Source organism: Herbidospora sp. RD11066, assembly GCF_054661255.1.
Window position 1 is genome coordinate 456,361 of sequence record NZ_BAAGDO010000003.1, and the last position, 41,596, is coordinate 497,956.

Annotated in this window: 37 protein-coding genes and 1 CRISPR repeat array; of the genes, 10 read left to right on the forward strand and 27 right to left on the reverse strand. The window is 67.3% G+C overall.

Going from position 1 to position 41,596, the window contains the following annotated elements; translation table 11 throughout:
• Positions 1 to 87: 87 nt before the first annotated feature.
• The 8 genes from ACYQ78_RS13600 to ACYQ78_RS13635 form a co-directional block, all read right to left on the reverse strand.
• On the reverse strand, positions 88 to 687 hold the full coding sequence (locus ACYQ78_RS13600; RefSeq protein ID WP_459801167.1) for a copper resistance CopC family protein: 600 nt from the start codon (positions 685 to 687) through the stop codon (positions 88 to 90).
• Positions 688 to 713: 26 nt separating this feature from the next.
• Positions 714 to 1,883 (reverse strand): cytochrome P450, encoded by a 1,170-nt coding sequence (locus ACYQ78_RS13605; protein ID WP_459801168.1) that lies wholly within the window; start codon positions 1,881 to 1,883, stop codon positions 714 to 716.
• Positions 1,884 to 1,927: 44 nt separating this feature from the next.
• Positions 1,928 to 2,446: an MFS transporter gene (locus ACYQ78_RS13610; protein WP_459801169.1), complete on the reverse strand. Its 519-nt coding sequence runs from the start codon at positions 2,444 to 2,446 to the stop codon at positions 1,928 to 1,930.
• 952 nt (positions 2,447 to 3,398) lie between these two features.
• Positions 3,399 to 3,824 (reverse strand): hypothetical protein, encoded by a 426-nt coding sequence (locus ACYQ78_RS13615; RefSeq protein ID WP_459801170.1) that lies wholly within the window; start codon positions 3,822 to 3,824, stop codon positions 3,399 to 3,401.
• A gap of 41 nt (positions 3,825 to 3,865) precedes the next feature.
• Positions 3,866 to 5,188, reverse strand: a complete 1,323-nt coding sequence (locus tag ACYQ78_RS13620; RefSeq protein WP_459801171.1) for a serine hydrolase — start codon at positions 5,186 to 5,188, stop codon at positions 3,866 to 3,868.
• Between the two features lie 138 nt (positions 5,189 to 5,326).
• Positions 5,327 to 6,772 (reverse strand): argininosuccinate synthase, encoded by a 1,446-nt coding sequence (gene argG / locus ACYQ78_RS13625; protein ID WP_459801172.1) that lies wholly within the window; start codon positions 6,770 to 6,772, stop codon positions 5,327 to 5,329.
• Between the two features lie 18 nt (positions 6,773 to 6,790).
• Positions 6,791 to 7,360: a GNAT family N-acetyltransferase gene (locus tag ACYQ78_RS13630; protein WP_459801173.1), complete on the reverse strand. Its 570-nt coding sequence runs from the start codon at positions 7,358 to 7,360 to the stop codon at positions 6,791 to 6,793.
• Positions 7,353 to 7,844 carry a mycothiol transferase gene (locus ACYQ78_RS13635; protein WP_459801174.1) on the reverse strand — a complete coding sequence of 164 codons (492 nt, stop codon included), beginning with the start codon at positions 7,842 to 7,844 and terminating at the stop codon, positions 7,353 to 7,355. Before ACYQ78_RS13635 ends, ACYQ78_RS13630 begins: the two co-directional genes overlap by 8 nt.
• Positions 7,845 to 7,897: 53 nt before the next feature.
• Between ACYQ78_RS13635 and ACYQ78_RS13640 the strand changes: the two genes are divergently transcribed.
• Together ACYQ78_RS13640 and ACYQ78_RS13645 are read left to right on the forward strand one after the other, a co-directional pair.
• Positions 7,898 to 8,839: a helix-turn-helix transcriptional regulator gene (locus ACYQ78_RS13640; RefSeq protein WP_459801175.1), complete on the forward strand. Its 942-nt coding sequence runs from the start codon at positions 7,898 to 7,900 to the stop codon at positions 8,837 to 8,839.
• Between the two features lie 20 nt (positions 8,840 to 8,859).
• On the forward strand, positions 8,860 to 9,765 hold the full coding sequence (locus ACYQ78_RS13645) for an NAD(+)/NADH kinase (protein ID WP_459801176.1): 906 nt from the start codon (positions 8,860 to 8,862) through the stop codon (positions 9,763 to 9,765).
• Here ACYQ78_RS13645 and cobF read toward each other — a convergent pair.
• Both cobF and ACYQ78_RS13655 read right to left on the reverse strand, forming a co-directional pair.
• Positions 9,744 to 10,475: a precorrin-6A synthase (deacetylating) gene (gene cobF / locus ACYQ78_RS13650; RefSeq protein WP_459801177.1), complete on the reverse strand. Its 732-nt coding sequence runs from the start codon at positions 10,473 to 10,475 to the stop codon at positions 9,744 to 9,746. The two genes, ACYQ78_RS13645 and cobF, sit on opposite strands and share 22 nt — an antisense overlap.
• 13 nt (positions 10,476 to 10,488) lie before the next feature.
• Positions 10,489 to 10,923, reverse strand: a complete 435-nt coding sequence (locus ACYQ78_RS13655) for a MarR family winged helix-turn-helix transcriptional regulator (RefSeq protein WP_459801178.1) — start codon at positions 10,921 to 10,923, stop codon at positions 10,489 to 10,491.
• A gap of 66 nt (positions 10,924 to 10,989) precedes the next feature.
• On the opposite strand from ACYQ78_RS13655, the gene ACYQ78_RS13660 reads away from it, so the two are divergent.
• On the forward strand, positions 10,990 to 11,166 hold the full coding sequence (locus ACYQ78_RS13660; RefSeq protein ID WP_459801179.1) for a hypothetical protein: 177 nt from the start codon (positions 10,990 to 10,992) through the stop codon (positions 11,164 to 11,166).
• A gap of 14 nt (positions 11,167 to 11,180) precedes the next feature.
• Here ACYQ78_RS13660 and ACYQ78_RS13665 read toward each other — a convergent pair whose 3' ends face one another.
• From ACYQ78_RS13665 to ACYQ78_RS13680, 4 genes are read right to left on the reverse strand one after another with little or no spacing between them, the layout of a single operon-like run.
• Positions 11,181 to 12,011, reverse strand: coding sequence for an undecaprenyl-diphosphate phosphatase (locus ACYQ78_RS13665; protein ID WP_459801180.1), 831 nt, complete (start codon positions 12,009 to 12,011; stop codon positions 11,181 to 11,183).
• A gap of 49 nt (positions 12,012 to 12,060) precedes the next feature.
• Positions 12,061 to 12,405, reverse strand: coding sequence for a spore germination protein GerW family protein (locus ACYQ78_RS13670; RefSeq protein ID WP_459801181.1), 345 nt, complete (start codon positions 12,403 to 12,405; stop codon positions 12,061 to 12,063).
• 1 nt (position 12,406) lies between these two features.
• Positions 12,407 to 13,951 (reverse strand): FAD-dependent oxidoreductase, encoded by a 1,545-nt coding sequence (locus tag ACYQ78_RS13675; RefSeq protein WP_459801182.1) that lies wholly within the window; start codon positions 13,949 to 13,951, stop codon positions 12,407 to 12,409.
• The gene (locus ACYQ78_RS13680) at positions 13,938 to 14,723 is read right to left on the reverse strand and encodes an alpha/beta fold hydrolase (RefSeq protein WP_459801183.1); all 786 of its coding nucleotides are present in this window, start codon (positions 14,721 to 14,723) and stop codon (positions 13,938 to 13,940) included. The genes ACYQ78_RS13675 and ACYQ78_RS13680 overlap by 14 nt, the downstream gene beginning before the upstream one ends.
• A gap of 209 nt (positions 14,724 to 14,932) precedes the next feature.
• Between ACYQ78_RS13680 and ACYQ78_RS13685 the strand changes: the two genes are divergently transcribed.
• The 4 genes from ACYQ78_RS13685 to ACYQ78_RS13700 all read left to right on the forward strand — a co-directional run bounded on the left by ACYQ78_RS13685 (position 14,933) and on the right by ACYQ78_RS13700 (position 19,965).
• Positions 14,933 to 16,231, forward strand: coding sequence for a M23 family metallopeptidase (locus tag ACYQ78_RS13685; protein ID WP_459801184.1), 1,299 nt, complete (start codon positions 14,933 to 14,935; stop codon positions 16,229 to 16,231).
• A 9-nt stretch (positions 16,232 to 16,240) separates the two neighbouring features.
• Entirely contained in the window at positions 16,241 to 17,539 is a 1,299-nt protein-coding gene (locus ACYQ78_RS13690) for a hypothetical protein (RefSeq protein WP_459801185.1), read from the forward strand.
• Positions 17,540 to 17,660: 121 nt separating this feature from the next.
• Positions 17,661 to 19,559, forward strand: coding sequence for an AfsR/SARP family transcriptional regulator (locus tag ACYQ78_RS13695; protein ID WP_459801186.1), 1,899 nt, complete (start codon positions 17,661 to 17,663; stop codon positions 19,557 to 19,559).
• Between the two features lie 43 nt (positions 19,560 to 19,602).
• The gene (locus ACYQ78_RS13700; RefSeq protein ID WP_459801187.1) at positions 19,603 to 19,965 is read left to right on the forward strand and encodes a VOC family protein; all 363 of its coding nucleotides are present in this window, start codon (positions 19,603 to 19,605) and stop codon (positions 19,963 to 19,965) included.
• Between the two features lie 52 nt (positions 19,966 to 20,017).
• Here ACYQ78_RS13700 and ACYQ78_RS13705 read toward each other — a convergent pair whose 3' ends face one another.
• Both ACYQ78_RS13705 and ACYQ78_RS13710 read right to left on the reverse strand, forming a co-directional pair.
• Positions 20,018 to 20,713, reverse strand: a complete 696-nt coding sequence (locus ACYQ78_RS13705; protein ID WP_459801188.1) for a hypothetical protein — start codon at positions 20,711 to 20,713, stop codon at positions 20,018 to 20,020.
• 167 nt (positions 20,714 to 20,880) lie between these two features.
• A complete protein-coding gene (locus ACYQ78_RS13710; protein ID WP_459801189.1) occupies positions 20,881 to 21,852 on the reverse strand; it encodes a helix-turn-helix transcriptional regulator in 972 nt (323 codons plus the stop codon).
• A gap of 90 nt (positions 21,853 to 21,942) precedes the next feature.
• Here ACYQ78_RS13710 and ACYQ78_RS13715 point away from each other — a divergent pair, with 90 nt between their 5' ends.
• Positions 21,943 to 22,548, forward strand: a complete 606-nt coding sequence (locus ACYQ78_RS13715; protein WP_459801190.1) for a TIGR03086 family metal-binding protein — start codon at positions 21,943 to 21,945, stop codon at positions 22,546 to 22,548.
• A gap of 194 nt (positions 22,549 to 22,742) precedes the next feature.
• Positions 22,743 to 24,899 carry a beta-L-arabinofuranosidase domain-containing protein gene (locus ACYQ78_RS13720; RefSeq protein ID WP_459801191.1) on the forward strand — a complete coding sequence of 719 codons (2,157 nt, stop codon included), beginning with the start codon at positions 22,743 to 22,745 and terminating at the stop codon, positions 24,897 to 24,899.
• Here ACYQ78_RS13720 and ACYQ78_RS13725 read toward each other — a convergent pair.
• Positions 24,896 to 25,486, reverse strand: coding sequence for a TetR/AcrR family transcriptional regulator (locus ACYQ78_RS13725; RefSeq protein WP_459801192.1), 591 nt, complete (start codon positions 25,484 to 25,486; stop codon positions 24,896 to 24,898). The genes ACYQ78_RS13720 and ACYQ78_RS13725 overlap by 4 nt on opposite strands.
• A 103-nt stretch (positions 25,487 to 25,589) precedes the next feature.
• Here ACYQ78_RS13725 and ACYQ78_RS13730 point away from each other — a divergent pair, with 103 nt between their 5' ends.
• On the forward strand, positions 25,590 to 26,153 hold the full coding sequence (locus tag ACYQ78_RS13730; RefSeq protein WP_459801193.1) for a hypothetical protein: 564 nt from the start codon (positions 25,590 to 25,592) through the stop codon (positions 26,151 to 26,153).
• 6 nt (positions 26,154 to 26,159) lie between these two features.
• Here ACYQ78_RS13730 and ACYQ78_RS13735 read toward each other — a convergent pair whose 3' ends face one another.
• From ACYQ78_RS13735 to ACYQ78_RS13780, 10 genes are all read right to left on the reverse strand, one after another.
• Positions 26,160 to 26,882 carry a GAF domain-containing protein gene (locus ACYQ78_RS13735; protein WP_459801194.1) on the reverse strand — a complete coding sequence of 241 codons (723 nt, stop codon included), beginning with the start codon at positions 26,880 to 26,882 and terminating at the stop codon, positions 26,160 to 26,162.
• Between the two features lie 170 nt (positions 26,883 to 27,052).
• Positions 27,053 to 28,432, reverse strand: a complete 1,380-nt coding sequence (locus tag ACYQ78_RS13740) for an ATP-binding protein (protein WP_459801195.1) — start codon at positions 28,430 to 28,432, stop codon at positions 27,053 to 27,055.
• A gap of 2,335 nt (positions 28,433 to 30,767) precedes the next feature.
• Positions 30,768 to 31,472, reverse strand: a complete 705-nt coding sequence (gene cas6e, locus ACYQ78_RS13745) for a type I-E CRISPR-associated protein Cas6/Cse3/CasE (protein WP_459801196.1) — start codon at positions 31,470 to 31,472, stop codon at positions 30,768 to 30,770.
• A complete protein-coding gene (gene cas5e / locus ACYQ78_RS13750; RefSeq protein ID WP_459801197.1) occupies positions 31,447 to 32,214 on the reverse strand; it encodes a type I-E CRISPR-associated protein Cas5/CasD in 768 nt (255 codons plus the stop codon). The genes cas6e and cas5e overlap by 26 nt, the downstream gene beginning before the upstream one ends.
• A 6-nt stretch (positions 32,215 to 32,220) precedes the next feature.
• Entirely contained in the window at positions 32,221 to 33,399 is a 1,179-nt protein-coding gene (cas7e, locus tag ACYQ78_RS13755; RefSeq protein ID WP_459801198.1) for a type I-E CRISPR-associated protein Cas7/Cse4/CasC, read from the reverse strand.
• A gap of 17 nt (positions 33,400 to 33,416) precedes the next feature.
• Complete coding sequence (gene casB, locus ACYQ78_RS13760; protein ID WP_459801199.1) at positions 33,417 to 34,025, reverse strand: type I-E CRISPR-associated protein Cse2/CasB; 609 nt, start codon at positions 34,023 to 34,025, stop codon at positions 33,417 to 33,419.
• A complete protein-coding gene (gene casA, locus ACYQ78_RS13765; RefSeq protein WP_459801200.1) occupies positions 34,022 to 35,596 on the reverse strand; it encodes a type I-E CRISPR-associated protein Cse1/CasA in 1,575 nt (524 codons plus the stop codon). The genes casB and casA overlap by 4 nt, the downstream gene beginning before the upstream one ends.
• 49 nt (positions 35,597 to 35,645) lie before the next feature.
• Entirely contained in the window at positions 35,646 to 36,014 is a 369-nt protein-coding gene (locus ACYQ78_RS13770; RefSeq protein WP_459801201.1) for a hypothetical protein, read from the reverse strand.
• Complete coding sequence (gene cas3, locus ACYQ78_RS13775; protein ID WP_459801771.1) at positions 36,007 to 38,427, reverse strand: CRISPR-associated helicase Cas3'; 2,421 nt, start codon at positions 38,425 to 38,427, stop codon at positions 36,007 to 36,009. Before cas3 ends, ACYQ78_RS13770 begins: the two co-directional genes overlap by 8 nt.
• A gap of 790 nt (positions 38,428 to 39,217) precedes the next feature.
• Entirely contained in the window at positions 39,218 to 40,126 is a 909-nt protein-coding gene (locus tag ACYQ78_RS13780; RefSeq protein WP_459801202.1) for a CRISPR-associated endonuclease Cas3'', read from the reverse strand.
• A gap of 905 nt (positions 40,127 to 41,031) precedes the next feature.
• A CRISPR array of direct repeats spans positions 41,032 to 41,548; the repeat unit is 29 nt; unit sequence CGGTTCACCCCCACGGGCGTGGGGACTGG.
• The last annotated feature ends 48 nt before the right edge of the window (positions 41,549 to 41,596 follow it).

Here is a 41,596-nt window from a genome sequence, read left to right on the forward strand (position 1 = left end):
TGGGGCCGGGCAACCCGAATGGATGCCCGGTGACCACACCGGTCGAGGAGGTCACGCTGCTCCGGGATGCGGAGCGGCGTGGTCCCGTCAGTCGCCCTTGTTCGGTCTGCGTCTCGTTGCGGTGATCACGGCGGCCACCGCAACGACGCCGACACCGATCGCCAGGATGATGAACCCGCCACCACCACCCGAGTCGGTGTCTTCGGCCGCGCTTTGCGGAGTGGCGTTCACCGCTTGCGGCGTCTCCACGGCCACCGCCACAGGTGTCGGGGTCGGGGTCGGCTCCGCGGTTTCCGAAGGTTCGGGGGACGGCGATTCCGACGGTGTCTCCGGGGCGGTCACCGTGAACGGCACCTCGCCCGTCTTCGGATGGCCGTCGGAAGACACGATGCGGAAGGCGATCACGTATTTGCCGGGCGGCAGCGGGCCGGACACCGCCTGGGTCACCGTGTGGCCGTCGCGTTCAGCTTCCCCGGTCGCGTAGTTCTTGTCGTCGGGGCCGTTGACGACGACCTTCGGGAAACTCACCTTGTTGCTGAATTCCAGCACCACCTCGGTCAGGTTCTCGACCTTGGCGTTTTCCTTCGGGTTACTCGATTTCAGTACGTCGTGCGCCTGCGCAGAAGAAGCGGGCAGGAGCGTGGCGGCCGCCAGGAGGAAGACGGCCGCCGCAGTGCGAAGCAGCATGAAAAACTCCGTTCGATGGAGTCAGGTCACCATTCGACCGGCAGCGAGTCGAGGCCATAGACGATCGCGACCTGGCGATACGCCGGTTCGCCCGCGAGTCGGAGGCCGGGGAAACGCCGCAGCAGGGCGGGGTAGGCGATGCGCATTTCCATCCGCGCCAAAGGGGCGCCGATGCAACGATGAATGCCGTGGCCGAAGGCGAGATGGGATTTGAGTTCCCGGCGGTTCGGGTCGGCGGTGTCCATGTCCTCGCCGAGGATCGCGTCGCGATTGGCCGCCGACAGCGAACAGAGCACCATTTCGCCCTTCGCGATCGGCTGTCCGGCGAGTTCGAGATCCTCGCGTGCGAAACGTGGGAACGCGACCTGGACGACGGTCATGTAACGCAACAGTTCTTCGACGACCTGGTCGATGTGGTCGTCGCCGTCGCGTACGAGAGCGAGGAATTCGGGGTTCTCCAGCAGCCAGAGAGTGCCGAGGGCGAGCATGCTCGTGGTCGTGTCGTGGCCGCCGGTCAGCAGGCCGTCGGCGAGACTGGCCAGCTCACGGTCGGTGACGTCGTCTCCGTGCTCCCGCAGCAACGCGCCGAGCAGACCGTCGCCGGGCGCGCGGCGTTCCCGCGCGACGAGCTCGGTCAAATAGGCCATGGCGTCGTTGATGGCCTGGAGAGAGGCCTCGGGACCGGCGGAGAAGTCGAACCGGTCGGTCGAGAAGCGCAAGAAGTCGGCGCGATCCTCGTAAGGAACGCCGAGCAGTTCGCACACGACGAGCGACGGGATGGGCAGCGCGAACGACGGCACGAGGTCGGCCGGCGCGCCTTCCTTCTGGATCAGGTCCAGCTGCTCGTTGACGATGGCGGTGATGCGGGGCTCGAGCCGCCGCAGGCGGTGCATCGTGAACTCGGGCGTGAGCATGCGGCGCAGCCGCGTGTGCACGGGAGGGTCACTGAAGCCCAGCCCGCCCGGGTCGTCCTGATTCGACCCCATGCCGGTGATGTTGCCGAAGTCGTTGCTGAACCGTGCGGTGTCACCCAGCACGGCCCGTACGTCTTCGTATCGGGTCACCAGCCACACCGTCGAGCCGCCCGGAATGGTCAGGGGGTGAACGGCGCGTTCGGTGCGGATCTGGGACAGCTCGGCTATGGGATCCATCCGGTCGCGCAGGAACTGCACAAGCGGAAACTCGGAATCGGACATTACACGTGGTTCCTCATCGTCAAGGGTGGAAGGAGCGTTCGGCCTCAGAGAGGTGGGCCACGCCCTTCGACAGAATGACGATAGGTGCTCTTCACGACAACCGACGTGACCAGCACGGGAACGCCTGTTACCGAAAGAGGTCGCGGAAGCGACAGAACCCGGACAATCCGGCTGCCCAGGCGGCGCAGCAGCGTCCAGAACAGTTCTTCGCCCCGGCCCAGCCACCACGCCGTGACGACGACCGCCCAGGCATGCAGGACGATCATGCTCAGACTCGGCATGTGCAGATGCCCGGCGAGCCGCTCGGGCGAGGAGACGTGCAGCACCGAGAAGAACAGGTGCAGCAGCACCTGCATGGCCGCGAGCACCGGAACGATGTCGGCGGCGGTGCGCTCCCGCACGGTCAGCGGGAAAGCCGCGGCCAGTGTGAGGACGAACGCGACCGACAGCCCGCGTGCGGTGACCGATCCCCCGGCGAAGGTATGGGCGACGGCGGCAAGCCCCGAACAGACCACGGCGAACACCGTGGCACGGGCGAGACGAAAGGGCAGCGCCGCAGACATAGCCCCGCAATCATCGCACGCGCACCACCCCTCCGGCTGCCAGAGCTGATCGACACCGACCGACAGAGGCCATCAACCAGACGCGACAGGCGCTCAGGCCACCGAACAGAACGCCATCAATCCTCAGACGCCCCGCCACCCTTCGGCGAGCTGTCGCGATCGGCGTTGCACATACCAAGCAAGGCTCAGCCCTGAACGCCGACTCTCAACCCCACCCCGCTGGACGAATGGGGCACCTTCGATGTCGAGCTCTCATCAGTCCCGCATGCCTGGGCGGTCGTCGTCACCGCGTGGTGGCTGGGCCGGGGCGAGGAATAGTTCTGGACCCTGCTGCGCCGCCTGGGCAGCCGGACCGACTACGCGGCGTCCCGTAGAACTGCCCGCCCAACCACATGGATTGTCAGCGCGGGGCCCGTGGAATCCCCCATTGAGCCGACGCGCGCCCGACCGACATGGCCCATCCGGCGACCTTGTCAGCGGTCGCGCAGGCGGGCGAGGCCCGCGCTCCCCGGCACATCTCATCGAAGATGAACCCCCGCCATCCGGACCTTTCGCCGCATCAACACCAAGCTCGCGACCTAGCGGCGAGCCACGCAGCAGACCCCGACGTGATGGTGGCCTCGTGGACTGGGCCACGCTGAGCGACACGGCCACCTCGGCCCCACCCGACAACTGACGAGCACGTTAGGTCGCCCGCCCGACAGCGTGCGCTTCGTTCGACAGCGTGCGCTTCGTTCGGCATCACGCTCGCCCATACATCTCGGTCGCAGACAACACGGCCAGACCTGCCCCCGCGCCCAAGTTCCTCAGCCTCGGCAGCCGCCCAAGCTCGACCGGCACTGACCATGGCCCACCGGCCGACCCCCGCCCCGAACACGCGAGGCCACCCCGCACCCGCACCCGCACTCGCGGCAACCACCCAGACCCAAGCCCGGCCGCTGCCGCCGCGAAACTACGATCCGCACTGTGCAGCCACCAGATCGAGCGCGGCCGCCGCCCCCGCCAGGTCGTCGATCTCCGACAGCGCGGACCCGATCTGAGGGTCATAGGCCGTCAGCCCCGTAGCGCCCTCAACGATCGCGGCCACCGCCCGCAGCCGAACGGCGAGCTCCGAAGCCGCCTCCCCCGACGGCCAGTAAGGAACCGACACGCTCCACCGGCCCAGGTAGCAGGCCACCTGAAGGCCGGTGGAGAGCTGGGTGACCTCGCAGTTCAGCAGGTCTTCCGAGGCCACCCCGAGCACGTCGTGGGCCGCGACCGCGACGACCGACCAGACCGCGTAGTCGACCGTCTCGGGGGCCCGGGTCTCCAGCGCCTCGAAGGCGTCGTTCCACGTCTGGCCGGGCTCGCGGCGCAGGAAGCTGATGCCGTAACTCATACGAACACGTTATCGACCACCACCGACAAAACCCGGCCCCGTCACCCGTGCAGCAGGCCGAACGCTCCCCGGATGATGGACAGGTATTCGGTCGCGGCGGCCATCTCGGGGATGCCCTTCTCGCCATCGGTGGCCTCGACCACCACGACCGCCGTCTTGCCCTGGGAGGACTTGGCCAGGTAGCCGAGCGTCAGGACGCCGGGCTCGGAGCCGCCCTTGAACCACACCGTGGGCCAGGTCTTCTGGTCGAGCCCGAGGCCCGCGTCGGCGGTGCTCATGATCTCGTTCAGTTCGGGGCCGCTCAGGCCGTCGAGGTTGACCAGGGCGCGGCACATGTCGGTGGGGCTGCCGAACCATTCGATGGTGGTGACGTCGCGCGGGGTCGTCCACGCCTTCACCTGGCTGGTCGGGACCTTGTCGACGGTGTCCTCCAGGTAGGCGCGCCTGTCGGGGGCGGCCAGGTAGCCCTTGGCGTATTTCGGATAGTCGGCGCCCTTCAGGACGAACAGTTCGCGGGTCGTCAGGAGCGGGATGTTGCGGTCGGCGTGGGAGGACCAGGACTGGATGACGCCCTCCACCTTCGGTTTGCCGACCTTGTCGATCAGCAGGTCGGTGGCGGTGTTGTCGCTGATGGAGATCATCAGCTTGGCCGCCTCCTTGACCGAGACCTTGGTGCCGTCGGGGCGGTCTTGCAGTTCGCCGCTGGGCAGGCTCTTCTTCGCGTCGGTGATGGTCAGCTCGTCGGTCCAGGCGAGGCGGCCGACTTTGACCTCCTGGGCGACGGCGCCCAATACGTACAACTTGAACATCGAACCCAGGGGGCGGACCTCGTCGGCGGCGACGCCGTGGACGGGTTTGCAGTCCTGGCCCGCGGCGATGAAGCTCGACGGGGCGACCGCCTTCAGGCGGGTGTCGATCTCGTCCCAGCTCGCGGGGGTCGGCGAGTCGGCCGGGGCGATGAGCAGGCCGGAGATCTTGCCGGTCGTGTCGACGGCCATGCTGAGTTTCGCCTTGTTCCCACCCGACTCGACGAGCGTGACCAGGTCGTTTTCGGTGGCGCGCTGGATCTCGACCACCTGGAGACCCTTGAGGGTGGCGCTGACCTCGTTGAGCTGGTCGGCGGGGACCTGCTTGAGGAATTCGGGCGCGAAATGCTGGTTGATCTGGTCGGCGGGGATCGGCAGCGCCTCCAGAGCGCCCAGATACCAGGTGAGCTTCCTGCCGACGACGGTGTCGGGAATGGGCACGGTCGTGGACGCGCCCGACGTGACGGCCGGCGGGGTCTTCGTCGGTGCGGCCTGTTCGGCCGTCGCGCAGGCGCTGAGCAGCAGCGCCAAGGGAAACATGAGTCTTGCGGTCTTCACGGCTTCTCCCCCAGTCGATGAGCCGGTGCCGTTCTCGGATACCCGCAGTGACCAAGGTCATCCATACCGGTTACCTGCCGGAGAAGACGAAACCCCGTCCGGCTGGGCGCCGGACGGGGTTTCGGACGGTCGGACGGGCTAGTCGGTGCCCGCTTCCATGGCGGCGGCGTCGAGCAGGGCGTCGTCGTCGGAGACCTCGCCGCGTGAGGCGATCGCGTTGGCGCCGCCCTCGGGCATCTCGCCGATCAGCTCGGTCGGGGCCGCCTGCAGGGCGATCAGGTCGCCGTGGGCGCTGCCGACCAGGCCGAGACCGGCGTATTGCTCCAGCTTGGCGCGCGAGTCGGCGATGTCGAGGTTGCGCATGGTGAGCTGGCCGATGCGGTCGAGCGGGCCGAAGGCGGAGTCTTCGGTGCGCTCCATCGACAGCTTGTCGGGGTGGTAGCTGAACGACGGGCCGGACGTGTCGATGATCGAGTAGTCCTCACCCCGGCGCAGCCGCAGCGTGACCTCGCCGGTGACGGCGGTGCCGACCCAGCGCTGGAGTGCCTCGCGGAGCATGAGCGCCTGGGGGTCGAGCCAGCGGCCTTCGTACATGAGACGGCCGAGGCGGCGGCCCTCGTTGTGGTAGCTGACCAGCGTGTCTTCGTTGTGGATGGCGTTGACCAGCCGCTCGTAGGCGGCGTGGAGCAGGGCCATGCCGGGGGCCTCGTAGATGCCGCGCGACTTGGCCTCGATGACGCGGTTCTCGATCTGGTCGGACATGCCCATGCCGTGGCGGCCGCCGATGGCGTTGGCCTCGAGCACGAGGTCGACCGGCGAGGCGAACTCCTTGCCGTTGATCGCGACCGGGCGGCCCTGCTGGAAGCTGATCGTGACGTCTTCCGGCGCGATCTCGACCTGCTGGTCCCAGAACCGGACGCCCATGATGGGCTCGACGATCTCGATGCCGGTGTCGAGGTGTTCGAGCGACTTGGCCTCGTGGGTGGCGCCCCAGATGTTGGCGTCGGTCGAGTAGGCCTTCTCGGTGCTGTGGCGATAGGGCAGGTCACGCTGCTGGAGCCACTCGGACATCTCCTTGCGGCCACCGAGCTCGTGGACGAAGTCGGCGTCGAGCCACGGCTTGTAGATGCGCAGCGACGGGTTGGCCAGCAGGCCGTAGCGGTAGAACCGCTCGATGTCGTTGCCCTTGTAGGTCGAGCCGTCGCCCCAGATCTGGACGGCGTCGTCGAGCATCGCCCGCACCAGGAGGGTGCCGGTCACCGCGCGCCCCAGCGGGGTGGTGTTGAAGTAGGTGCGGCCACCCGATCGGATGTGGAAGGCGCCGCAGGCCAGCGCGGCCAGCCCTTCTTCGACCAGGGTCGCCCGGCAGTCGACGAGGCGGGCGATCTCCGCGCCGTATTCCTGCGCGCGGCCGGGCACCGACGCGATGTCGGGCTCGTCGTATTGCCCGAGTTCGGCCGTGTATGTGCACGGGATGGCCCCTCGCTCGCGCATCCACGCGACCGCGACGGAGGTGTCGAGGCCACCGGAGAAGGCGATCCCGACTCGTTCACCGACAGGGAGGGAATTCAGCACCTTAGACACAAGCAGAACTATACATAGTCATGCATGACCATGCAACGCGGCCCGCATCACGACGCGTCTCGGCGACGGATGGGCGACCTGGACGAAGCCCGCCTCCTCGAAGGCCTGGCGGGTGCCGACATAGAGTTCGCCCCAGGTCACGACCTTGCCGGGCTGGGTGATCATGGGATAGGCCTCGACCGCCGTGGCGCCGTGGTCGCGGGCGAACCCGATCGTGGCCGCCGCCAGGGCATACGTGATCCCCCGCCCTCGGAAGCCGCGCCGCACCACGAAACAGGTGACGGCCCACACGCCGGCGTCGTCGCGGTCTTCGTCGCGGCCCTGCCAGGGGACCTTCTTGGTGCGCAGCCCCGGATAGGCGATCCGGGGTTCGACGGCGACCCAGCCCGCCGGTTCTTCGTCGGCGTAGGCGACCAGGCCGGTGGGCACGTCGCGGGAGACCTGCTCGTGGAAGCTGTCCTCGCGCTCCCTCACTCCCAGGTCACGGCCGCCCTTGAGCCACTGGCACTGGCAGCGGCGGGGTTCGGCGGCGTCGAAGACCTTCTGGACGGCGTCCCATGCGGCCGGGACGACGCGGATGTCACTCATCTGGCGGATCCTCCCCTGTCAGCCCGTCGACGGCCTCGCGGAACAGGTCGGCGTGGCCGACGTGGCGGGCGTATTCGTCGTGCATGTCCATCAGGGCCCGGCGCAGGTTCGGGCCATAAGGGGTGAGCTGCCCGGGATCGCCGGATTCGAGCAGGCGGTTCAGCGCCGTGCGGTTGTTCTCGACGGCCTCGTGCCAGCGCGAATAGATCTGCTCGGGCGGGTCGTGGCGGGCGCTCTCCCAGCCCCAGTCGATCTCGGCCGGGATCGCCCCTTCGCCTTGGGTGAAGAAGGCGAAGGTGTATTTGTTCTCCACCGTCGTCAGGTGCTTGATCAGGCCGCCCAGGGTCATCGCCGACGGCGGGAACTCCCTGTTCAGGGCCTCGGCGTCGAGGCCGCCGGTCTTCCAGGCGAAGGTGGCCCGGGATCTGTCGATCGCGAAGACGAGGATCTCGGCCTCGCCCGCGTTCCACTCGGGTTCGTTCATGCCACCGAGGCTAGATACCATTCCGGACGATCGGCTTCCGGAATGAGATCGCTGTGGAGAAGAGCCCGACCGCCCGCGCGCTGCAGACCCTCGAACTGCTCCAGGCCTCTCCGGGGATCACCGCCGAGCGACTGGCCGACAAGCTCGGGGTGTCCGAGCGGGCCGTGCGCCGATATGTGGCGATCCTTCGCGAGGCGGAGATTCCGGTCGAGTCGGTACGCGGTCCCTACGGCGGTTACCGGCTGGGCCGGGGCGTGCGGCTGCCACCCCTCATGTTCACCGGGACCGAGGCGCTGGGCCTGGTCATGGCGGTTCTCGACGGGCACCACGCGGCGGCCGACCCGGCCGATCCGGTCGGGAGCGCCCTCACGAAGATCATGCGGGCGCTGCCGGAGGCCATCGCCGCCCAGGCCGAGACGGTCCGCCGCAACGCCGCCCCCGCGCCCGACCGTGCCGCCGCCCGGCCCGACCCGGAGATCACGACCTTGCTGGTCGGGGCCAGTGCGGAGCGACGGCGGGTGCGCATCACGTACAGGACCTCGACCGCATGGACCCGCGAGGTCGAGCCCTGGGCGGTGGTCGTCCGGCACGGACGCTGGTATCTGCTGTGCCGCGTGCCGGAACGGGACGCGATCAGGGCCTACCGGATCGACCGGGTGGCCGAGGCCGAGGTCCTGGACGATCCGTTCGAGCCGCCCGCCGATCTCGATCCCGTGGCGACGCTGGAGGAGCACCTGGCGATGGGCTGGGATCACGAGGTCGAGGTGCTGATCGAGGCCCCGCTCGACCGGCTGGCCCGGCGGCTGCCCCGGGCCCTCGGGCGGCTGTCGCCGGTCGACGACGCGACGACCTCGCTGGTCGGGAGCACGTCGAACCCCTACTGGTATGCGGAACAGCTGGCCGCGACGCCCGCTCCGTTCCGGGTGGTGAGGGGTGAGGAGGTGCGGGCGGCGCTGCGGGCCCTGGGCGAACGGCTGGTCGCCGCGACTGGGTAGGGACTGGGTAGGGACTGGGCATGGAGAAGCACACCATCGGACTGGTGGCGCATCCGCGTAATCCCGTCGCCGGTTCCGTCGCGCTGATCAGGGAGTTCGCGGCCGGTCGCGACGCGACGCTGATCGCCTCCGCGGCCGACGCCGCCCGGCTCGGGCCGGACGTCGAGCCCGTCACGGCCGGGGAGTTCGCCGAGCGGGCCACCGCCGTGGTGAGCCTGGGCGGCGACGGGACGATGCTGGGCGCGATGCGGCTGGTGGTGGGGCGGCCGACGCCGGTGCTCGGGGTGAACCACGGCAACCTGGGGTTCCTCGTGGAGGTCTCGCCCGCCGATCTTCCGGCCGCGCTCGACCGGCTGACCAGGGGCGACTACATGCTCGAACCGCACAGTTGCCTGCTGGTCGACGGCGCGGCGGCGTTCAACGACGCGGTGGTGACGGGGGCACGGCAGTGGGCGGCCGTGAACGTCGACCTGTCCGTCAACGGCGTCCAATACGGCTACTACCGGTGCGACGCGGTCGTGGCCTGCACACCGACCGGGTCGACCGCCTACAACTACGCGGCGGGCGGGCCGGTCTTGTCACCGTCGGTCCCGGCGCTGGCGCTGACGGCGGTCGCGCCGATGACGGGCATCGACCGCACGGTCGTGTACGGCGCCGACGACGAGGTGATCCTGACGAACCGGTCGCCCGACCCGGCCAGGGTGCTGCTCGACGGGGTGCACACCCGCGATCTCGACCCCGGCGCCGGGCTCGGCGTGCGGCTCCATCAGGACGCGGTGAACCTGGTGCGCTTCGACGCCGCCACCCACGCCCGGCGGAACCGGGTCAAGCTGAGCCTGCTCGACCTGCCGATGCGCCCCGACCAGCTGCTCGAACTGGTGCCGGAGGAGATCAGGGAACAGGCTCAGCGCCTGCGGAGCAGGTAGGTGTCCATGATCCAGCCCTTGCGCTCCCTGGCCTCGGCGCGCAGTTCCCTGATGCGCGGGCCGGCCTCGGCCACGGGGCCCGCGACCAGGATCTCGTCGGGGGTGCCCAGGTAGGCGCCCCAGTAGATGTCGAAGTCGTCGAGCCCCTCGAAGGCCAGGCGGGCGTCCAGCATGATCACCATGTCGTCGGCGCTCGGGCCCTCGTCGGACAGGCGGCGGCCGGTGGTGAGGTGGACGGGCCGGGCGATCCGGGTCAGGCCGATCCGGTGGCGGGCGGTGAGGGCAGCGATCGCGCTGATGCCGGGGACGACCTCGATCTCGAATTCGGCCGGCAGTTGTTCGAGGGCGGCGAGCGTGCTGTCGTACACGCCCGGATCCCCCCAGATCAGGAACGCCCCGGTCTGGCCCTCGCCGAGGGCGTCGTCGATCATGCGGTGGTAGAGGACGCCCCGGCGCTCGCGCCAGTCTTCGACCGCCTCGGCGTAGGCGGAGGCGGTGCGGTCGCGCTCGGGGTCGGTGGCGATGACGGTCTTGTACGACCCCCGCGCGTGCTCCTCGATCATCCGGTGCCGCAGGTCGGTCAGGTCGCGCTTCTCCTCACCCTTGTCGACGACGAAGAAGACGTCGGTGGCCGCGATGGCCTTGACGGCCTGGAGGGTGAGATGGTCCGGATCGCCGGCGCCGATCCCGATGAGGAGGAGGCGTTTCACGCAGACGAGTGTGTCATCGCGTCGCGGCGGCGATCACCCGGGTCAGCGCCTTGTGAAGGTCCTGCAGCTCGGAGAGGTCCATGCCCAGGCGTTCGACGATCGTGGCCGGGATCTTCTCGGCCTCGGCGCGCAGCGCGCGGCCGGTCTCGGTGAGGGTGACCGCCAGGGAGCGTTCGTCGGTGGCGACCCGCCGCCGCTCGATGAGGCCCGCGGCCTCCAGCCTCTTGAGCAGCGGCGACAGCGTGGCCGGTTCGAGCTGCAGCAGGCCGCTGAGGTCTTTGACCGACAGCGGCGCCCGCTCCCACAGCGCCAGCATCACCAGATATTGCGGATGGGTGAGCCCCATCGGTTCGAGCACCGGCCGGTAGAGCGCGATCACCGACCGCGAGGCCACGGCCAGGGCGAAGCAGACCTGGTTCTCCAGCGACAGCGGATCGATGTCGTCCATATCGCCCATGCTACACTAATGGTTAGTGCACTAATCATTAGTGGCCTACACGGGAGAGGGATGGTCATGGCACGGAAGCCCCTGGAAGAGCGCATCGCCGACCGTCAGGCGAAGCGCCCTCCGATGAAGCAGGACAAGACCTTCGAACACGGCCCGGCGAAGTGGCTGTTCGTCGCCTTCATGGTGTTCGTCGTGGTCATCCACCTCGTGGGGCTGGTCATCGTGATGGCGATGGAGGGCTGAGCCAGCCCTGAGACCTAGCCCTGAGCGGGGATCCAGCCCATGCTCACCGACAGGATGACGAACGCCCCGAGCACGATCCGGTAGATCACGAACGGCGTGAACTTGTGGGTGCTGATGTAGCGCAGGAACCACGCCACCGCCGCGTAACCGACGAAGAACGAGATCACCGTGGCCAGGATGGTCGGCCCCCACGCGGGCGCCTGGCCCTCGCCGATCTCGAACAGCTCCAGCCCGCCCGAGGCGAGCACGGCCGGAATGGCCAGCAGGAACGAATAGCGCGCGGCGTCTTCACGCCGGTAGCCGAGCAGCAGACCCGCCGTCACGGTGCCGCCCGAGCGGGAGACACCGGGGATCAGCGCGAGCGACTGGGCGAAGCCGTAGCCGATGGCGTGGCGGAAGTTCAGGTGGTTCTGCAGCGACAGGGTGTTGCGCGCGGTGTTGTCGGCCCACCACAGGATGAGCGCGAAGACGATCAGGGTGACGCCGACGATCCGCAGGTCGCGGAAGACGCCCTCGATCTGGTCTTTCAGCGCCAGGCCCAGCACGGCGATGGGCAGCGTGCCCGCGATGATGTACCACCCCATGCGGGCGGGGAAGGTGTCGCGCAGGTCCTTGTTGAACAGCGAGCGCGTCCAGGTGGAGATGATCTCCCAGAGCTCTTTGCGGAAGTAGATCAGCACGGCGGCCTCGGTGCCGAGCTGGATGACCGCCGTGAACGCCGCTCCCGGGTCGGGCCAGCCGGCGAAGGCGGAGACGACCCGGATGTGGGCGCTGGAGGAGATCGGCAGGAACTCGGTGAGCCCTTGGATCAGCCCGAGAATGACTGCTTCGAACCAGCCGATCACGGCCGCACCTTCCTCTGTTCAAGTGGGGGAGCGGCCAGGCTAGCGGATCTCAGGAGGCCCGACGGCGACGCAGGATCCTGCCCACGGTGAGGAGCGCGACGACGGCCACGATCTGGCCGCCCAGGATGATCCGGTTGTAGTCGAGGGCCGGGCGCCAGGTCACCTCGCCGTCCTTGATGACGTACACGCCCGTCGGGATCACGCCCACGCCGAAGCCGCCACCCGAGCCCTCGCCGGGCGTGTCGCCCTCGTAGTGGCCGGCCCCCCCGCCGCCTCCCCCGCCGACCCAGGCGGCCGGGATGACCGTGACGCCGTCGATGGTGATCGGCTCGCCGAAGGCACGGCGGATCGTGGTGGTCTCGCGCACCTTGTCGAGGATGTCCGCGACGTTCATGTCAGTCTCCCGCGAGTGCTGTGTGGACGGACGAAACCGCGCTCGCCCCTTCGCCGACGGCCGTGGCCACCCGCTTGGTCGAGCCCGAACGGAGGTCGCCGACCGCGAAGACGCGGGGCGCGCTGGTCTGGAACGGCAGCGACGACTCGGTGCGGACGAATCCGTCGCCGGCCGTGGCCACGCCGGTCAGCCAGCCCGACACCGGGTCGGCGCCCACGAAACAGAACAGCGCCCTGCTGGGCAGCCGCCCCGCCTTGTCGACGACGACCGAGGCCAGGACGTCGTCTCCGGCCAGCTCGACGACCGTGCCGCCCGTGTGCACCCGGATTCCCGGGTGGGCGAGGATCCGGTCGGCCAGGTAGGACGACATGCGCAGCCCGATGTCGTCGCCGCGGATCACCAGGTCGACGCTCGCGCCGTGGGCGACCAGCGACAGCGCCGCCTGCCCGGCCGAGTTGGCGCCGCCGACGACAGTGACCGGCCGGTTCTCGTAGCCCCGCACGTCGGTCTCACCGGCGGCGTAGCGGATGCAGCCGCTCTTCTCGAACCGCGCCCAGCCGGGGATGTCGAGGCGGCGATATTGGGCGCCGGTGGCGGCGATCACCGCGCGGCACGGGATGCGTTCGCCGTCTTCCAGCACGACGACCGGGCGCCGCTCGTCGGTGAGGTCGAGGCCGGTCACCGCGCAGGGGGCGTGGATACGCACACCGAATTTGAGCGCCTGGACCATGGCCAGGCGGGTGAGGTGCAGGCCGCTGACGCCGTCGGGAAAGCCCAGATAGTTCTCGATGCGGGCGCTCTTGGCGGCCTGGCCGCCGATGCCGCTGCGGTCGAGGAGCACGGTGCACAGACCCTCGGACGCCCCGTAGACCGCCGCGGCCAGCCCCGCCGGTCCGGCGCCCACGACGACGAGGTCGACCGGCCGCCCGCCGGGACGATAGGTGAGGCCGAGGGCCTGGGCGAGGGTGCCGGGGGTCGCGCGGCGCAGCAGCGCGCCGTTGACGATCGCGGCCGGGAGGTCGTCGCCGCCCAAGTCGCCGGTCAGGTCGCCGTCGGGAGCGCGGAAGGTGTGCGGGAGGAGCAACTGCTCGGCGTAGGTGCGCAGGGCCAGGGTCTCGGCGGTGTCGGGGTGGCCGACGAGCTCCAGGGCGCCACCGGCCGCCGTCCGGATGACCTCGCGGCGGTCCCGGAAGGCGGCCAGCAGCAGGTCGGCGATGTCGACCTGCTCGTCGAGGGCCCGGCGGAGCCGCTCGGCGCCGATGCGCACCACCGTCCCGGCCGCGACCACCCGGGCGGTCAGGTAGACGTGCTGGCCGGTCAGCAGGCTCAGCTCGCCCAGGAAGTCGCCCGGGCGGGTGCGGTAGATCACGTGGTCGGGTTCGAGGACGATGTCCACTTCCGCCGTCAGGAGCAGGAAGAAGTCGTAGGAGTCGTCGCCGGTGGCGTAGAGGTTCCGGCCCGCCACGACCTCCTCCGCCTCACCGTAGGCGGCGAGGCGGAGGAACTGTTCCTCGTTCAGGACGGGACCGCGTTCAGCGGGCGGCATGTCTGATGAGGTCGGCCATCGCGCTCGGCTGGGAGATCATCGCGACGTGGGAGGCCGCGACCTCGTCGACCTCCGACTTGGCGCGCTTCGCCATGAAGCGCTGGGCGGCGGCGGGCAGCACCTGGTCGTTCTTGGCGACCAGGTAGTAGGAGGGGATGGTCTTCCACGCCGGGGTGCCCGAGGGCTCGCCGAGGGTGCGGGCGTCGGCGGGGCGCTGGGTGGCGTGCATGACCTCGGCGGTCGATTTCGACACGTCGCCCGCGAAGACGTCGCGGAAGAACTCCTTTTTGATGTAACCGTCCACCAGACCCTCCGCATAGGGGCGGAAATCGAGCGCCGCCTCATTGAGTCTGCTTCCGGGGAACTGCGTCTGCAACTGGAGAAGCGACTCGCCCTGGTCGGGGACGAATGCGGCGACGTACACCAGGGCCTTGACGTTGGGATTGCCGGCGGCGGCGTTGGTGATCACGATTCCGCCGTACGAGTGGGCGGCCAGCACGATCGGACCGCTCAGGGTCGCCAGGACGCTCGCCAGGTAGGCGGAGTCGGAGGACACACTGCGCAACGGGTTGGCCGGGGCGATGACCGGGTAACCGTCGCGGATGAGCTTGGTGGCGACGGCGTTCCAGCCCGAGGCGTCGGCGAACGCGCCGTGCACCAGGACCACGGTCGGCTTCGGCTTCGATTGCGCCCGGGCCCCGGACGTCCCCAGCAGGGCACCGGTCGCAAGCGCGGCTGAACCGGCCAGAACCGCTCGGCGAGTCGTCGTCATGACATGAACCTTTCAACGTGTGGTTTCCACGTTGATTTAAATCCCGGCGACTTGACGATCACTGAACCGTCTATTCACTCGCGATAAAGTCGGCCGTTTTAATCTCCGTTCATAAATGGTCACGACAAGACCAATTGCAGCGGCGTTGGAGCCCGGTTACAGCGTCGTAGAACAGGCTTCCGGCCAGGAACTCCCTGGAAGGAAGCCTCGTGATCAGATCCACGGTCCTACGGATACTTTCGGCCGCAGCGCTCCTCGCCACCTCCGGCGTGGTCGTCGCCGCCACCCCCGCGCTGGCCGCGGCCCCGAACCTGCAACTGCCCTTCCCCTGTGGTCAGCAGTGGCGGCTGGACACCTGGGCGCACGCCCCCGCGCTCGACATGGTGAAGGAGCCCGACCAGTCGGGCACCGACGGCGCCACCCTGATCGCGCCCGCCGCGGGCACGGTGAAGCAGTCGTTCTTCCACAGCAACGCCGGCAACATGATCCAGATCGACCACGGCGGCGGCTACTTCACCACCTACATCCACCTGCAGTCGCGCTCGGTCTCGGTCGGCACCCGGGTCACCCAGGGCCAGACGATCGGCCGGGTCGGCGCGACGGGGCCGACCTCCAACGGCCATCCCCACCTGCACTTCGAGCTCGGTTTCGACGCCAACGGCGACGGCTCGGCGAGCTGGGGCACCGCGAACTCCGAGCGGGTGCGGCCCACCTTCAACGGCGTCACCTACGGCGGCGGCAACAACCAGACCAGCCGCAACGTGACCAGCAACAACTGCGGCGGCGGCATGACGGGGCAGACCAGCGTCTACGGCGCGCTGTCGGACGGCCGCCTCACCTACACCGCCATCGACGCCGCGACCAACCGCCGCACCCACGGCGCGGTCACCTCCAGCGCCACCCTGGGCTTCACGCCGAAGGCGATGGCCACGCTCAACTTCAACACCATCCTGATCACCGACACGAGCGGCAAGCTCTACCGGGTCGACGTCATCACCAACAGCAACAGCCTGGTGTTCAACCCGCCGGTTCTCCTGGCGAGTTCCGGCTGGACCCACGACCTGCTCGCCTTCGACGGCGGAAGGTTGTTCGGTATCGCCGGCGGGACACTGCGCCGCTACGTCATCAACGCCGCCAAGCCCGCCATCGGCAACATCACGTCGAACACGCTCATCGACAGCGGCTTCACGCTGAAGACCCTCACCGCGACCGCGCCCAACTGGATCCTCGGGACGACCACGGGTGGCGAGCTGATCTCGTACAAGATCAATGGAGCCGGTTCGTGGGACCGGTACGAGCTGCGCAGCTCGACCTGGCAGGTCTTCGACCACCTGCTCTCCCCCGGCGGCGGCTACTACCTGGGCCACCACCGCGACGGCTCGATGACCGCCTACGGCGACGCCAACCCGACCGACGGCAACGGAAGCGACATCTCGAGCCGCGCCCAGGTCGACTCCGGCGGCTGGACCCAGACCCTCCTGTCGGCCTGGCCCGGCACCGTCTCCTAGGACCCCACGTTGAAGATCACTCTCGCCACGGCCCTGACCGTCGTCGCACTCGGCCTGACCGCCCAGCCCGCGGCCGCCATGCCCGAGCCGCAGCCCCCGGTGCAGCTGCTCGCCGCCTACCAGACCGCGACCTGCGGAACCGTCATCTCGGCCGACACGACCGTGGCCAACCAGCTCAACGGCACGTTGCAGAACAAGATGCGCGGCTACATGTCCGCCTACCGGGTGTCGTGCGCCCGCGCGGTGGTCAACGCGGTGCAGGCGCGCGGCCTCGACCAGCGCGCGGCCGTGATCGCCATCGCCACGGTCATCGTGGAGACCAGCCTCCAGAACATCAGCGAGGAGGTCGACCACGACAGCCTCGGCCTGTTCCAGCAGCGTGCCTCCTGGGGCACCGCCGCCCAGCGGCTGAACCCGGCGTGGGCCACCAACGCCTTCCTCGACAAGATGGTGCGCCTCTACCCGAACAACTCGTGGCGGACCGCGCCGGTGGGCGAGGTGGCGCAGGCCGTGCAGGTCTCGGCCTATCCCGACCGCTACCAGGTCGAGGCCAACGACGCCCAGAAGATCGTCAACGCCCTCAGCGGGCCGAGCGGGCAGGCCAGCGTCTACGGCGTGCTGTCGGACGGCCGCCTCACCTACACCGCCATCGACGCCGCCACCAACCGCCGCACCCACGGCGCCGTGACGTCGACCGCGGCCCTGGGCTTCACGCCGAAGGCGATGGCCACGCTCAACTTCAACACCATCCTGATCACCGACACGAGCGGCAAGCTCTACCGCGTGGACGTCATCACCAACAGCAACAGCCTGGTGTTCAACCCGCCGGTGCTGCTCGCGAGTTCGGGCTGGACCCACGACCTGCTCGCCTTCGACGGCGGCCGCCTGTTCGGCATCGCCGACGGCTCCCTGCGGCGGTACGTCATCAACGCCGCCAAGCCCGCCATCGGCAACATCACGTCGAACACGTTCATCGGCTCCGGATTCACGCTGAAGACGCTGACGGCGACCGCTCCCCACTGGATCCTCGGGACGACCACGGGTGGGCAGCTGATCTCGTACAAGATCAATGGAGCCGGGGCGTGCGACCGCCACGAGCTGCGCAGCACGACCTGGCAGGTCTTCGACCACCTGCTGTCGCCCGGCGGCGGCTACTACCTGGGCCACCACCGCGACGGCTCGATGATCGCCTACTCGGACGCCAACCCGACCGACGGCAACGGGAGCGACCTCACCGGCCGGCCCGCCGTCGACACCGGCGGCTGGACGCAACCGCTCCTGTCGGCCTGGCCCGGCACCGTCACCTGATCGAAGCCCCGGGGCCACCCGGGGCTTCACTATTTGTGCCGACCTCCGGCGTTTTCTTTGGCCCCGAGGTTACCGACGCGTAGGGTCACCGGCGAGATCACCCAAGCCTTCGGGAGTAGCCATGGACTTACGTCTGCTGGGCCCGGTGGAAGTACACGACCGGGGGTGCCTGGTGCCCCTCGGCGGCATCAAACCGAAGACACTGCTCGCCGCGTTGTTGCTGGACACAGGGCGGATCGTCACCGTCGAACGGCTCCTTGCGGCCGTCTGGCAGGACGATCCGCCCTCGACCGCGCGCGGGATATTGCAGACCTACATCGCCTCGCTGCGCCGCGCGTTCAGCGAGGCGGGACTACCCACGGTCATCGTCTCCCGGCAGGGCGGCTACCTCGCCCAGACCCCTCCGGACACCCTCGACAAGGCGGTGTTCGAGCGGCTGGTGGCCGAAGCGCGCCGGGCCGCCCGCGAGGGCGGTCACCGCGAGGCGGCCGGGACGTTCCGCGCCGCGCTCGCCCTGTGGCGCGGCCCGGCCCTGGGCGACACCTCCCTGAGCACGGAGACCGACCGGCTGGAGTCGGTGCGGCTCGGCGTCGTCGAGGAACGCGTCGCCGCGGATCTGGCGGCCGGATACGACGACGGCCTCGTCGACGAACTCACCGAACTCGTCGAGGCCCACCCCGCCAGAGAGCGGCTCCGCAGCCACCTCATGGTCGCCCTCTACCGGTCGGGCCGGCAGTCGGACGCCCTCTCGGTCTACCAGCGGGGCCGCCAGGCGCTGGTGGACGAACTCGGCATCGAGCCCGGCCCGGAACTGCGCCGCACCCACGAGTCGATCCTGCGGTCGGACCAGACGCTCCTCGCCGTGGCCACCACGCCCCCGCCCCGCCAGCTGCCGTCGCCGCCGTCCGACTTCACCGGCCGCGACGACGAACTCGCGACGCTGCGCGACCGCTTCACCCGCCCCGGCGCGCTGCCCGTCTCGGTCATCTTCGGCCCCGGCGGCGTCGGCAAGTCGGCCCTGGCGCTGCGCGCCGCCCACGAGATCGCGCACCTCTACCCCGACGGCCAGTTCCACGTCGACCTGCGCGGTACGTCGCCCACCCCCGCCACCTCCCAGGAGGTGCTCACCCGGATCCTGCGGGAACTCGCGCCGGGCGCTCCGCAGCCGGCCACGCTGGAGGAGTCCGCCGCCCGTTTCCGCACCCTGCTGGCCGACCGCCGCAAACTCGTCGTGCTGGAGGACGCCGCGTCGGAACAGCAGGTCAGGCCACTGCTCCCGGGCTCACCCGGCTGCGGCGTGATCGTCACCTCGCGCAACCGCCTGGCCGGACTGGCCGGTGCAACGGTGATCGACCTCGGCCTGCTGCCGGAGGCGTCCGCCGTGGAACTCCTCGGCCGCATCGCCGGCCCGGTCCGCTTCGCCGCCGCACCCGAGGCCGCCCGCCGCATCGTCGAGCACTGCGGCGGCCTCCCCCTCGCCCTGCGGATCGCCGCCACCCGCCTGGCCTCCCGCCCGCACTGGACGGCCGCCCGCCTCGCCGACCGCCTCGCCGACGAACGCCGCCGCCTGGACGAACTGGCCGTCGGCGACCAGGACGTCCGCGCCCGTCTCGCCCTCGGCTACGACCTGCTGCCGCAGACGGCCAGGACCGCGTTGCGGCGGCTGGGCCTGCTCGGCCCGTCCTTCTCCGTGGGCGCCGCCGCGGCGGCCCTCGACACCGACCCCGACGAGGCCGAACGCATCCTCGAAGACCTGGTCGACGCCTCACTCGTGCGGGCGGCCGACACCTACCGGCTGCACGACCTCACCCGGCTGTTCGCCTGGGAACGCGCGCACGCCGAGGAGACCGCCGCCGAGTGCGCCGCCGTGGTCGACCGGGTCGAACGGTCGGGCGAGGCCGTACCGGCCGAACCACCGGCCACGACCCCCCGCCACCCCCGCTTCCGCAAACCGACCACCTTCCGGACGAGAACCCACCGGGACCTCCCCAGCCGGGTCACGGGCGGCATCGACCTGTGATTCCTGCCATGGTCTGGCAGGTATGCCGACCAGGATCGATCCCATGACGACCATCGCGAAACTGATCGCAGTGACCATCGACTGCGCCGACCCGAAATCTCTCGCCGACTTCTACGCGAAGATCCTCGGCTTCGACATCCAGCACACCCAGGACGAATACAGCGCCATCGGCGACGGCACCACGAGCCTCTACTTCCAGCGCATCCCCGAACGCAGGCCCGCGGCGTGGCCCGGTCCGGACAAGCAGTTCCACTTCGACGTACGTGTGCCCGACGTCGACAAGGCGGTGGAGGAGTACCTGGCGCTGGGGGCCACCAAGCCCGACTTCCAGCCGGGCGGCGAGAACTGGACGGTCATCGCCGACCCGGAGGGCCACCTGATCGACGTCTGCCCGGAACGTTCCTGACAGCGCGAAGCCCTTCCGGCACCGGTCCGGAAGGGCTTTCGCATGGGGAGGGTCAGACGCAGACGGCGTAGACCTTGATCTTGGCCCAGTCGCGGTCTTCGAGTTCGAGCCGGACCGACCAGCCGGTGTTGGTGCTGTTGGGCTTGCTCATGGAGACGTTCTTGACGTCTTCGGAGTTGTGGGTGATCTCGTAGCCACCGCCGACGACCTTCTTGCCGGAGTCGCAGGGGGCGGTGACGATCGAGCTGCTGCTGCTGACCTGGGTCTCCGACGTGGTCTTCACCACCGGCGTGATCGTGCCAGCCGCGCCGGGGGCGCCGTCCTTGCCGTTGAGACCGTTGCGGCCGTCCTGACCGTCCTTGCCGTTCTTGCCGTCCTGGCCGTCGGCGCCCTTCGGACCCTGGGGACCGGCGGGGCCGGTCTCACCCTTGGGGCCCTGCGGACCGGCCGCGCCCGTCTCGCCCTTCGGGCCCTGGGGACCGGTCGCACCGGTCTCGCCCTTGACGCCCTGCGGGCCGGCAACGCCGGTCTGCCCCTTCTGGCCGGGCAGGCCGCGGGGGCCCTGCGGGCCGGTGGCGCCGGTCATGCCCTGGAGGCCCGCCGGGCCCTGCGGACCCTGGCCGCCCCAGTTCACCTTGGTCTCAGTGGTCTTGCACTTGGTGGTGGCGTTCACAATGCGCGCGTAGCGGGTCTTCTTGTGGACGCAGGCGTAGATGACGGTGTCAGCAGCCGAAGAAGCGGTCGCCATGCCTCCGACGGCGAAAATCGAACCCGCGAGCGCGCCAACGGTGAGAATCCCGATCGAGCGTCCGCCCGGCAACCTGATAGCCACTGAACTTCCTTCCGTGAAAAGTGGTGCTGAAGATAATCGTGTGGTTGACGGTCGACCGGGGCGCGCGGTGCACACGTCAAACATCACATCTCGATATCGGGCAGGGCCTCGGTATAACGGCGGGCGATGGTGCGAATATGGGCCACCAATTCGGGTGGCCCGTCGACGCGGAAATCCATCATCAGCATGCTCAGATAAATGGCGATGGTTTCCAGGGCGTCGGCGCCGGTGACCAGCACACTCGTCTGAGAATCGACCGCCTCGACGAAACCCACGGCCGGGTTGATCCGGGCGATCACCGTTTCCGCCGGGGCCAGGACGGTGACCCGGGCCTGCACCTTCCAGCCGGTCTGCGCGACCTCACGGAGGACGAACGCGACGAGGTCGTCGTCCGGTAGCGAGCGGGCGGCGAATCGCCGGGACCCGGCGCGGACCTCGCTGAGGCCGGCGACGGGCACCGCCCGCCAGGCGTGGTCGCCGAGGTCGTAGGCGACCAGGAACCAGCGGCGCCGCCAGCTGATCAGCCGGTAGGGCTCCACCTCGGTCTCGACATCGTCGCGGGTGACCATCAGGGTCGCGCCGTCGCGGATCGCGCTCGCGACGACGGTGAGGGTGGCGGCGGGCACCGGGGCGTCCGGTTCGCGGGAGCCGATCGTGGCGGGCCCGACGGCGGTCGCCGACCGGAGCGCGGACACCTTGCGCTGCAGGTGTTTCGGCAGGATCCGCTGGAGTTTGCCGAACGCCCGGGTGAGGCTGACGTCGATGTCGGCGATCCCGGTGGAGCCGTCTTCGGCCAGGCCGATGACCACCGCGACGGCCACCGCCTCATCGTCGTCCAGCAGCAGCGGGGGCATCTTCGCGCCCTGGCCGATGCGGTAGCCGCCGACCGCGCCGCGTGCGGCGTACACGGGATAGCCGAGTTCGCGCAGGCGCTGGATGTCCTGGCGCAGGGTGCGCTCGGTGACGCCGAGCTGTTCGGCCAGCTCACGGCCGGTCTGCGACCGATCCTGCAGCAGGGACAGCAGCCGCAGCACCCTGGTCGTCGTGGGAGCCATCGTGATCGCCGATCTATTAGGAAGGAAAACAGCCTAATTGACCCATAGTTTTGATCTCACAAGCGGAACAGCAAACCGAGAGGCGACATCATGAACGCGACCCCCGCCGTCACGTCCCTGCAGCCGGTCTGGCGTGAGGTGCTGTCCGGCTCGTACAAGGCCCTGGAGCACACCGTCGCGGGCATCCGCGACGACCAGTGGAGCAACGCCACTCCGTGCTCGGACTGGAACGTCACCCAGGTGATCCAGCACGCGGCGGCCGACCAGCTCGCCTACGCGAAGCTGCTCGGCATCGGCAACGGCCCTGCCTATGACCCCTTCACGCCGTCCGGCGCCATCGAGAGCGCCACGGCGGCCGAACTGGTGCGCGACGCCATCGAGCAGACCGCGGCGGCGTGGGCGACGGTGCCCGACGGCACCGAGACCGTCCCGACCCCGCTGCCGCACGGCGACCTGCCCACCCCGATCGCCGCGGTGATGGCCGCCCTCGACGCCGCCGTGCACGCGTGGGACATCGCGATCGCCACCGGCCAGCCGTCGCCGCTCGACGACGAACTCGCGGGCCACCTCCTCACCGCCGCCCGGGAGATCGTCGAGCCGCTGCGCCAGTGGGGCGCCTACGCCGCCGTGGTCGAGGGGCCGGAAGGCCCTGCGACGGACGACCTGCTCCGCTACCTCGGGCGCGTCCCGCGCTAGTCCGTCAAGGGCCCGGGGGAGAAATCCTCCGGGCCCTTGACGAGCTCAATGGGATCGTTAACACTCCCGAAATATGGGCCTGGAATGAAGTATGCAGCCTTCCACCTGAGCCGATGTGACTCTTCACCCTGTACGACGCGTACTCATTTCCGGCAGAAATGTTAACGTTAACATTCCACGGAGAGGACCGTGCAATGACCGCGATCGTGCCCAGACGCGAGGCGCTCCGACTGGCGATGCTGGCCGCCGCCACCCCACCCGCCCTGGCGGCCTTCACCGCACCGGCCCAGGCCGCGGCCGCGTTACCCCAGAACGACCCCCCGGTTCCCGCCAGCTGGATCGTGCGGCCGTTCACCAACAGCCAGGTCACCCTGAGCACGAGCCTGTTCACCGCCAACCGCGACCGGGTCCTGAACTTCCTCAGGAACTACTCGGCCGACCGCATGCTGGCCAACTTCAGGAACAACGCCGGCCTGGACGCCCTGGGCGCCCAGCCCCCCGGCGGCTGGGACGACGCGACCGGCAACCTGCGCGGCCACTACAGCGGCCACTTCCTCAGCGCCCTCGCCCTGGCGTACGCGGGCTCCGGCGACGTGTTCTACAAGAACAAGGTCGACTACATGGTCACCGCGCTCGGCCAGTGCCAGAACGCGCTGGCCGCGAGAGTGGGCCAGCCCGGCGGCCCGAGCCACACCGGCTTCCTGGCCGCCTACCCCGAGACCCAGTTCATCCAGCTGGAGCAGTACACGACCTATCCCACGATCTGGGCGCCCTACTACACCTGCCACATGATCATGCGGGGCCTGCTCGACGCCTACCAGTACGCCGGCAACACGCAGGCCCGCGACATCGTGCTGCGCATGGGCGACTGGGTGTACAGCCGACTGGGCCGCCTGTCCCGCGCCCAGCTCGACCGCATGTGGGCGATCTACATCGCCGGTGAGTACAACGGCATGAACACCGTGATGGCCGACCTCTACGCCCTCACCGGCAAGCCGGAGTATCTGACCACGGCCAAGTGCTTCGACAACACCACGCTCCTGGCGGCCAGCGTCGCCAAGCAGGACACCCTCAACCGGAAACACGCCAACCAGCACATCCCCCAGTTCATCGGCTACGTGTCCCTCTTCGAGCAGAACCAGTCACGCGACTACTTCACCGCCGCCGTGAACTTCTGGGACATGGTCGTACCGCACCGCATCTTCACCGACGGCGGCCTGGCCGGCCCGACCGACAACGGCGAACTCTTCGGCGCCCGCGGCGTCATCGTGGGCACCCTCGGCACGAACAACGCCGAGACCTGCTGCAACTACAACATGCTCAAACTGAGCCGGTCGCTGTTCTTCCACACCGCCGACCCGAAATACATGCAGTACTACGAACGCGCCCTGTACGGCCAGATCCTCGCCTCCCGCCAGAACACCAGCAGCACCTCGAATCCGCAGCTGACGTATTTCATCCCCATGAGGCCGGGCGCGGCCCGCAGTTACGGCAACCTCGGCACGTGCTGCGGCGGCACCGGCCTGGAAAGCCACACGAAATTCCAGGACTCGATCTATTTCCGGTCCGTGGACGGCTCGACGCTGTACGTGAACCTCTACATGGCCTCGCAGCTCACCTGGCCGGAGAAGGGCTTCGTGATCACGCAGGCCACCGACTACCCCACCAACCCGGCGGGGGTGACGACCCTGACGGTGGCGGGCACCGGCCGGCTGGTGGTGAAACTGCGGGTTCCGTACTGGGTGCAGAAGGGTTTCACGGTCCAGGTCAACGGGACGACCCAGCAGCTCACCGCCACGCCGGGCACCTATGTCACGATCGACCGGCAGTGGGCGAGCGGTGACGTCATCAGGATCACGATGCCGTTCTCGCTGCGGATCGAGAAGGCGCTCGACGTGCCGACGACCCAGAGCATCGCCTACGGCCCGGTGCCGATGGTCGCCAAGAGCACCGAGACGACGATGCGCCAGTTCTCCTTCTACCGCGACTTCACCCTGTCCGGGGACCTGGCCCGTGCGGTGACGTCCACCGGAACGATGAGCTTCACGGCGAACGGGCTGCCTCTGGTTCCGCTCTACATCAACAACACCGACCGCTACCACGCCTACTTCCGGCGGGTGGAGACGAACATCGTCTTCGCCCGGATCGACTCCGGCGTGGCGAATCGCGCGCGGGCGGATGGGGTGACGTTCCTCGACGCGTTGTGGAGCAAGGCGCCCTTCGCGAACAAATCACAGTTCGTCTCCGCCGTGACGAGCACCGCGAACGAGTGGGTCACGGCGGGCCTGATGACCTCCGCCCAGAGGACCACGGTGATCTCCACCGCCAACCAGGCCCAAATGGCCGTCTAACCGACGTCGGCGGTATGGGCTTGGAGGAGCCCCTCGATTCCGCGCAGGAAGGTGTCGGTGACCAGCACCGGGTCGAACAGGCACCCGGCGGCCATGGCGCCGTCGCGCAGCATCACGAAATGACGGGCGGCGGGCCCGGCGCCCGCCTCCCGGACCTCGGCCAGCAACTCCGTGACGGTCTCCAGGAACCACTCACGATGGGCGAGCACGGCCTTCCGGACAGGTGACTCGACGTCGGGATATTCGGCGGCGGCGTTGAGGAAGGCGCAGCCCCGGAAGCCGGGCGACTCGATCCCCTGGGCGATGGCCCGGCCGAGGGCCCTCACGGAGTCGGCGGCCGGAAGCCCGGCGCCCACGGCCTGCGCGGCCTGAGCGCGCATGGCCTGGTCGATCTCGTTCAGGTAGGCGAGGACGAGATCTTCCTTGCCGGGAAAGTGCCGGTAGAGGGTGGCCCGCGTCACCTGGGCCTCCGCGACGATGCGATCGATGCCGACGGAGTGGATGCCCTCCATGTAGAAGAGCCGGATGGCCGTGTCGAGCAGCCGGGACCGCGCTTCGGACGGCCGGCCGCCGGTGGGACTGCGCATGCCCCGATCCTAGTAGGTAGAACGTTCGGTCTTGACAGTTTCGAGCTGAATTGCCAGGCTTCGACGAGACAGAACGTTCTGTCTCCCGTCGAGAGGATCCCCCATGAGCGCCATCGCCGCTTCGCCCGGCATCTCCGCGACCGCGTCCGCGCTACGGCGGCTGTACTTCGTCCGGTTCGCGTTCGCCATCGTCTGGGCCCTCGCGATGTTCACGACCGCCTCGGAACTGGGCCCCCTCGCGGTCACCCTGCTCGTGCTCTACCCGCTGTTCGACGTCGCCGCCGCCGTCGTCGACGCCCGCGCGTCACGGGGCACCGGCTCACCCACGCTCCTGTACGTCAACATCGCGATCAGCCTGGCCACCACCGTCGGCGTGGCCGTCGCGAGCGCGTCGGGCATCCCGGCGGTCCTGCGGGTGTGGGGCGCCTGGGCGATCGTGGCCGGGCTGGTCCAGCTGCTCGTGGGGGTCACCCGGCGCACGATGGGCGGCCAGTGGCCGATGATCATCAGCGGCGGCATCTCAGTGCTCGCCGGTGCGTCGTTCATCCTCGCGGCGGGCGCGCCCGGCCCGACCCTGACCAACGCGGCCGGTTACGCCATCCCCGGCGGCGTCTTCTTCCTCATCTCGGCCCTCCGCCTCGGCCGCGCCGCCACGTCGCAAAGGTGACCGGCGTCAGGCGAGCCACGCCTCCACGGCGATGCCGGCCAGGTCGGTGGGGCCGGTGACCAGTTGCGCGACGACCGTGGCGACACGGCCGTCGGAAAGGGTGATCTCCATCACCGCCTCCTGCCCCTGCGCCACCAGGCTCACCGCGGCGTTCTCCATGGCGAGCCGATCACGTTGGGACAGCTCCGGAGGCATGGGCGTGGCGGCTTCGCCCGCCTCCGCCGACTCCAGGAACTGCCTGTACAGGGCCCGCTCGCGAGCGGTGCTCAGGTCGAGCAGGCTCTGTTCGACCTCACGGGCCGTCCGCCGGACCATCTCCGTCATCCGCGTGTCCATCCGCTCGCTCAGAGCGGCGATGGCCACGGCGCCTTCCACCCGCCCGCTGAGCGGGTTGAGCACGGGGGTTCCCACGGCGGCGTACTTCTGGAACTCCTCCCAGAGGTGCTCCTCCCCCAGAACCTGGTAGGTGCGCCCGTCCATCAGAGCCGAACCGATGGCGTTGGTGCCGATGTCCGACTCGGCGTAGCTGAAGCCGGGGAGGACGCCGTGGGCGTCCACCGCCCTCCGCATCGCCGTGTCACCCAGGACGCGCCGGAACAGCACTCCGGACGCGTCGCTCAGGAACATCGCCGAGGGGGTGTCGGCGATGGCGATCTGCACCTGGTCGAGCACGGGCTGGGCCGCGCGGGCCAGGACACTGTCGAGATCCAGGTCGTCGAGCAGGCGCACTTTGACGGCGGCAGGGTTCAGCCCGGCGTCCTGACAACGCCGCCACGAATTCAGGATCGGTAGGCGTACCGCCTTATCCGCAGATTGTCTGCTCAATTCAACTCCAGGGTCTCGCAACATGTCACGATAAATCCGAGTTGCGCGAGTTAATACCTAGGCGGGGTAAAGAATCACGTCCCGGACAATGGGACGCGGAGAACGAAGCGCGCCCCGGTGGGCACCGCGTCCTCGACGTGGAGAGTGCCGCGATGGGCGCGGGCGATGTCGCGGGCGATGGCCAGGCCGAGCCCGGTGCCGCCGCGATCGCGGCTGCGGGCGCTGTCCAGCCGGGTGAAAGGCTGGAAGATGTGCTCGCGTTCCGACGCCCGGACGCCCGGCCCGTCGTCGGTGACGCTGAGCTCCGCGATGTCGCCGGTGCGGCGCACCGCCACCGTGATGCCGCGTGTGGCGTGCCGCTGCGCGTTGTTCAGCAGGTTGTTCAGCACCCGGCAGATCTGAATGTGGACGGCGTCCACCAGCACCCCCGGCTCAAGATCGAGCCGCACCGGGTGAGCATCGCCGATCCGGCGGGCGATGTCGGCCTCGACGAGTTCGGCCAGGTCCACGGCCTCCAGGGCGGTGGGCGGGCGGGCCTCGCTCCCGGCCAGCGAGAGCAGGTCGGTGAGGATGGCCTGGAGCCGGTCGACATCGGTCAGCGCGTGGCGGAGCAGGTCGGCGAGATCGGTCTGATCAGGGTGGAGCTGGGCCTCCTCCAGCTGGATCCGCAGCCCCGCCAGCGGAGTGCGGAGCTCGTGGGAGGCGTCGGCGGTGAACCGCCGCTGGTGGTCGAGCGAATGCCGCAGCGACGTGGTCGCATCCTCGAGTTCGCTGGTGATCGCACGTTCGCGCGTATAGCGGCGGGCGTTGTCGACGCACACCCCCGCGCGGTTGACCAGCTCCTCGGCCAGGGCGAGGTCGTCCTCCTCGAACGTGTTCCTGGCCGCGCAACGGTAGAAACTGACCACCCCGAGCGTCATCCCGCGGGCCCGCATCGGCACCGCCACAAGGGAGTGGATCCCGTGCTCACAGGCTTTCCGGCCCCGTTCGGGATCCTGCGCCAGCCACCCGATGTCGGTGGACAGCACCGGTTCGATCACCGGCTGCCCGGTGGCCATGCTGCGCGCCTGCGGCGTGGACGCGAGCAGCTGGATCGGCGCGTCCACCGGATGCAGACCCGAGCCCTCCCGAATGCCCGCGAGGGCGACCCGGCGAAGCTTCTCGTCGGGGCCGGTGGGCTCCTGTCCCCGCAGCACCCGTTCGTACAGGTCGACCCCGGTGTAGTCGGCGAACCGGGGGACGGCGATCTCGGTCAGTTCTTCGGCGGTCCGGGTCACGTCCAGTGACGTGCCGATGTGGGAACCGGCGTCGCAGAGCAGGTTGAGCCGTTCACGCGCCCGCAGGGCGAGCCGGCCGATTCCCGGCTCGCTCACCGCGAGCAGCCACCGCTCGTTCACGGCGGCCGGTGTGGCCGAAAAGGGGGCGGCGGGCTCCCCGGTATGCGGCTGCGTCACCCTGAACGCCTTGCCGCGCCCATGGTTCGAACTCACCACCTGCGCGCCCTCCGTCCTCTGAACTCACACGTCCGGCGCCAACGTCGGTGCGTTCGTGGGTCAGAAAGCCTTTCTTCCCTTCATGTGTACTCAACATCGACAACTGAGCCCATACCGATTTACCGAATCCATTACGGATCCCAAGCGAATAAAGGGGATTTCTTGGCCGGTGCCCGAGGAGCCAGGGCGTCGCCGGACCCGGTGATCAACAGCCGACCGGACCATGATTCCAAGCGAGGCGGAGAGCGTGGGATTCGAACCCACGAGGAACGTCACCGCCCCTAGCGGTTTTCAAGACTGCCGCCGATCTTAGGCGGGCACCATCATTAACCAGCCACTACGCCCGCCTGAGCAGCAGCGACATCAAGATCATGTCGCAAATGGGGCACGAGCCCAGAGCGCGGCAGCGGTGCAGAGTTTGCCGTGTGCAATGAGCCGTCGGTCCAAGCCTCGCTCACACGGGCATATGGACCAGGTTACTCGCCGCGCCCGATTCACTTCAGCGAGCGCAGTAGAAGGTGTCCGACGCCGCAGACAGCCTCGTATCCAACAGCTCACCCCCACAGACGTGAGAAGCAGACCAGCACTACCTCTGCCGGTGACGCCCAGACCGGTTCGCGCCCCCCACGGGCGTGGGGAGCAGGGGGAGTTCTGGGAGGAGGCCCTGCGACTGACCGGTTCACCCCCACAGGCATGGGGTTCAGGCCCTGTCCGCGCGGTCGCCCCAGTCCTGAAGCGGTTCACCCCCCGGCGTGGGGAGCAGATCACTCTCCCGAACGGAAGGCCATCAGCTCCGGTTCACCCCCACGGGCGTGGGGAGCAGCTCGCCACACACGGGACATAACCTGAGGCGTCCGGTTCACCCCCACGGGCGCGGGGAGCAGCATATATGACCGCATGCATTCCTGTTTAGCGACGGTTCACCCCCACGTGCGTGGGAAGCAGCTGGTCATGGCCGTTATCGTGGCCATCTGGACGGGTTTACCCCCACGGGGCGTGGGGAGCAGTGGGGCGAGCCGCTCGAAACGCAGGGCGGAACCGGTTCACCCCCACGGGCGTGGGGAGCAACTCGTCGTCCATGATGCTCAAAGCCAGTAGCCCGGTTCACCCCCACGGGCATGGGAAGCAGCGTCCACGACGCAAAGCTGATCCACTCGACGTCGGTTCACCCCCACGGGCGTGGGGAGCAGAACGGCGCTCTGTTCGGCAAGCTCAGGCCCAACGGTTCACCCCGCAGGCGTGGGACTGGACGGGCGTCTCGGCGAACATCATCTCCGACACCGGTTCACCCCCACGGGCGTAGGGACTGGGCTGGGGTTCGTGGTGGTGCCGTGGCTCATGAAGGTTTACCCCCACAGGCGTGGGGACTGGCGGGCGGCCAGCTCTCGGACGGTCAGTCCGTCCGGTTCACCTCCACGGGCGTGGGGACTGGCTGCGGGCATGTGTCCAGGTAGATGTCCGGCGCGGTTCACCCCCACGGGCATGGGGACTGGGCTGGCGTCATGGCGCACTGGTCACGGACGGACGGTTCACCCCCATGGGCGGGGGACTGGCGTGTCAACTGCTGTGGGCACCGTTCAGCCTGCGGTTCACCCCCACGGACATAGGGAGCGGAGCTCCGCGTACAGGTCGGCAGCCGTGATCGCCGGTTCACCCCACAGGTGTGCGGAGCAGCGGCGGCGACGGTGGATCGCGGGTGCAAGCGACGGTTCACCCCCACGGGCGTGGGGAGCAGGTCCAGGCGTGAGCGATTATGCGGCAAGGGCGCGGTTCACCCCCACGGGTGTAGGGAGCAGGAGATCATGCGACTCCGCCGCGGAGCCGCCACCGGTACACCCCCACAGGCGTGGAGAGCAGCCCCAGAGCGCGACCCTCCGTCGGGGCCGCGCCGGGTTCACCCCCGAGCATGGGGAGCAGCCCGTCGAGCTAGACGTGGTACGGCCGAATGACGGTTCACCCCAGCGGCTCGCCCCACATTGGACTCAGTCCTCGTGCGTCAGCTGTACGACTTTCTTCGCGGAGGCAGGAGCTAGGCGAAATTTGGGTTCTCTCTTGAATTTTCAAGATCCACCCTCATGAGAGTAGAGACCAGAACTGACTGAGTCGGTCAATGCGGCCTTGTTGGTCCGCCCCGAGCCTTTGGGCCACGTCGATCAGACGGTCAGCCCGTCGCTGGGGGCGAGTTCACCGTTTCGGCATGGGAATGGATTACGTTTCTATGGGAGTCACACGTGAAGCCTGCTTTTGCCTGCATGGGTGCATTTAGCAGACGGGCCCGACAGCCCGGCGCAGCATTTCAGGCCTTAGGCGGGGCAAGGCTGATCAAGCCGCAACCGTAGGCTTTGGCTCGGCCAATGCCTTCGCCGAGAGCCTTGGCGAATTGCACCGAGTCAGTGACGATGAGGTGGCCGTCGTAGCGGACCTGATCGATCACGATGCGGTTGATACGGCTCTCGACCTGCGACTGCCCTTGAGTCCGGAACGCCGGATAGGGCGCGAGATCGGGTCGGCCGTTCCTGCCAGCAGGAACCACGAAGCCGCATCGTTCTCCTTGGCGGATCAGCCATTCGACCTGTTGCTGTGGTGCGTGGAGGACGACGTGACGAGGCTGGTCCCGTTTACCAGCCTGAGCTCGTTCGAGTTGCTGCTTCTCGTCTCTTTTGACGGCCCGAGTGGGGTTGGCGACTAGGCGAAACGCGAACTTGTTGCCGCCCGTGATGGCATCGAACACGGTGGCTATGTCCCGCACCTGGTGGGGTTCGGTGAGGTAGTAGTTCGGCAGGGACGACCAGCTCGGCTGGGTGCGACTCTGGACGTACAGCCGAAATCCTTGGTCGTTCTGCTCCAGCCGCCAGAGCACTCCGTGGGCTTGCCTGGCTGGGACGTCGCCTTCGACATCGGGGAAAGCCGACATCACCGTGCGGTGCATCTCATGGATGTCGGCATAGTCGCGGCGGAAATGTCGCGAGGTCGGATCAATGGTGAGCTTGCTCAGGAACACTGCCTTCTCCTGCTGCGATCAATTCCTGGGTGAGGGGCACGTGTCCGCGGAGCACCGAGCGGACGGCGAATTCCCGGCCGCCACGGACGAAGGACACGGGTTGGTCGTGGCGCGGCTCCGCTCCCTCTGCGGAGGATTCACAGTCGATCATGGTACGTAGCGTGCTGGTCTCGCCTTTGCCAATGGCAGTGAGTTCACGCTCGTGCGCCACGGGCCGGGTTTCCAGCCAGGGATGCCGTTGTAGGACGGTCTCCAGCGGATGTGCCTGTAGGCCAGCGCCAGCGCGGAGTTTTTGGTCGACACCGTTGGTGATCAGTGGTCGTGTGGGGATGAATGCCCGGCGCCCGAGGCAAAGTGGCCAGTGAGGGCGCTGGATGGCATCCGCAGCTTGGGCCAGCAGATCACTGTCGCCGGTGAGGACGACGAGGAAGAGCGCATCGGACAGGTAATAGCGCTGGCTGACGACAGTGCGGTGGCCAGTCCCTGCGGTGGTGGGGACGTTCTGCGTGGTGTGGTAGTCACGCTCGAGAATTCCTTCGCGATCGACGCGTACGCCCATCCGCAGGGCAGCCAGGTCGCGCAGGCTCTCGGTGTCCTCGCGAGGGACGCCCATCGCGGCACAGAGCAGGCCGACGACGCCAGATTTGGTGGGCTCGGTTGTTGTGTCGCGGGTAGTGAAGCGTGACCTGATGCCCCACGATTGCATGGGTGCGTCCAGGCTGAGTGCCAGGCTGAGCGTCATCGTCGGTCAGACCTTGGCCGCCGACAGGATGCGGCTGGTGAACGCCTCAAGCGAGGCCGCCCGCTCGCTCTCGGGCAGGCCGTCCAGGGTGCCGGTCACGGAGGCTGCGGTCACCGCGGTGATGTCGTTACCACCGTAAAACTGGCGGAGCTGAGCCAAGTGCTCCACCAGGCGACTAGTGGAAAGGGTCATGAGGTCGTTACCGGATACCGGGCGCAGGAACGCGTTGGCGAGATTCCACGCCCCTCGCTGACGGACCACGCCGATGAGGGTGTCGGGCAGGGTGAGGGCCGCCATGGAGTTCTGCTTGCCGCTGGGGACAGCGTGGATGAAGGCATACAACCAGGTCCGGGCTGTACGGGTGACCAGGTCGGCGTCGTTGCCAAGGTTACGGGCAAGCTGGTCTAGGTCGAGGTTGATGTAGCGGTAGTAGCAGGCGCTGTTGAAGTCGACGGTGCCGATCATGTCCGCGCCGGACTGGTCCTGCGGCTTGAGGTCGTCTACTGCGGTGTAGTAGTCGAACTCGTTGACGACCGCGTGAGTGGACAGGGCATGGGCGACCTGGGACGCCGCGTCAACGCTGAAATCTTTGTTATCGGCGATCATGCGGCCGAACAGGGCCACGTCGGCGACCTTGGCGGCGTCCAGGATGCGTTTCGCCTCGGCCAGGTCGTTCTTGGAGGGCTTGATCTTCTTGGCCTTACCGCCGGCGGCTTCGTCGGTGCCGTCATCGTCTGTGGTTTTCTGCTTGGCGCGGGCTTTCGCCCTTTCAGCTGCGGCGTGCTCAAGCCGATCCCATTCGCGCTGGCAGAAGTCGGCCAGGAGTTCGCACGCCTGGCGGCCTACGAAGAGCAGGTACTGAGTGAGCCGGGTGTTGGGGTCCACTCCGAATCCGAGTGCTTCCAGTCCACAGATCACGACGTTGTTGGCGGTCTCCGGATCGCGGCCGTGTTGTGTCGTGAGGATCTCGACCGCGTTCTCCTGCAGCCGCTTGGTGCGCACTCCAGTTTCGTCGCGGCTCAGGCCGTACTCGTTGAAAGTCTGGCGGGCCGCCCGCTTGAGGCTTTGGCTGGAGATCCGGCCTCGCGTGACGCCCCCAAAGGTCGCCGTCTTGGGCTGCCCCGTGTCATCACGGTTGAGGTTACTGACGGGGAACGACTGCAGGAGATGGAGTTCAATGATCACAGGATGCTCCGTGAGAGTTAGAGGTCGGGGGAACTGCCGGGCGCGGCAGGAGAACGAGCGGGGCGTGGACGGTGGAAGTCCCGGGCCCAGTTCAGGCGGATGCGGTGGACGCGTTCAGGGTCCGCGTGTTCGCGCAAGAGTGTGACCAGGTCGTCCAAGAGTCGGCCGTAGTCGAGCGGGATGCTGTCGGTGCTCAGCAGTTGGACCGCTTGCCGCAGGTAGTGCGGTAGCGACGCCTGATCGACGGCCAGCAGTTGCACAAAGCGACGTTCCGCAGAGGCACGTTCCGCGACGAGGTCTCGCATCGACGTGCCCAGGGATCGGAATCCGTTGCCGGACGCGTTGCGAGGGCGCGGCTGCGGATGCAGCGCGAACAGACCTGCGATCAGGATCCACGCCTTCTGCTCGGATGGCGGCGGGTCGAAGGGGAAGACGATGGCGTAGGCGTCAGCTTCGTAGCGCAGGCCGCCGAGAGAGCGGCGCAGCCGCGCGAGGGTTCGTCTGGCTTCCGACACCTGGTGCGCGTTCCCGACCTCCAGCTTGGTGTGCAACCCATAGAGGTGTCCGACGAACCTGCGTCGTCGCTCACGGGTCTCGTCTGTTTTGTTTGGGTCCTGAGCTGTCACGTGAGGGCCTCCTCTGTGCTGAACCCGATTGCTTTCGCCGTGAACACCTTGGTGACGTGGGACAAGGTGCCGGTGAAACGGCCGAATGCTCGTCCCGCTTCGGACAGGTGACGGCCGGTTCGTGGAGAGCCGTAAGCCCACCTGTCCGCGGTAGAAGTGGCCAGCTTGCTGACGTCGTCAGCCCAAATTCGGATGACCGGAGCCTCAGATTGCTGGTTGACGCGGGCCTCGCTGAGGGCGCGAAGAAACCGATCGAACAGTTCAGGCAGGCGGGTCCAGAAAGGCAGGTCGATGGTGCCGTCGCGGTCAGTCTTCATGGCAGCCGCATAGGCGCTCTCCATCTCCCGCAGAGCGCCGGCCACTTGATCGGCCAGGTCGACGGCATGACCGATGATCGGCCCGACGGACGCATGCTGTGCACGCAATAGCGCCACAGGCGCCGCGACTGCGTCCTCCGTCCAAGAGGCCACCACTGCTGCTTGCGATCCCAGCCGTTGACCGAATACACGCAACGTATAGACGGTGGCCTCGTCGATGAGCTTGCCCTCGACCAGTTCCGCTAGGTGTTCCAGGGCTTCAGGGCGGCGCCGTAGTTGTTCGTCGCCGGCCAACAGGAGCGTTTCTGTATGCCGCCACACCCCGCGCCGTTCGTCCAGGCGCAGAGGGCGGAAGTCTTCCCACTTGCTCCGCTTGGTTTTGGGTGGCGGGCGACGAAAGGCTGACATCAGCTCGATGTCGGCCAACTCTCCGTACAGTTCCGATCCGGGAGTGATCACGACCCGATCGACCACAGTCCCGCTTGCACTGTGCTGCGGCAGAAGCAGGATGCGGCGGGCGGGCCAGGTCAGCAGATCAGTCCATCCCAGAGAAGGGCGCCGGTCTGGTTCAGGGTTGGGGAAGGCGTTGGATTCCCACGCAGGCCGGTCCTGAATGGACGTGGCCCGAGGCTTCTCGTGGTTGGGCTTGTAGATCGGCATGTTGAGCATCAGCGTTTCGTGGAGCGTTCCGCCCTCCACGATCACAACGCCAAAGTAGTTCGCCAGCCCCCGCTTGGAGGACTTGATGGTACGGAACGGGGTCTTGGTGCCGCCCGGATCGTAGGCATGTACCGTCACCAGCCATCGAGCTGCCTGACCCGGGTCCAGTGTGACCTGATCGGTGGAGGTGGTGTGATCGAACAAGGTCACGTTGTTGCCCGTCGACCGGTTGAGCACGAGCTTGGTGATGGTCGACGATGGGCATACGGCAAGCGGTGGGCACTGGAGAAACGGTCGTTCGGCGTCGAACAAGTCAAACCGAGTCCCGTACCGGTCCAGATAGGTCATCAACGGCTCGGCCGTGAACCCCTTTTCCCAGAGTTCACGCCAAGCTTTGGCGTCCCCGGGGCCGTAGATTCGATGCGCCAAAGCCAGAACGAGCCGATAAAGCGCAGCGGTCATCGTGGGAGTCTCGGCCGCCAGCCGTCGAAATCCGCGAGCGTCCAGCAGCAAGGTTTTCAGCCCCACATAGCCGCTAGTGCCGTCTTGCCGCTCGACCGGCAGCCATGGCTCCCCCATCAGGTCAAAGATCACATGTGCGCCTTTCTGTGCATCAGTCCGAAGCAGATACTCCCGCGAGGAGTCACCCGGCGTCAGGGAGATCATCGACGAGCACGCCGAAAAGTCGTGAATAGCGCAGTCGATAGCCCTCCACTAGGCATTCGCCGTCGCGAAAGACCAAGGCACGCTGCCGGCTCAGCTGTGAGGTAGCGGCGAAAGCCGACGGGACCGGCCGCCGCTTAACCGCATCGACCAACCCGTACGGCACGTCCATCGGTGCGATCAGCCGGACACAGGAGTCCAGACACTGGACGATCAGGTCGATCGGGAGAGGAGTTTCGTCGTTCAGATCGACGCGAGATCTGCCCTCGGCAGGCACCACACCCGTCGACGTTTCTTGTAAGACCACCACTTCGGCGACCGCAGAAACCATCTCTATGGAGTCATCCACGGTCAGGCGCTCCGCTCTTGGAGCGTGTTCGCCCTGCTTGCGTCGGCTGAACGGTCATGTCTTTGAGCGAACGGTCGGGTGTCGGCAACGGCAGATAGATCACGCGCACGTCCGCACTTTGGCGGTCCTGCTTTCGGGCCCACTGCTTCTCTGCGGTGTCCGTGCGGCGCCATCCAGGCGGATAAGAAACTGGGCGTTCACCGTAGACCTGCTCGATCAGCTGAGGAACATCCTCCGGCGACCGGAAATGTGTACGCTCCCGTAGGACAGCCCAGGTACGCCACGTCAAAGCACGCGGATAAATCGAACCCGTGTACAACGGGAGCACTGGCCCTTGCGGGGTCTCCTGAACACCCGTGATCGCCAGGCATAGTTCGGCCAGATGCGTGAAGCGCTGGTGGACATCGCCGTGACGTTGCACGCGTCCCATTCGCTGAATGATGCTGTCGATCGGTGCAAGATCACTAACTAGTGCATCAAAATCGAGGTCGAGGCTCGACTCCAGCACCTGCGTCCCCACGACGATAGCCCGGAGTGGCCGACGTTGTTTATCTGATTCATTGCTCAGAGGAGGGCCGAACCGCTCCCGTAGTTGCTCCTCTACCTCATGTCGAGCCTTCTGCGTCAACTGACCGGTGATGACGAACAATTCTGGACGTTCGTCCAAAGGCAACTCTTTTATCGCCTCCTCTAACGCCGCGTGAGTCTGCTCGACCCTACGTACCAGGTTGTGGACCACAGCAAGGCATCCTCCTTCCCTGACCTTGCCGATGAGCCAGTCCACCAGTTCTTCATCGGGAACCGCCTCCAGGCGGGCCAGCCGAGCGCTGTTCAAAGGACTCACCCCGGCAGGAACCACCTTGACCGCGTCCGACGTGGCGTAAGTGATGCGGGGATAGGCGGACGCAGGCTCGTATTGGTGATCGTCAAGTTCATCGGCGCCCAGTCCAGCGCGCCAGCTGGATATGAGCTGGTCGCGGCGATTGGCCGGCAAGGTCGCCGACAACAAGATGACCGAGACGTTGAGCAGACCGAGCCATTGCACGACTCTGTCCAGCAGCGTCGACATGTAGGTGTCCAAGGCATGCACCTCGTCGATCACGACGACTTTCCCGCTCAACCCCGTCATGCGGGTGAACACATGTTTGGACCTAATCCCCGCCATCAGAACCTGATCCCACGTACCAGCTCCCATCGGCGCGAGCAGTCCCAGATATCGCCTGAACCACTCGCGTTCTTTGGCCTGAACGGCGGCGTCTTCGTCCAAGCTCACATTCACGGGGGAAACGGCGACTTCGATGTCCTCGGCGGCCAAGACCTCGGCCGCGCTCCCATGCAGGAGCCGCACCACCAAATCTGGCTGATGAGACTGGAGCAGCTTTTTGATCTCGCGATACGCCTGATTGCTCGTGGCCTTGGTCGGGCTCGCGAAGTACATTCCCAACGCGCCATCCGCGTCAACCGCGAGACGAGTCATCCGCGCCGCCGCCTGCAGGGCCGCCTTCGTCTTACCTTCGCCTGTAGGCGCCTCGATGATCAACAAGGTCGGTGAAGCCAGCGCGTCACCAAGCGACTCAACCACCTGTTGAACGGGACGCGCATCCTCTTCAAAAAGGCTGGCGAAGCTCGTGTCCTCCGGTGGCCGCCAAGTCTTCAATCTCAGACGCTCAACCGCTGACTTAGCTTGATCGCGGGCCGTAGTCACGTACAGGTCGAGGTCGACCGGCGCCCCCACATACGGGAAATTCCCCGGGTCGGATGCGATCTGGTCGCTTGCCGCAGTCAACCCGGCCAAAGTGACAGCTAGACCCAGATCAAGCCGCACCCGCTCCCATGACGACGGCGAAGGCAGTTCCAGACCGTGCAACTGCAACAAACGGGCGACGAAGTCGTCGCACCAGTCAGCCCATTGCGCTTCGCCATGATCCCGACGCTTCTGACGCGCCTCGATCACTGTTGCGGCGCGAGGGAAGAAGCCGTGATGCCCCCCTAGTGCGTACGCGACATTCTGAGCGACCTCAAGCGAAGCACCCCACTGACACAAGATGCGCTGGACATGCATCGCCGTCAGCACACCGTGGGGTGTGTCTACTCGCTGACCTAATTCCTTGCGATCAGGCATCGCGCGAAGCCTGCTGGCCATGGGTTCGTCCAGCCAATCGACCAGGAGATCGCGGCGTAGCGCTTGAAATGCTGGGGACAGTTTTCCAAGATCATGCAGTCCCGCGAAGATCGCCACCCAGACCCGCGCATCGCCGACCGGCGCAAAAGCCCTCTTGAGATCACGCACCATCCCGGAAGTCAGGAGCTTTGCGAAGAGAAGCTCCGTCACTGCTGCCGTGTCGATCGCATGACAGATCAGGGGGTGCATGTCGGATTTGGTCGCTTTGCCCCAAAATGCCGTTAAGTTAATTTTCGCCTCCGGGCCTCATGGGGCGATCGCTGCCGTTTTCTACATAAATGCTATCGATAGATAATGGTAGAGCAATCTACACGATCCCCTGTCGGGCCGAGGGTGCCTGTGGACCGCTGAGCCAGCGCACTGTTGTAGGAATCCATGCTCGTGATGACGCACTACATCCTCGGGAAAATCTTGCATATAGATATGCGTTTGCCGTCGGTTCGATACCGTAGCTTCCGAGCTATTCCCGCCTAGGGGTGTGCCGATAACTGGCGCAGCTGAAGACAAATTCCCCACGCCGGTGGGGGTGACCCGGTCGCGTTAAAATCAGATCGTGTAGAGCCCAATCAGGATTCGGATTATTATTCGCTCTATTCGATCGATGGTGAAGTACGTCGCATTTTCATCTTTTTTGCCCGGAAAGATTAGTTTGACGCGCACGACTGTCGCCCACCTTCTAGTCGATCTCATCGGTCCATTTCTTCAGACCAAGATAACGGGTGTCGTTGAAGACACCCGATCAACATAGTACGAGGCGCCCGCACACGAGCCGCGTTAGCGCTTGCGCCAGAAAAGGTGGGTTCAGGCCACTTTATGGAAGTATCTGTGTCACCTTGTCTCAAGACACCTTGCTCTGCATGGTCCAAATCCCTGCCCAGCCGGAAGGAACCGCAGGACATCGTTTCGTTGACCGAATTTCCGGCTGGGCTCGCGCTTATAAACGTGGGGCATGCTGGTCGTACGGAGTGGGGTTGTAGCCCTGACCGCACAAACTGTGGACTGCGCGGCCCTGGGGCGAAGGTCACTGGCCGGAGGCGTGCCGGTGAAAGTCCTGCATCGCGGAGCAACTAGGGAGATTTGAAGGGAGCACTTGAAGTGTTCCGGCAGGTAGGCCAGACGGCCCATGAGATAGCTGTCCTAGCCAGTCGGCCAGGATCATGATGCCGCAGACGAGAGCCGCGCATTCGGCTGGGATCGAGGCAGGTGGCGGCGGTGAGCCGACGATCTGCTCGACGGCCTGGAGCATGGCCTCGCGCTGGAGATCCCACTTCCCCGAACCGAGCTCCGGAAAGAGCCGGGTCGGAGGGTATCGACACTCATTGGGATCACGAGGGAAGAACCTGCCGTGATGGCCGCCGAGCAGTTGGGCGACGATGAACGCGGGGCTGGTTGCGCGGCGTGCGTCGTAGCCAAAATCTTTTAATGCCGAGCTTAACCAGACACGGTCCGCAAAATCGTGACGATGCTTTCCATCTGCGGCTTCCGAATATCCACGGAGATTTTCATAGGCGTCTGAATCCATCCGCTGGAAGCATGGGGTGACTTTTCCTATGTTATGAAGTCCGGCCCAGAAACTAAGTAGACGCGCACTACCTGCGTCAACTCCCAGGGATGTCGCGAAGCACTTCTGCAGGCCATTAGAAATGTAACCATCCCAGAGAGAAATGGCCATCGCCGAAGTGTCGAGGAGGTGGCAGATCAACGGGTACGGCCACAGGAGCCCGCGCGGCTGTCCCCACAAATAGAGATCTACACCTTCATGTGTTGGCGACATTTTCGCACCACCCCCTGTCCGATCAGGCGAGGCACCCATAGTTGGCGAGAGCATACGCCACGAAGATGCGGATTGCCTGGAGTCTCTATGGATTGAGGATGTGGAATCTAATTCGGGGTGGAAAATATTAAATCCGCCAAACGCCGACATCAGCATTTGGGGTGGTCAGAAGCATCTCTGGATGCATGAAGACACGTCGTAAGGATCAAGAGAGAGTCAAACCCCCACCCCCGCGGGGACTGGGCATCTGAGTTCATCGTGCGCGCGTCTGCCGACGTTCGCCCCCACAGGCGTGGGGACTCGGGCTCAAGGTCCGTCGTTTCACCGCCGCCGCCCGGTTCACCCCCACAGACGTGGGGATTGGCCGAGCGGCCCATCGATCGCCGACACGAGCCTCACTTCACCCCCACGGGCGTGGGACTGGGCGGTCGTCCCTCCGCCGCCTCCAGCGCCTGGCGGTTCACCCCGACGAGGACTGGTGGTCTGGACTCCGCAGCAGGTATGGACGTTTCGGTTCGCCCCCCACAGGCGTGGGAATTGGATGTGGGGTCTGGGCTGGGCGGTGTCTGGGACTGGTTCACCCCCACAGGCGTGGAGACTGGTCACAACCCCGACCGACGAGCCCGACCCGGACGCGGTTCGCCCCCACGGGCGTGGGGACTGGGTGGTTCTCCGAGCCGCCAGCGAACGCCATCACCGGTTCACCCCTACGGGCGTGGGGACTGGAGGCCGCGCTTCTCCAGGCGCCGCAGGACGTGCGGTTCACCCCCACGGGTGTGGGGACTGGATGTGCGCAGCCGATTGAGGCCCTTTGCCTAACGGTTCACCCCCACGGGCGAGGGGACTGGGATCCGCAACATGATCGACTGGTGTCAGGCTGAGGTTCACCCCCACGGGCGAGGGGACTGGGGCTGCACGAATCCCGCAACTCAACAATCACCGGTTCACCCCCACGGGCGTGGGGACTGGGTAGTAGTAGGCGGTGTCCCTGTGGCTGCGCACGGTTCACCCCACGGGCGTGGGGACTGGGCGCTGGCCGCCGCTGGCCTGGAGCCCAAGGACGGTTCACCCCCACGGGCGTGGGGACCGGGACGCGGCCGGGTTCCTCCTCTACTACTCGGGCGGTTCACCCCCACGGGCGTGGGGACTGGAACGGCACTTCGTCGATGCCGGGAACAGGAACCGGTTCACCCCCACGGGCGTGGGGACTGGCCGTTGCTCATGGTCGGCAAGACCGAGCGGACCGGTTCACCCCCACGGGCGTGGGGACTGGTCCACGGTGCCGGACGTCGCGACCGTCACCGTCGGTTCACCCCCACGGGCGTGGGGACTGGGGCCCGTGATGCTCGTCCAGGACTACGCCGCACGGTTCACCCCCACGGGCGTGGGGACTGGTGGAACCAGCCGGAGGACCGGGGCGGGTTCGACGGTTCACCCCCACGGGCGTGGGGACTGGTTTGCCCTCAGTGCATGCATGAGGACAGGGCTCGGTTCACCCCCACGGGCGTGGGGACTGGCTGAAGAACCCCGACCCGTACGTCCTGGCCGTCGGTTCACCCCCACGGGCGTGGGGACTGGTTTGCCCTCAGTGCATGCATGAGGACAGGGCTCGGTTCACCCCCACGG

Coding starts and splice junctions, on each gene's coding strand:
- ACYQ78_RS13600 (WP_459801167.1), bottom strand. CDS start 687: ATGCTGCTTCGCACTGCGGCGGCCGTCTTCCTCCTGGCGGCCGCCACG.
- ACYQ78_RS13605 (WP_459801168.1), bottom strand. CDS start 1,883: ATGTCCGATTCCGAGTTTCCGCTTGTGCAGTTCCTGCGCGACCGGATG.
- ACYQ78_RS13610 (WP_459801169.1), bottom strand. CDS start 2,446: ATGTCTGCGGCGCTGCCCTTTCGTCTCGCCCGTGCCACGGTGTTCGCC.
- ACYQ78_RS13615 (WP_459801170.1), bottom strand. CDS start 3,824: ATGAGTTACGGCATCAGCTTCCTGCGCCGCGAGCCCGGCCAGACGTGG.
- ACYQ78_RS13630 (WP_459801173.1), bottom strand. CDS start 7,360: ATGAGTGACATCCGCGTCGTCCCGGCCGCATGGGACGCCGTCCAGAAG.
- ACYQ78_RS13635 (WP_459801174.1), bottom strand. CDS start 7,844: ATGAACGAACCCGAGTGGAACGCGGGCGAGGCCGAGATCCTCGTCTTC.
- ACYQ78_RS13645 (WP_459801176.1), top strand. CDS start 8,860: ATGGAGAAGCACACCATCGGACTGGTGGCGCATCCGCGTAATCCCGTC.
- ACYQ78_RS13655 (WP_459801178.1), bottom strand. CDS start 10,923: ATGGACGACATCGATCCGCTGTCGCTGGAGAACCAGGTCTGCTTCGCC.
- ACYQ78_RS13660 (WP_459801179.1), top strand. CDS start 10,990: ATGGCACGGAAGCCCCTGGAAGAGCGCATCGCCGACCGTCAGGCGAAG.
- ACYQ78_RS13670 (WP_459801181.1), bottom strand. CDS start 12,405: ATGAACGTCGCGGACATCCTCGACAAGGTGCGCGAGACCACCACGATC.
- ACYQ78_RS13675 (WP_459801182.1), bottom strand. CDS start 13,951: ATGCCGCCCGCTGAACGCGGTCCCGTCCTGAACGAGGAACAGTTCCTC.
- ACYQ78_RS13680 (WP_459801183.1), bottom strand. CDS start 14,723: ATGACGACGACTCGCCGAGCGGTTCTGGCCGGTTCAGCCGCGCTTGCG.
- ACYQ78_RS13695 (WP_459801186.1), top strand. CDS start 17,661: ATGGACTTACGTCTGCTGGGCCCGGTGGAAGTACACGACCGGGGGTGC.
- ACYQ78_RS13700 (WP_459801187.1), top strand. CDS start 19,603: ATGACGACCATCGCGAAACTGATCGCAGTGACCATCGACTGCGCCGAC.
- ACYQ78_RS13705 (WP_459801188.1), bottom strand. CDS start 20,713: ATGGCGACCGCTTCTTCGGCTGCTGACACCGTCATCTACGCCTGCGTC.
- ACYQ78_RS13710 (WP_459801189.1), bottom strand. CDS start 21,852: ATGGCTCCCACGACGACCAGGGTGCTGCGGCTGCTGTCCCTGCTGCAG.
- ACYQ78_RS13715 (WP_459801190.1), top strand. CDS start 21,943: ATGAACGCGACCCCCGCCGTCACGTCCCTGCAGCCGGTCTGGCGTGAG.
- ACYQ78_RS13720 (WP_459801191.1), top strand. CDS start 22,743: ATGACCGCGATCGTGCCCAGACGCGAGGCGCTCCGACTGGCGATGCTG.
- ACYQ78_RS13725 (WP_459801192.1), bottom strand. CDS start 25,486: ATGCGCAGTCCCACCGGCGGCCGGCCGTCCGAAGCGCGGTCCCGGCTG.
- ACYQ78_RS13730 (WP_459801193.1), top strand. CDS start 25,590: ATGAGCGCCATCGCCGCTTCGCCCGGCATCTCCGCGACCGCGTCCGCG.
- cas5e (WP_459801197.1), bottom strand. CDS start 32,214: ATGACGCTCAGCCTGGCACTCAGCCTGGACGCACCCATGCAATCGTGG.
- ACYQ78_RS13780 (WP_459801202.1), bottom strand. CDS start 40,126: ATGCTGATGTCGGCGTTTGGCGGATTTAATATTTTCCACCCCGAATTA.